The following is a 57,671-nucleotide window of genomic DNA, read 5'->3' as shown; positions in this document are numbered from 1 at the left end:
ACTTTTTTGGGAAATATCTGCGAAAATAAATCAATTGGTTTTCCTTGCTTTAAATCAAATAAATAGGCTGTATTGGTCGTTCCGATAATCAGAAGAGAGTCATGGATCCCGTAAACCGTTTTAATATTAGATCGGATATTTTCGGGGATGGATTGCAGATTTATTTCAATAAACTTGTTAAGTTTTGGATTATAGCGCTTTACAGCACGTTTGCTATTGACAATCCAAAGCGTACCCTCAAGATTACAGGTAGCCGCAATAATCTCTCCTTTTTCACGTTCAACTGGTATTATTCCTGCGTCAGAAGGATTGTATCTGTAAAGTTTGTTATTGGAGGTAAGCCAGATAAAACCACCGGATTCTTTTATGAGTCTGACCTCTCCTAAAGGTATCTTATTGAAAAGACTGAAATTCTCTTGTACAGGATTGTAAAGATAGACACCCTGTGTAGTGCCTACCCACATCGCTCCTTTCTTGTCGGTCAGTAAACTCAGTATAGAAGAACTTCCTATACTCCGTATATCGGAAACTTCGTGTCTGAATATTTTAAATCGGTTGCCATCGAATCGGTTTAATCCATTTCTGGTACCAAACCATAAAAAACCCTGTTGATCCTGTGTAATAGATGTTATGGTATTATTGGAAAGGCCATCATTTGTCTGGTAATTCTTAAAATAGGTAGGCTGCGCCTGTACAACGCTCGTTACAAGCAAGATACAAACCACACAATTAAAGATAACTCTTTTCAATTTCTACTTTTTTAAACTAAAATAATCAATAAAAGGACAAAAAATAGTTTTACTGATACGATATGATATAAAATTGAGACGCTGTGATTGAAGTTACAATATTGCTTTGCTGATTTTTATGTAATTATAATAACCAAATATAAACGTATGCTTTGCCGTAAAATTTTACCGGAAAATATCTGGGCATTTGTTTTTCAGTCCGTCAGCTACTGACACACAGCTGTGTATCAATAGCTTAGGAGCGTATTAATTCGAATGCACATTTAATGTGTGGGTTAGTGAAAGGTACTTTCCTTAACCGACCGGAACATCTGCTGAGTAGTATTCAATCAATTATAAAAAAGCGAAGATGAACGATATACTTCCTTGATTTCATATCCGGAAGAATACATCATCTGATTACTTGATAATTAGTATCAATTAAACCATCAATCAAAAAATGTATGAAAAAAAAACTACTTGTACAATGCATGATGACGATGTCATTACTGTTCGTATCATTTATCGTTGTTGCTCAGACAAGAGTCCTGACGGGAAAGGTTGTAGATGAAAGTGCAAATCCTCTTGCAGGTGCTACAATTAAAGTTAAAGGGAGCACAATAGCTACAAGTTCAAGTGTGAGCGGGGCCTTCTCTGTAGAAATCCCCACTGATGCACAGTCTCTGGAGGTCTCTTTTATCGGGTATATCACCAAAGATGTGCCGATCAGCGGTAACGATATAACAATAACAATGGAACCAAATGCGGATCACGGTCTGGATGAAGTGGTGGTTATCGGATATGGAACAGCCCGAAAAAAAGATCTGACAGGTGCTATGGTAACAATTGGAGCGAAAGACTTTAACAAAGGTCTGATGACCAGCCCTGATCAATTAATTCAGGGAAAAACGCCGGGTGTAATGGTGATCAATAACACCGGTCAACCGGGAGGTTCCACGACAGTACGTATCCGTGGAAATTCATCCATCAGAGCCAGTAATAATCCGTTATTTGTATTAGATGGTGTACCGATGTCCGGAAATTCTCCCTTACCTGAAGGACGCGGAGGGTTTTCATCAGACCGGGGTAACCCACTCACCTACCTCAATCCGGGTGATATAGCAAGTATGGATATTCTTAAAGATGCATCTGCGACAGCGATCTATGGATCAAGAGGTGCCAATGGGGTTGTTATCATAACAACAAAGAAAGGAAAAATAGGATCACCGGAAGTTTCTGTAGGTGCTTCTACGGGTATTTCGAGCATGCGTGAATATCCCGATGTGTTAACTGCTGCAAGATTCCGGGAGGCATTAAACTATTATACGCCTTCCGAAGCCGCAAATGCAGATTTCGGAGCTGAAGAGGATGCTTTTAAAGCAATTACACGAAATGCTGTAACACAAAACTATTATGCAGATGTATCCGGCGGTACCGAACACGGAAAATATCGTCTTTCCGGTGGCTATTTAAACCAAAATGGTATTATAAAAGGATCACAGTTAAAGAAATATACAGCAAACTTCACCGGTAATTTCAGATTCCTGGAAAACAAAAGACTGGGACTCGATTTTTCTGTATTTCTTACCCAAATGGATAACAAATATGCACCAATCAATGCAATGGTAGGTTCAGAAGGAAATGTAATATCTCAGGCCCTGCAATGGAACCCAACACGGCCGATCAGGGATGATCAGGGAAATCTGACCTTTGTAAGCACCACTACCCGTAATCCTTTAACAAGTATTGAAGCTTTTAAAGATCTGGCAGTAACCAACACTATGGTGGTTAACATTGCACCATATTACAAAATCACGGATGATCTGGAGTACCGGTTCATCTACAGTGCTATGCGACAAACCGGTAACCGACAGGGAATGTACAGAGCAGGTCTCATTGACCCTTCTGCTGTAAATAATGAACAGGCTTTCATTTCAAATAACGGAGAGACAAATTTACAGATGACTCATATGCTGTCTTACAACAAACAGATTAATTCTGATTGGAATGTGAATGCGGTAGTTGGCTATGAATATCTGGATTATAATTTCAACAATAACATATCTTTTGGCGGAGGATTCCGATATATGGGACTTGATTATTTTGACTATATGCAATATTCTCCTGTTGCAACGAGAGAAATATCATCATACAGAAGCCCTACAAATCAGTTACAATCCCTGTTTGCACGTGGTGGGGTTAATTATCTGAACCGTTATTTATTTACTGCTACAGTAAGAAGAGACGGCTCAACCAAATTTGGGGAGAATAACAAATATGCTATGTTCCCTTCTCTGGCACTGGCCTGGAATATAGCAGAGGAAGAGTTCCTTAAATCAAATGGAAATCTGAATCAACTGAAACTAAGATTGGGATGGGGTAAAACCGGGAACCAGGAGTTTCCTTCCGGAGCTTCATTAAACAGACTTATTTTTGGTAATCAAAGTATCAGTCAGGCCAATTACGGCAATGATGATTTAAAATGGGAAACATCCACGACCTTCAATGCGGGTATTGACTTTGGATTTTTGGGGAATCGCCTTTACGGATCAATTGATTATTTCAACAAAAAAACTACAGATGCTTTATTTGAACAGACGCTCGCTCAACCTGCACCTGCAGGCCGTATATGGGTGAATCTGGATGGCGAAATTGTAAATAAGGGTGTCGAAATTTCATTAACAGGAACAATCATTAAAAGTAAGGACTGGATCTGGGACCTTACCGGAAATGCTACTTTCTTGAAAAACAGTGTAAGCGGTTTAGTCGGTTATTATGAAACCGGAGCATTGAGAGGACAAGGTTTTTCTGGAGTATTGGGACAACGAATGGTTAACGGACAGCCTTTGAACGTCTGGTATCTGGCAGACTATCAGGGAATAGATCCGCAAACAGGTATGAGTATGTATCGCGGACTTGATGGAAGTATCAGCAGCGCAAATGATCCTGCTATTAACAAATTTTATTCAAATAGCCCCAATCCGACTACTTTGTTAGGTATTTCGACCAATGTATCTTACAAGAAAATTTCTCTGGCAGCCAATCTGAATGGAGCTATGGGGCACTACCTGTTCAACAATACTGCAGCGACAACATTAGGATTAAGTAACCTGTCTTCCAGAAATATCGGATCAGCATTCTTCGATACTTCCGTTAAGGAATCTACTTCCAATTCATCGGCTCCTTCTACAAGATTTCTGGAGAAAGGCGATTACCTGAAATTAGCGAATCTGACACTGAGCTATCGTGTAGGTGATATTGGTAAAACATTAAAGAATCTGAATGTTTCTTTAACAGGACAGAACCTCTTTATTATAACGAAGTATACAGGTTTCGATCCTGAAGTGAATACAGATGGGGCAAACAATGGTATTCCATCTCTTGGTATTGAGTATCTGCCTTATCCGCCGGCGAGAAATATTCTTTTCGGAGTCAATTTCTCACTTTAGACATGTATCACCTGATAATTGATAATCATTAAAAAACACAAACAGATGAAATTAAGATCTTTAATATATATAACAATCGCAGGTTCAGTTGTCGCAGGTACAGTTTCCTGTACAAAGCTGAATGAAGAGTTTAAGGGAGAACTGGAGGAAGGAACGTCAAATGTAGAACCTGGTGCTTTATTGGTTACCGCTTACAATTCGTTGAATACACCCTATCAACAGGAACAACGCTGGGTGATGCAGGAAGTATCTACAGATGCGGCTATGGCACCTACCCGGGGTGGTGACTGGGATGATAATGGTATGCACCGTGCTATACATCTGCACACCTGGAATGCAGACAATGGCTATATGAACAATACCTTCGTCAGTCTTGGCACGACGATTTACAATGCAGGAAATGTATTGCGCTACCAACCCAGTGCACAACAGGCTGCAGAAGCCCGGTTTATCCGTGCTCTGGCTATGTTTGATATGCTGGATCTTTATGGTGTAGTTCCAATACGTGAAGGAGCCTCAGTCGAAGACTTCAGGATACCTCCAGATGTATTGCAGCCACAGGCAGCCATAGATTATATGGTAAAAGACCTCAATGAAATAATAAACAGTCTTCCTGCAAATGGTCCCAGAGAAGCTTATGTTGCAAATAAAAATGCAGCTAAAGTCTTGCTGATGAAAATCTACCTGAATAAGGGAACTTTTCTGAACAGACAGGCTCCTTCTTTCGCGGCAGAGGATATGAATCAGGTTATTACCTTAGCAAAAGAAATTACAGCATCTGGCGCCTATACGGTATCTACTGCAGGAAAATATTTTGACAATTTTGCCCCTGACAATGATGTAAAGTCTACCGAAAATATTTACACATTATTTAACAAAAACGGAGAAAGAGGAGGCAATGTGGACAGAACATGGAACACGATTGCTCATTACAATATGAATCCCGGAGGATGGAATGGCTGGTGTACCTTGTCAGACTATTACGATAAGTTTACAGATTCTGATGAAAGAAGAGGTATTTATTATGATTATCCTGCCGATACAACCTCTAACAAGAGTAAAGGATATCATCGTCAGAATGTAGGATTCTTTGCAGGACAACAGTATAACTGGACTACAAACCGGCCACTTATGGCCAGAAACCCGGCTAATGCGCCACTTTCCTTTACCCGTGAAGTCACAATACGTACTTCCGGAGCAACGCTGGAGACAGCCGGTATCCGTCCTATGAAATATGCATTTGATTATGCGGTAACAGGACAAAGAAATAACGACTGGGTTGTATATCGCTATTCGGATGTACTGCTGATGCAGGCAGAAGCGATACTGAGAGGTGGCACTGGTGCTCCGGGAGATGCTCTTGATCTGGTAAACAGTATACGGACCAAACGAGGGGTGAGTTCTTTTACAACTTTGACTTTAGATGCTTTGCTGGATGAACGTGCCAGAGAACTGTATTGGGAAGGCTGGCGCAGACAGGATCTGATCCGTTTTGGTAAATTTCTACTGGCCTGGCAGGAAAAAGCTGCTGACGCAGATCCGAAGACACTTGTCTACCCTATTCCAAGCCAGCAGATTGCGGTGAACCCTAATTTAAAACAAAATACAGGCTATTAACCGGAAACGAAATAAGCTGAACATTTCAAAAAAACGGGAGAAGTGATTTTTCATTCACTTCTCCCGTTTTTGGTTGATATGCTCTTTATAATAAATTATGCATCTTTCCTTTCGTAAATCTCAGAAAGTAATTCAAACAGCTCCGGATGATCTTCCTTGAGCAGCTTTGGTTTCTGAAAGAAGTATTCCGATGTTACAGCCAGAAATTCGGCTTCGTTAGTTGCTGCATATTCGCGAATATCGGATTTGTCTCTTTTAATCATGCTGATGGTTTTGTGCATCTCTTTCAACCATGGATGAATCAAGGATTTTGGAATAAGGTATTCCGGAATACCATCCGTTTCTCCATCCGCTTTATCGATAAGATGAACAAATTCATGAATCGCTGTATTCTCACCACTTCCAGATCGGAAACCATTACGAAGTGCTGATAAAGACAATATCATCTTTCTTCCTAATACTCCGTCTCCTACCATACCCAGGATATTACGATCCCCTTCTTCTGTATTAAACTTTTCGCTAAACGTTCCGGGATAGATGAGGACTTCATCCAGATTTTCGTAAGACCAGTTTTCGAAATGAAACAAAGGAATAGTCGCACTTGCTGCTACCAGGATCTTATCTGCGTTGATAATCTTCACTCCTTTCTCGGCAGAAATCCTCGTTGTGTTTAAAAAATATGATACACGGTTGCAAAATTTTAGTTGCTCTTCCGGATTCAGTTGCTTGTAAAAATCGACTTCTTCTTCAAGTACTGCCCGAATTTCAGTTAAACCAAGAGACTGATTATCAGAAATATTTTTCTTGTTTGACACATTCTTCATGACATAGTACACAAGCACTATTCCTATTATAAAGATGATAATTACAACAACGACCGGATTATACTGCATACTGCTAAAATACTTATTTTTCGCATTTAATCTTGTAGAGTAGAATTAATCTTTATAACTTCAATCACTTAATTAATTTGATCCACAATACATATGCAAAAATATCATTATACTGATGGGGTTAACAGTTTCGGGCCTTTTTCTTTAGAGGAACTTAAAACAAAAAATATAACTGCAGACACCTATGTGTGGACTCCCGAATTGACCGATTGGAAAAAAGCCGGAGAACTGCCTGAACTGGCAGAACTTCTGCAGCAGGAAAGTCAGAATCTTTCCACTCCGCCGCAGATACCTTCTGCTCCTGCTCAACCGACCTTTCAGCATAATGCAGGAACTGGTGCTCAGTTTACACCTACGTCCTCCTTATTCGAACTACCTCCTAAAACATACCTTATTGAATCTATTCTTGTCACTGTCTTATGCTGCTGGCCATTAGGAATTCCTGCAATTGTGTATGCTGCCAAGGTAGAGAACAAATTCTACAGAGGCGATAAAGCCGGTGCTCAGGCGGATTCAGCAAGTGCTAAAAAATGGATTATGATTTCACTGATAGGGTGTGTCGTATTCTGGATATTGTATATTGCAATATTCGGAGGTTTGGCCTATTTCGGATCCACAATGGACACTAACAGTGACTATTCGTATTAACAAATATTTACTGGCTTCCATCCTCTTGATTCTGGGGGGCGTATTTATCTATATTTACAGAACATACGACCCCCAGGAATACGCTCTTTTTCCAAAGTGCCCTATAAAAAGTATGACTGGCTTTGATTGTCCCGGCTGTGGAAGTCAACGGGCTATTCATGCGATTTTACATGGCGATTTTAAAGCCGCATTTGCTTTTAATCCCTTTCTTTTCTTTGCTGTTCCCTATTTATTCCTCAACTTATATTTTATTACCAGACCATCTCTTACAGCTCAACAGCTCAAATGGCGAAACCGCCTGTTTGGTTATCGTGCGATGCTCCTGCTCATTACCAGCATTATTGTTTTTACGATTTTGAGGAATATATTATAATCAACGACCTCTAAACTTATGCAACCTATTGCAACATGTTGAATTTATTTGGGAAATATACCTTCAGGTCACGAAAAATCAGCGTTGAAAATAAACAACTCGCGATATTGAGCATATGCCTTATTGTCAGCGGATTAAGTAACATTATTTTCAATCTGAATATTGTGTTTCCAATCGGGATCAATCTTCTGATCCTGACTGTGATATCATTGCATCTGTATATTCTGAAACTGGCACTCCAGAATAGAGCAACAGAACGTATTAAGTTCTGGTACTTCTCTTATTTAACAGGATGTCTTGCGGTCATATGGGGTCTTAATAACGGTTTAGATAGCAGCATACCTTTATTCTTTGTATTTTATCTTATGGCAGGTCTGCTTTCTTTATCAGACCCCTACAGATTACGGTTTGGCATATTCTTTCTGATCGTTTCCCTTTTCTGTCTGATCATTGATAATTTCTTTCCACAATATATTGTTCCTTATGCCAGCCAGAAGGAAAAACATATGGATCTGTTATTTTCATTTGTGCTGACACTGGTTATTTCCACAATTATGATCTCCTCTTACAGAAGAGTCTATGACTATGAGAAGAAGGTATTGATCCTTCAGAAAAAGATGCTAAAGCTGTCACAGAAAGAGTTAATTGAATCGAAGGAGGTGGCAGAAGCTGCAACGCAGGCAAAATCAAAATTTATCATGACGATGAGCCATGAGATACGAACCCCTCTTAATGGCATTATCGGCACTATAGATCTTCTCAAAACAACCAAACTAGACCAAAATCAACAATTACTTATAGAAAATCTTCAGGCCAGTAGCCATATCCTTTCCGATCTGGTTACAGATTTATTGGATATTTCCAGAATTGAAACCAATAAATTTGAGATAAATTATACTTCTTTCAGTTTAAATAAAAGCCTTTCCTCTCTGAAGCATGTCGTTGATCCTATGCTAAAAAGCAAAGATTTAACGCTGGATATCCAAATTGCGGAAGACACTCCTTCTGAATTTATTACAGATGAAGCCCGTTTCAAACAGATTCTGTTAAATTTATTAAGTAATGCTATTAAATTCACGCTTAAGGGAAACATTACGGTATATATAAGTTACCTACTATTCCATGATAAATATGTCCTTGAATGCAAAGTGAAGGATACCGGAATAGGCATAAGAAAAGAAAATATTTCCCGTCTGTTTGATCAGTTCTCTCAGATTGAAGAGCCGCAGATTCCGGACAATAAAGGAATCGGACTTGGACTGGCGATCTGTCAAAGGTTACTGCACATACTGGGCGGACATATTGAAGTAGAAAGTGAATATGAAGTCGGGACTACATTTACCTTCCGGCTGCCCGTATTACTCCCCCAAAATCAAATTCCCTTAAAAATATATCAACAAAACCCAGATTTATCATTCATGGAAAAAAAACGCTTTCTTGTTGTAGAAGATAATAAAATCAACCAATTGGTACTTTGTAAAATGCTGGAAAAGCTGCACTATTCCTATCATGCTGTAGAGAATGGACTGGAGGCCGTAGAAAAGCTTCAAATAGAACATTTTGACATTATACTCATGGATATTCAGATGCCAGTGATGAATGGAATAGAGGCTACCAAAGTGATTTTAGAACTATACAACCAACGTCAGGAAGAAGCTCCTGTCATCATCGGATGTTCGGCCCATGCTTTAGAAATCGACCGTTCCAACTATCTCCAGATGGGTATGAGCGACTTTATTATTAAACCTATTACTATGGATCATTTAAAAGATGTAATCAAGAAAAACAGTATTTAATTATTTTTTTAAGATTAAACTTTTTATAGAAAATATACTCTATATTAACATCGATTATATTTACACATTATGATTCAACTATCTAACTTCAAATTTTTAAGAGCAGTCTTGATACTGCTTACTATTTTTATTCTCGGAAGCTGTAAAATGATATCCGGAAGATCTGGACCTGATTTTACCAAAATACATGTAGGCATGGTGAAAGAGGATGTAATCAAACAAATAGGTAAACCCGGGGCTATTGTATCCTCAAAAAAGTATAATGATGGTGTCTTAGAGGTTCATGAATACTACACCTGGCAACCTGAAGTTGTCATAGATTCGACAACTATCTACAGAGAATACTGGTTATTCTATTTTAATAACGAACTACAGGAGTGGGGAACTAAAAAGAGTTATTCTCCGGAAGATTACGACATTTATTACCGCAGATTCAGAGGGCATCACTAATAAAAAAAGAATAAACGGAAAGAGGGCGTTGCAGAATTCTGCAACGCCCTCTTTTTATATATAGCTGTATGATATTACATCATTCCGCCCATGCCACCACCCATTGGAGGAGCACCTGCGCCAGCACCATTTTCCTCAGGCTCATCTGCAAGGACACATTCTGTAGTCAATAACATAGATGCGATAGAAGCTGCATTTTCCAATGCTACACGTGAAACCTTAGTCGGATCGATAACACCTGCACCGATCAGGTTTTCGTATTTATCTGTACGTGCATTGTAACCAAAATCAGACGTACCTTCTTTTACTTTCTGTACGACTACAGCACCTTCTACCCCTGCATTATTACAAATCTGACGCAAAGGCTCCTCGATAGCACGTTTGATGATCTCAATACCGATAGTTTCATCTTCGTTTTCACCTTTCAGGTTAACTAAAGATTCTGTTGCACGGATAAATGCAACACCACCACCAGCTACGATACCTTCTTCTACTGCTGCACGAGTAGCATGTAAAGCATCATCAACACGGTCTTTTTTCTCTTTCATCTCTACTTCAGTAGTAGCACCTACGTAAAGAACGGCAACACCACCTGCTAATTTAGCAAGACGCTCCTGTAATTTTTCGCGATCGTAATCAGAAGTAGTAGTTTCGATCTGAGATTTAATCTGGTTTACACGGGCTTTGATATCTTCAACATTTCCGCCACCATTGATCACTGTAGTATTGTCTTTATCAACAACAACTTTTTCAGCCTGACCTAAGTAAGAAAGCTCAGCATTCTCTAATTTATATCCTCTTTCTTCAGAGATAACTGTACCACCTGTAAGGATAGCGATATCTTCTAACATTGCTTTACGACGGTCACCGAATCCAGGAGCTTTAACGGCTGCAACTTTCAATGAACCACGGATTTTATTAACAACTAATGTTGCCAATGCTTCTCCGTCAAGATCTTCAGCGATGATCAATAATGGTTTACCTGTCTGTACTTGTTTTTCCAATACAGGTAACAATTCTTTCATATTGCTGATCTTTTTATCGTAGATCAGAATGTAAGGGTTATCTAATTCTGCTTCCATTTTGTCAGAATTAGTCACGAAATACGGAGATAAGTAACCACGGTCAAATTGCATACCTTCTACAGTTTTTACTTCTGTTTCAGTACCTTTTGCTTCTTCTACTGTGATAACACCATCGTTACCTACTTTTTCCATTGCTTCAGCGATCAATGAACCGATTACTTCGTCATTATTTGCTGAGATTGTAGCAACCTGTTTGATCTTGTTGTTGTCCTGACCTACAACCTGAGATTGAGATTTCAGGTTAGCCACAACAGTAGCTACAGCTTTGTCAATACCACGTTTCAGATCCATCGGATTAGCACCAGCGGCTACAGATTTAATACCCGGAGCGATGATAGCCTGTGCCAATACTGTAGCTGTAGTCGTACCATCACCAGCCTGATCAGCTGTTTTAGATGCTACTTCTTTCACCATTTGTGCGCCCATATTTTCCAACGCATCTTTCAATTCGATTTCTTTAGCTACCGTCACACCATCTTTAGTGATTGCAGGTGAACCAAATTTTTTCTCGATAATTACGTTACGACCTTTAGGACCTAATGTTACTTTTACAGCATTTGCCAATGTGTCTACACCTTTTTTCAGTGCGTCACGAGCTTCAACGTTATATTTTACTTGTTTTGCCATTTTATTTTAGATTATTAGTATTTAGATAAAAAGATATTGCCTTATTATCTCTGTTACTCTGATGTTGTTATTAAATTAAAAGACTAAAGAACAGCGTAAATATCAGCTTCACGCATAATTAAATATTCTTTTCCTTCGTAAGTAATCTCTGTACCTGCATACTTGCCATATAACACTTTATCGCCAACTTTAACAGTTAGAGGCTCGTCTACTTTACCACTACCTACAGCTACAACAGTTCCGCTTTGAGGTTTTTCTTTTGCCGTATCAGGGATATAAATACCTGATGCTGTTTTTTCTTCTGCAGGAGCAGCTTCTATTACCACTCTGTCTCCGATAGGTTTAATGTTTAATGCCATAATATTATTCTCCTATTATTTTTAATTGATTGTTTATGTAAAAGTTTACAGGAACAAGTCAACATCAATTATGCCAAAGGACGTTTTTAAAGTTTTGTTGTCAATTTTTCACTAAAAGCCTGAAATTTCTGACACAGATATTTTTTTCAGTGTCATGATGTCAGCCATTGATGACATAAAAAAAGCCCTGTTCAATGTTGAACAGGGCTTGAATATTGTTGTCTTTAAAAGTCTCTTACTTTGCAGAATCTGTTTTACCAGGAGCTGCAGCAGGTGCTTGCTGTTGCTGTGCAGGGTTCAGATTTAAAGGACCTTGCTGAGCCGGAGCTTCAATCTGATCACTTAATCCACCTTTTGAAGCTGCTCCGCCTTTAGACGGACCCAGAATATTGACAGCCAGACAAAATACCATTAAAGCTATGACCAATGTCCATGTTCCTTTTTCCAGAAAATCACCTGTACGTTTTACGCCCATCAAATTTGATCCTCCTGAAAATCCTGAAGAAAGACCTCCTCCTTTTGGATTTTGAATCAACACCATAAGTGCCAACAGTACACTGGTTAATATGATCAAGACAATTAATAATGTTTGCATTTCTTTGTATTATTTATTTAGTTTAATTTTTGCTCTAATTCTTTAATGCGGCCAGCAAAGTAAGCATTTTTTTCCGGGAATTTCAAAATTAATTTTTTATACACCTCAATCGCTTTCGGAAACAAGCCCTGATCTGCATAAATAATCGCTAATGTCTCAGTGACCAGCGTAAATTGATCCTCGGCACTTTTTCTGGCCTTATTCTCCATATTCAGCTGATCAGCCTGAGGAGGTTTAATCTGCGGCTCTTCGCGAATAAATTTTTCAATCACATCATCCAGCTTTTTCGGAAGAGGTTGCACGGGTTTGTGTTTTACTTCCTCGCTCAATTTAGCCTCAGGTGATTGTGAACGGAAAACATGCTCACGGATCTGCTGATCGAGAATATGTTCATCTAATTTGGACGGATCAAACTGTCCTTTCTGCGGTTTTGGTAATTTGACTTCAGCAAATGGTCTGTATGTACCGGCATGTTCCAATCGCGTTTTGTGTAACCACCACAGAAAACTATAAGGCATCAGATCGTCATGATAAAGACTGACTCTCTCTTCTTCTTCCGAAGATACCTGTACAATTTCATCGCCGGACAGCTGAAATTCCGGAAAATATTCCTTCTCAAGTTCAACAGTTTCTTCCTGTGGATCTGGCACAATCTCTTCACCAGACAACTGAAACTCCGGAAAATACTCCTTCTCAAGCTGAGCCTCTTCTATGTCATCTACAACTTTCACCTGCTCTTCTTCTATAACTTCCTCTTCCGTATATTCAGATTGAACTGTTTCTTCCTCTGTCTCCATATAGGATTCGTCTTCCGTACTGATTGTTTCCTCTTCGACCTCAGCAGATAGCTGGTCTACATCTTCAAATGCAATATAGCCGTCCGGTTCTGCTTCCAACTCCGGCACGACCAGAGGTTGCCTGCTTACATATTCGGATAACCAGGCAGCATTCGGAGCATACAATAATGCCAATGAGTTTTGCGACAACATTCCCGTTGACAGAAACTGCTGACGCTCATATACAAAACGAATAGGTTGCGCATAAGGATATTCTTCCACTAAACGTTGCAGATCTTCTGCCGGAAGCTGTCCGGGATCTGTCAGTGCCTGATGAAATATTTCAACCTTAGACTTACTTGTATTTTCCATATTGTATCGGCTACCAGTTCGCAAATGCACGGTTATATATATCTTCCGTCAGCATCTCAATAATATCTTTCGTCAATCCTTCTTCCTGCGCCTGCACCGTTCCTGAAAAATCTTTGAAACGTGTGAACGTCTGCTCACTGAAACTATCTTCCGGTTTTTTCTGATTCGTGTAGGTTACTTTGACTGTGATAGTCAACCGGTTCAAAGCTGCCATATCTGTACGAGCTTCTACTGCGGCAGGAGTGATCGTATAGTTTGTAATAAATCCTTCGAAGATAGCATCTCCACCCGTATTGACCTGACTAAGTCTGGTCTGATTACGAAAACGGGTTTTGAGTGCCTCCGTAAAGTTTTGACTCAACGTAGCATATACCATAGGTGCAATATTTTCAAAAAACTGCACATTGACGGTTTTCATATCTGCAGGAATAGATCCCCCTGTAAAACTGTATTTTACACCACAACTGGAAACTGTACACAGCATCACAGCTGCCGTTATTACCAGATTTAGATAGACTTGCTTTAACTTACGCATCGGGTCGAGTATTAATCTAAATTTAAGTCTTTAATTTTTCTATAGAGTGTCCGCTCTGAAATACCCAATTCCTGAGCCGCAGCTTTACGCTTGCCCTTATGTTTTTTCAAAGCTTTTTTGATCAGGTCGGATTCCTTTTCTGTCAATGACAGAGACTCTTCCACTTCTTCCACATCCTGTGTTTCATACGAATTGAAATCCACATTAGGTGAATGAGCCGGACGTGCATTGTGGATTGTCCAGGAAGATTCGGACTGCTCTGACAGCATTGATGCCGCAGGCTGAACTTCCTGATACAATTGATTGATATAAGGTGAGTTCTGATCAAAAGTACTTGGATTAACCCCTTTCTGGATTAATTCGACCACAAGTTTCTTAAGATCTACCATATCCTTTTTCATATCGAACAATACCTTATACAAGATATCACGTTCTGAAAAATCATCTTTTGGTGCATTTTGAGGCACGAAAACAGGCAGGTTAGAATGTTCCGTGGGCAGATAATTCTGAAGGATAGCCGCATTTACAATACGCTCCTTTTCCAAAACCGCAATCTGTTCCGCTATATTCTTTAGCTGACGCACATTCCCCGGCCAACTGTAGTTCATGAGCGACTGTTGCGCATCATCAGTAAGCTGTACACCCGGACTCCGGTATTTATCAGCAAAATCAACAACAAATTTTCTGAAAAGCAGATTAATATCTTCTTTACGCTCGCGCAATGCAGGAATCCGCAGCGGAACTGTATTCAGACGATAATAAAGATCTTCTCTGAATTTACCCTTTTTCACTGCTTCAAACATATCCACATTTGTTGCAGCAACCACACGTACATTTGTTTTCTGAACTTTTGAAGATCCGACGCGGATATATTCTCCGGTTTCCAAAACACGTAACAAACGTGCCTGCGTACCTAAAGGTAATTCGCCTACCTCATCTAAAAAGATAGTACCACCGTCTACAACTTCAAAATATCCTTTACGTGCTTCATGTGCACCTGTAAAAGAACCCTTCTCATGGCCAAAAAGCTCTGAATCAATAGTTCCTTCAGGAATAGCGCCACAGTTGACGGCTATAAACGGCCCATGCTTGCGGGAACTCAGTTGATGTATGATGTGCGAAAATACTTCCTTACCACTACCACTCTCTCCCTGAATCAATACGGAAATATCTGTGGGTGCGACCTGTCTGGCCACATCAATTGCTCTGTTGAGCAAAGGAGAGTTGCCAATTATACCAAATCTGTTTTTTATATCCTGATTATCCACAGTTTTATTTCTTTTAGAAATTTGAAGATTAATTTTTTCCGTTACTCTACGATACGACCAAGTAATGTAGCTGAAGTACAAGACTCTCCAAGCACATTGACATAATCTCCTACTTTATAACGATTATCTACGGGGAACACTACCATTGCATTCTGATCATTACGTCCTGCAAAGTCTTTATCTGACCTCTTGGAATAGCCCTCGATCAATATTTTATGTACTTTACCGACAAAATTCTCGATACGGTAATGGCTGTGCAAACGCTGTTTGGCTACAACTTCTGTCAAACGACGCTTTTTGATTTCTTCCGGAATATCATCTTCATAACGTTTGGCTGCCAGTGTACCCGGTCTTTCTGAATATGCAAACATATAGGCATAGTCATATTTAACATAGTCCATCATCGAAAGCGTTTCCTGATGTTCTTCTTCTGTCTCTGTACAGAATCCTGTGATCACGTCTGTAGAAATACCACATTCAGGGAGAATACGACGAATCGCATCTACACGGTCAATGTACCAGGCTCTGTCATATGTACGGTTCATCAATTCCAATACTCTGGAATTACCGGACTGCACAGGAAGGTGAATATAGTTACAGATATTTTCATATCTGGCCATTGTATGTAATACTTCGTCTGTAATATCTTTAGGATGAGAGGTCGAAAACCGAACACGCAGTAACGGACTTACATCTGCTACCTTAGCCAGTAGCTGAGCAAAGTTAACAGGTTCCGCAGCAGATTCTCCTTCAGCTACAGGCGCAGTAAATTTATAAGAGTCTACATTTTGTCCCAATAAAGTCACCTCTCTGTATCCGGCATTGAACAGATCCTGTGCTTCCTTGATAATAGAATCCACATCTCTGCTACGCTCGCGACCACGTGTAAATGGTACGACACAGAAAGAACACATATTGTCACAGCCTCTCATAATTGAAATAAAAGCTGTAATTCCATTGGTATTCAGACGTACCGGATTGATATCAGCATAGGTCTCTTCTCTGGACAGCAATACATTGACAGCTTTTGCCCCATCATCGACCTGTTCGATCAGATTAGGAAGATCACGGTATGCATCCGGCCCGACGACAACATCGACCAGTTTTTCTTCTTCGAGGAATTTAGATTTCAAACGTTCCGCCATACAGCCCAATACGCCCACGATCATCCCGGGATTTTTGGATTTAGCAAATTCAAACTCCTTCAGACGATTACGCACGCGGGTTTCGGCATTTTCACGAATGGAACAGGTATTGATAAATACAACATCGGCTTCATTGAAATCCTTCGTTGTCTCAAAACCTTTATCCATTAAAATAGAAGCTACGATTTCACTGTCAGAAAAGTTCATCTGACAGCCGTAACTCTCTATATAAAGTTTTCTTCCGTTACTATTATCTGCGCTTGCCTCCAACTGTAAAGCCTCTCCCTGACGGGATTCGTCATGCTCTTTAGTGCTATGTGATAAATCTATCATTGTCAAAATTCAAAGAATACAAAGTTAGGAATAAAAAATCACAAAACGTGACATATTGGCAGGATAAACAAGCTTTGACTAAAATTTAACATTCCAAAAAGAAAGGGCATTATCCTCGCGACAATGCCCTTCCGGTAAAAGTTTAAAAAGTACTATTTATTTTGTTGCATTAATAGCCTCTTGTTTCATTTTATCGCCTGCTACGATAACAATCTCTACACGACGATTTTCAGCGCGACCTGCATCTGTATCATTACTTGCCAACGGCTCAGAGTAGTTCTTACCTTCTGTATTGATACGGCCACCGTTCAATCCTTGTGAAACGGCATATGTTTTTACTGCTGCTGCACGAGCTTCAGAAACTTTCTGATTAGCGGCTAATGAACCTACGTTATCTGTATGGCCGATAACCAAAATCTTAGTATCCGGCTCTTTATTCAAAGTGGCTACTAATTTGCTGATATTTGTTTTTGCTGAAGCTTTCAGATCAGATTTATTAAAGTCGAATAAAATACCTTCGTCAAATTTAACGATGATACCTTCATCAGATTTGATTACTTCCGCACCAGCTACTGTATTTTCGATTTCAGCTGCCTGCTTATCCATTTTTTTACCGATCAACGCACCTGCAGCACCACCAATTACCGCACCGGCAATAGCACCTACAGCTGTATTACCAGCCTTTCCTCCGATAAGTGCTCCAAGGGCACCACCACCTGCAGTACCGATAGCGGCACCTTTAGTTGTACTGTTCATGTTCTGAATAGTAGAACAACTTCCAAATAACATTGCAGAGGTAGCTAATGTCAACCCAAAAACAGCTATTTTCTTATTTACTTTCATAATCATATTTTTTTCTAATTCTAATCCTGTGTGTTGTAGATAATATCAAAACAAAGCATATGCCAAAATCACTCTGCACTACACTTATAATCAAAAAAACCTTGTCAAATAAGCAATCAACAAGGTTTTCATTATATTTTTTTATTTCTCCTGTGGAGGAATTGCTAATTTCGGAAGTCGTTCAGGCTTCGGACGTCCATCTTTTTCGAACTTTTCGAACGATTTCTTGACATAATTCATAATATCATATTGCCCCCAGTGCTGTACCATATCCGGAGATGGCCTGTATATAGACATAAAGGATTCCAGATCTTCTCCCTGTAACGCAGTGATATTGGTCACAGTAGACCGCGTAAACACTCTGTCTACTTTACCTTCTTCTATCTCTCTGTCCATATATCCCTGAAAACGTTTTGCATTTTTCGCTTCCCGGCCAAAAAGATTATACAGCGCCGTAGCAGGACTTGCAAGATAGGTCATCGTCTTATTCTTCCCACCGTTGTAAATACCCTTCTTCTCATAATCACGCATGATATTATTCATCTCTGCTTCCTTGGTCATCCGTTCGACAACCACTGTTTCCAGCTTAATACCAGCCTGCATATCGATCAGAATATCTTCTTTGGAGTACAGAATTGTCTTTACCGATCCATAGCCGATTTTTGAGAAATATAAACTATCTCCTACAGAAGCATCTATATTAAAAATTCCAAAATTATTTGTGATACTTACTCTACGAGTACGCAGATTGGTAACATTAACATCTGAGAGTCTGGTACCGGTTCCTTTCTCCATGACCAACCCACTAACCGGACTCATGGTCTGGGAGTGTGATGCCTGAATATTGAATCCAAAGAAAAGAATCAACAGATAAAATCCAAACTTATACTTTGTTAACTTATACATACAGGCTAAAAGTAATAATACTTTAATAAATCAAAATGTTAAAAATACATAAAAGTCTATGCTGACTTTTTGTAAGGATAGAATACAAAATTCGCTCCTTCAGGCACAACCACAAACAGACACATATAATCTTCCGGCTTTTTGTATGTGCGTTCAAAATAAGCTTTCCGATCCTCTTTTATCAAACCTCTTTCTACAAATTCTTCCAGAGAAGAGGCATTGATACTCCATTTGGTATTCAACTCTGTCTTATCTAATATCACCTCTCCAACGCTCACCTGATGCTGATGTGCCACAAAAATAGGAAACAGGGTATATCCCTCAGACAACATCTCTGTAGCCACTTCTTTGATTGATTCAGCATAAAAATCAAGATCGACCTTAAGACTATCCAATGGACTTTTCTGTTCTTTTTGCCCGTCTCCGCCGGCTTGATTTTTTAATAATTGTTCCAAATCCATATGCTTATCTTTTCAATTTTAATAGCACCACATTTTCAACGTGTTGCGTGTGTGGAAACATATCAACAGGCTTGATGCGATCCACTGTATATTTTTCATTTAATAATGCCAGATCACGTGCCTGTGTAGCCGCATTACAGCTTACATATACAATTTTGTCAGCTTCCATTTCCAGCAATCGCTGTACCACATCTCCATGCATGCCTGCGCGTGGAGGGTCTGTAATAACTACATCCGGTTTTCCATGTTCTGCAATGAAATCTCCTGTAAGGACATCTTTCATATCGCCGGCATAGAATTTCGTATTGCCAATCTGATTGATAGCTGAATTGATTTTAGCATCCTCAATAGCTGTCGGTACATACTCCACACCAATCACTTCACGTGCCGTTTTGGCAACGAAGTTGGCGATGGTACCCGCACCTGTATAAAGATCATATACTAATTCATCTCCTGTCAATCCTGCAAACTCTCTTGTAATCTTATACAATTCGTATGCCTGAAGTGAATTTGTCTGATAAAATGACTTTGGTCCGATTTTATATTTCAATCCTTCCATCTCTTCATAGATAAAATCTCTTCCTTTGAAGATGTGTATATCCTGATCGAAAATAGTATCATTTTTTTTCTGATTAATGATATACAGCAAGGAGTTGATATCCGGGAAATTACTGTTGACATAATTCATCAGTAACTCGACCTGTCCGTCTTCCGGATAAGCAAATACAACAATCACCATCAGCTCTCCTGTAGAGGCTGTACGTATAATAAGGTTACGCAATGCTCCCGCATGTTCGCGGAGGTCATAAAAAGAAATCTGATTTTCTATTGCAAATGCACGTATCTGATTACGTATAGCATTGGAAGGATCCTGCTGTAAATAACAATGGTCTATATCGAGAATTTTGTCAAAACGTCCGGGAACATGAAATCCTAAAGCATTCATTTCCAATCCGTCATTAGCATCATCTACCGAAGTAAGCCATCTTTTATTTGAGAATGTATATTCCAGTTTATTACGGTAATACTCGGTCTCTCCAGATCCCAAAATAGGCTCCATAATAGAAGTATCGACCTTGCCTATTCGCGCAAGCACATTATCAACAGTCTGTTGTTTAAATTTCAACTGGCCATTATAGTCCATATGCTGCCACTTACATCCGCCACATACACCGAAGTGTTCACAAAAGGGATCGATACGATATTCGGATGCTTTCTTAAGCGTTGCAACTTTCGCTTCCGCGAAATTTTTCTTCTTCTTAACCAATTCCACATCGACGACATCTCCGGGTATTGCCTTATCAATAAACAACACCAATTCATCGGTTTTACCGACTCCTTTTCCCTCTTCAGCGATATCAATTACAGCAATATCCGAAATAAATTTTTTCTCTTGTGGAATTCTTCTTCTCATGATAGGCGCAAAAATACAGTTTTTAACGGAAATAATCAGACCTTCCGTACGATCATAACAGGAAGGAGATTAGATCAATGCTGCCTGGACAAGATATGGGAGTATTTCTTTTTGGAAAGAAATAAAATTTTTGCGAACATCCCCATCGGAAACTGCTGTGAACGCAAATGAAAAAACAACGTTTTTACTTGTTTTAATAAGGAAGGTTAACTTCTCTTCAGGAACTTCACTGGCAATCGCCTCATTTTGGATAAATGAGCTCAGCAATAAAAATTCAAGATCTTCTGACAGCGTTTTCAGATATTCCTGAGCGTTGGCCGATTCCCGTATAAACTCCCATCCGACAAACTCATTACACACTGTGTAAGTCAACCGGCTGACACGCAGAATGGTATTGGCCAAAAAAGTGGAAAGATCTTTCTGATTTACATTTTTATCAAGAATATCTTTCACATTGTCCCGTATATAATCCATCAGGATTGCATGCAGGATAAGTTCTTTACTGACAAAATATTTATAGACAGTAGCTTTGGAAACATTGGCCATTTTTGCCAATTCATTGACACTCGTCTTGTTATAGCCGTATCGTCTGAACAGCTCTCTGGCAGCCTTTTTTATGGATGTAACTATTTTTTCAGGCTCCATTATATATCAATTTTGGATAATATAGGTTTCCCCCTGCTTCATCACATAATAGGGTTTCAGCGGACATTCAGCAATATCCAGCGGAGAACCATCCAGCAAGAGCCATTTAGCGCCACTCACAGGGTCTTTGACAACATTGGGATTATCATCCAATACAACTTTGTTTCTCTGCTCCGGATTAACTGTACTGCAACGGTCATAGGCAATAAAGGTATTATTGCCGGTATTGTACACAATAACACCAGCAACCCCGATTCCATCAATCACATCGGCTCCTCCAGCTGCAAACAGCTTAGGATTGCTTCCCTGACTAAAGATTTTACGTACATTCACACTTGGCACGACATTGCAGCCTCCCTTAGAACAGGAGAATACTACGAAAGTAATACATGCAAGTATACCAAGTCTGAGCAATGCTTTCATTTATATAATTTCTGTTTGGAACTGATTCAGAAAACGAACATCATTTTCAGAGAACAGGCGTAAATCTCTGATTTCATATTTCAGATTTGTAATACGCTCTATACCCATACCAAATGCAAATCCGGAATATTTAGTGCTGTCTATACCACAGTTTTCCAACACATTAGGATCAACCATACCACAACCAAGGATTTCTACCCAGCCGGAATATTTACATAACTGACAACCGGCACCTTTACAAATGGTACATGAGATATCCATCTCTGCTGATGGCTCTGTGAATGGAAAATAAGAAGGTCTGAAACGTACTTTTGTACCTTCTCCATATAGCTCCTGTACGAAATGATACAGGGTTTGTTTAAGATCTGCGAAAGATACATTCTCATCTACATACAATCCTTCTACCTGATGGAAGAAGCAATGTGCACGTGCAGATATAGCTTCATTACGATACACACGTCCCGGCATAATGGCTCTGAACGGAGGCGTACCTGCTTCCATCAGACGCACCTGTACAGAAGAGGTGTGAGTACGGAGAGCAATATCATTGCCATCTTGTTTTTTGATAAAAAAAGTATCCTGCATATCCCTTGCCGGATGCTCCGGTGGAAAGTTCAGTGCTGAGAAATTGTGCCAGTCGTCTTCTATCTCAGGTCCTTCCGCAACGATAAAACCAAGTTTCTTGAAGATTTCAACAATTTCTTTTCTAACCAGAGATAATGGATGACGAGCTCCTAATGTAAAGCCATCGCCCGGCAGGGTAAGATCTCCTTCAGCTTTAGCCTGACTAACTTGTCCAGTGGAACCAAATTGTTCCTGTGCCTGCTGATATTTACCTTCAGCCAGTTGTTTGAAATCATTAAGTACTTTACCTAAAACACGCTTTTCTTCAGCAGGAGCGGCCTTAAATTCTTCAAATAAACTCTTGACTATTCCTTTGGAAACCAAAAATTTCAATCTGAAATTTTCTACATCAGCTGAAGTCTGCGGATTGAACTGCTCGATCTCTTCAGTATACTGCTTTATTTTATCTTGCAACATAAGGCCAAAGATACAGCAAAAATTAAAAAAGTTAAAATGACATCGGCATTGATTGCGTATTAGTTTTATGAATACCGACACCTGGCTGTCATATTATCCGGACAAGCGAAGATTTACACGTTATGAATTTAGCGCTGTAACATACATAAAAATTACAAAGGATCCTGTTTTGGCAGAATCCTTTGTATTAGTAATATTATATAGTCTGTTTCTTTTTAAAACGGCAGTCCGTCGTTGTCATCATCCAATTCTTTGAAATCGACCTGTTGTTCTTTATTTTCTACTGACTTATCGGTAGCCCCGGCAGTATTTGCAGCCTGAGCAGGTGGTTCAAAATCAGATTTACGACCTAACAAAGTAAAGTTCTCAGCTACTACTTCTGTAGTGTATCTGCGAATCCCCTCTTTATCTTCATAAGTACGTGTTCTGAGACGCCCCTCAATGTACACCAAACGCCCTTTTGTCAAATATTTGGCGGCAACATCGGCCAGGCCCCTCCACATCACGATATTGTGCCATTCTGTTTGTTCTACTTTTCGACCATCTTTGTTGAATGTTTCTGAAGTTGCCAACGGGAAACTGGCAACGCTGACGTTGCCTTCTAAGTAACGGATTTCAGGGTCCTTGCCCAAATGCCCAACCAAGATAACTTTGTTAATGCCTGACATGATATTAATTTAGGAGTTTAGTAATTAGCTAATGTTGGTTTCTATAAAACTAAAAATCAACTTATGTTGAGCTAATTTATTTAAATCTTTTAAGAATACATAATTCCAAGACTTTTTTTTCAACTTTAGCGCAGAAGGATTGTTGACTTTATAAAATTGTGCATAGATATTCTGGTGGCTGAGTATGTGTTTGATTACATTGCCTTTTAATTCAAGCGAAAGATCTTCCGAAAAATGCTCTTTTATACGCTCATCTTTCAGAATATCCAGCCCCGAAAGCGGTTCTGTAGTTTCAATCATCGGAAATTCATACAGATTCTGCCATACATCCCCTTCACCTCTTTTGGACATCAGAATCTGATCATTCTCTTCCATTATAAAATAATGAAAATACCGGTTTCTGCTTCCTTTTCCCTTCTTTTTAAGGGGCAACAGGTGTACTTTATCTTCTTTGAGAGCTACGCATTCTAGATTAAAGATACAGCTGCCACAGACCGGTGATTTTGGTTTACATTGCATGGCTCCGAAATCCATAATAGCCTGATTATACCGTGCCGGATCGTCCATATCCAACATTTCATTTGCCAGTTCGGTAAAAACTTTCTTCCCTGCAGGGGTATTAATTTCGACTTCAACCCCAAAATACCGGGATAACACACGGAAAACATTACCATCCAATACTGCTTTTGCCTGATTTGCAGAAATTGAGGAGATTGCAGCTGCAGTATATTCTCCTACTCCCGGAAGTTTAATAACTTCATCATAAGCCTTTGGAAAAATCCCTCCGAAATCAGAAACAACCATTCGGGCAGCCTTGTGCATATTTCGTCCACGGGAATAATATCCCAAACCTTGCCACAGGTTGAGTATATGATCTTCATCTGCTGATGCGAAATCCTGAACAGTTGGATATTGTTCTGAGAACCGCATAAAATAAGGCATTCCCTGTTCTACACGGGTTTGTTGCAAAATGATTTCAGACAGCCAGATGATATAGGGATCCTGTGTATGTCTCCAGGGCAAATCACGCCCATGCTGATCATACCAGGCAATTAATCGTTTTGAGAAGGACATAGGTACAAAGTTGGGAAGATTTTTGCAATGTCAGAAATCAAACTATTATTATAGCTGAGATTGTAACAATTGCTCCAGTTCTTTCACTTTATTTATGTTCCTGTTGGCTATATTATCTTTTTCAGCTTTATCGGTACGCAGATTATATAACTGCGGCTGCTCGTCATTGCCAAGCTCGATATTTACAGCTTTGTCTATTTTAGCTCCCTTTCGTGGTTTGATGTACTTATAATCTCCCTGTATAATGGAAAAAGTACCTGAACTTTTCACCAGATAGGCACGTCCTTTTTTGTCATTTCCTGTTAATGCTTTCCATTGGTTCTGACTATCTACAGCCTGATCTTTAGGATAAGAAATACCGAACTGACCGGCAAACGAAGCCAGCAAATCTACTTGTCCGATCAGCGCGTCTGATTGTTGTTCTCCTTTGATAACCGCAGGCCAGCTTACCAGAAAAGGCACACGTGAACCCGCTTCGAAAGCACTGTATTTGCCACCTCTCCATCCACCAAATGCATCATGATTAGCGGATTTTTCTACTGCCTGATCGGCATATCCATCATCTAAAACCGGACCATTATCACTGGTAAAAATAATGATGGTGTTCTCATAAACACCGTTGCTTTTTAGCTCCTGTACCAATTGACCAACAGTGTAGTCCAGCTGGAGAATAGCATCTCCCCGAAGTCCAAGTTTGCTTTTGCCTTTAAATAAGGTGGCCGGCATACGTGGCACATGGGGTTCAGTAGCATTGTAACATAAGAAAAATGGTTTCTTCTGATTGGTTTTGATAAATTCCTTCGCCTTTTCAAAGAATGTCAGCGTCAGCTCTTCATCCGCCCATCGGGCATCTTTTCCTCCTGTCATCCAACCAATACGTCCTATACCGTTTACAATAGTATTATCATGTCCCTGACCGGGAGAAGCATGGAGTTTGAGTAATTCCGGATTTTCTCTTCCTGTAGGTTCATTTCCGATTTTTTGCCGATAGTTTACCTGTATGGGATCTTTAGCATCTGCTGCCAGTACATAATGATTCTCCAGAAAAACTGTCGGCACCCGATCTGCTGTCGCCGGGAAGATAAAGGAATAATCATAACCTACTTCTAACGGTCCGGGTGCGATTTTGCCATTCCAGTCTTTTTCGACCTGTTCTCCCAATCCAAGATGCCATTTGCCTACAATCCCAGTAATATAGCCTTGCTGATGAAATACTTTAGGAAGCGTAATCTTGTCCTGAGGGATAATAAGTGCCGCATCTCCCGGTAAGATGCCGGTACCTTTTGCACGATAAGGATTGTTTCCGGTCATAAGCGCATAACGGGATGGCGTACAGGTAGATGCTGCAGCATGTGCATTTGTAAATCTTATTCCTGATTTTGCCAAGTTATCCAGATGAGGAGTTTCTATGTCCTGTCCGCCATAGACACTGAGATCTCCATATCCCAGATCATCGACGTAAATCATCAGTACATTAGGTTTTTGTTTATCCTGGGCCTGCACCTGCTGACCCGCAAACAGGAAAACGGCCAGACTGATGTAACTGCATATCTGTTTCACATTCATAGCTTTTGTTCAAAAATAGCTTCTGCTTCTTTATCATCTACCTGCCGGATTTCTGCAAGCAGTTTCTTTTTCATACGTCCGATAATCGCATCTGATGACTTGTCTGCGTATATATTGTTCATTTCATGAGGATCTTTTTCCAGATCATACAATTCCCATGATTCTACTCTTTTATAGAATCTAATAAGTTTGTATTTACCATCACTGACTCCAAAGTGTGGAGATACAGCATGTGTACCGTTCTCATAGTAATGGTAGTAGCTGGATTTTCTGAAAGACTTCCTCGCATCTTTCAGTACTGAATAGAATGATTTTCCTTGTATTTCCTTTGGTATTCTGACTCCTGCGATTTCCAATAAAGTAGGAGCAATATCAATATTCATTACCCGGGCTTCTGTATGTGTACCCGGTTTGATTACTCCCGGATATCGTGCAACCATTGGTGTACGGAAAGATTCTTCATACATAAAACGCTTATCGAACCAGCCATGTTCTCCCATATAAAATCCCTGATCTGACAGATAAATTACAATAGTATTATCCTTCAGTCCATGTGTATCAAGATAGTCCAGCACCTCGCCTATATTTCTGTCCAGAGAAGCTGCAGTATTGAGATAATCTATCATATAACGTCGATACTTCCACTCTTCCAGTTGTCTGCCGGAAAGTTTACGTGCATAGAAATCGTCCTGAATAGGCTTATAGTATGCGTAATACTTCTCAAACTGGCTTTCTGTAAAACGAGAAAAGTCATAATCTTTTCGCATATCCTCTTTTGTAGGATACATCTTCAGGTCATAAGGCAGTAGCATATCTTTAGCAATACTCATTTCCTGTACAGCTGCTGCTTTTCTTTTATCATACTGATCATAGAAGTTATCCGGCAACGGAATTTCAGCCTGGTCATAAGTCCCAAAATCTTTAGGATCGGGCAGCCATGAACGATGAGTAGCTTTATGTCCCAGTATCAGACAAAATGGTTTATCTTTATTTAAAGTATCCAACCATTTTTCCGCCTTCTCAGTCACAATATCCGAAACGTACCCTTCTATCTGTTCCCGCTTATCACCCTGATTAATAAAAACCGGGTTAAAATAATGTCCCTGACCATCTAGTATACTGTAATAATCAAAACCTTGTGGTTTGGCACCCAGATGCTGTTTACCAATCCATGCTGTGCGATAACCTGATGACTGTAAATCTTTTACGAAAGTTGACTGATTATGATCAAAATGTGAATTCTCATTATCCTTAAAACCATTTTTATGGCTGTACTTTCCGGTAAGCAATGTCGCTCTGCTGGGACCACAAAGTGAATTTGTAACGTAAGCCCTGTCAAATATAGTTCCTTCTTTTGCGATACGATCAATATTCGGAGTATGTGCTATGGCAGAACCGTATGCTCCGATAGTCTGAAAGGAATGGTCATCTGAAATAATAATCAGAATATTCGGTTTATTTTGTGCATTTGAGATGCAGTTTATCAAAATAAAAAAACAAATTAGCAGGTATCTGTTCATCATGGTTAGGTATTATATTTCAAATATGCAATTTTGATTACAGAAACTGTAACTTTAGCCGGATAAAATGTCGCAAATGCTTACGGAAACGTTTGTTTTCTTCATGATTTAAAAAGACTTTTGTTGCTTAGCATTAAACCACACTACATGAATAAATTTTATTTATTAATAGCCCTGCTTCTTGTAAGCTATTCGGCACGATCTCAATCCCCTACATATAATATTCAATATAATTTTTTTACCTCTGCAGAATTTAAAAACAGATTGGCAGAGAAAAAGAAGAAATTATCCGAAAGTGAATCAGGAACGGTTCAAACGATCAGTATAATAGGAAAAGACGGAGACCTGCTTAATGATATTATCTATAACAAAGATTTTATTCGGGTTGAGGGCAAAAACAAAAATGCTAAGATAGAGCTTATCGATATTGCTAAAAAAGAAACTGTCTTATTACGTCCGGCATATAAAACTTTCGTAAAAAAAACATTTGACAATGCCTATTCTATAGTCGGCACTTTATCTTTTGATGATAAGGAACAAAAGCAGATTTTGGGATATACATGTAACAAAGCCACACTTACTTTTGATTTGTCCGGAATTGACGAATTAGACGGTTTTGACCCTACAACAGAAATATGGTATACCAAAGATCTTCCGAAACTGTTTTGGAGAGATAATACATATCTTCAGAAAATTCCGGGAACAATGCTTTTAATGACCATCAATGGAGTTGGCTTGCAGGCTTCTGCTGTCAAGGAAGTAAAAAACGACTCTAAAGTATTTGAAATTCCTTCCGATTATACGGAGGAAAAAGATGCATATACGCAAACGGAAACTTTGGATCCCTCTCTTGCGAATGATACTTCTGAAAATCCTATTTTCAACAACTATATAAGTGATTCGCTGGTTTCTTTTCAGGACGAATCAACCGAATTAATCGGAGTGAAGGATCTGGAAGGCAATATTGTTATTCCTGCAGCTTACACGCAACTCCTGATAACAGGTGAAGATGTACTGATCGCATCAGATTCAAATGAGAAATATGGAGCAATTGATCTGAAAGGGAACGTAATAATCCCGTTCAGATATGAAAGTTTGCTTTGGACTGCAGAAGGTCCTGTTATATACACAGAAAACAATCTTTATGGTTGTCTTACCCGTGAAGGAGAAGTTCTTATTCCAGCCCAATACGAATATCTCAACGAATTTGACGGACAGTTTACTGCTGCAATGAAAGATAACAAGATGGGTATTATTAATCTTAAAAATGAGATTATATTTCCTTTTGTGAATGAAAGTATTATTCAGATAAGGGACGGCCTATTTATCGGCATGCAGGATTCAAAGTATTATCTTCAGGAATTTAGCAAACCCAATCCAACATTATCAGGATATACTTATCTGGAGATTGGAATAGATAATGATATCATCCTAGCTGAGAAGGACAATCTTCATGGATATATAGATAAGAATGGTAAGGTAATGATTCCTTTTAAATATACGCTCGCCAGTGCCTTTTCAGATGGCGTTGCTTATGTGACCGATAAGAATGAGAATTCTTATTACATCAATCAAAAGGGTGAAACGGTGAATATGGAAGAGGAAAATTAAAATAAAACATCTGAAAAGTGCCAATCCTGTAAACTTGGCACTTTTTTTATTCATTTAGGTGTTGTCCAAAGTAACTTGACAGATATGTCTGATAAAACGTATTACATTTCAACATTACACCGTGCCAAGTACATGGCTCTTATATTTGGCGGTATTACTTTAATTGCTATTCTACTTGCATTTACTCCATTTCAGGAAATCGTCAAAGTATTGATCACTTTATTTTCCATTCCTTTAATTATTTTCCTTGCAGTACGCTACAGCCGCATACCATCCCACTGGACATTTGACGATCAGAAACTGACCATCATAAAAAGTGAAAAACACATAGAACTCCCTCTGGCGAATATCTCTCATATCCGCAACTTACCCAGATCAGGTGGAAATCTATTGATTATATATCAGCGTAAAGGTCATTCCTACCGCTTCTGGAGGAATAAGCTTTTTCAGAATGAAGATGAATTGCAGACTATGATTCAGTTTATTCAACATAAAAATATAGAGTACTATAACATGTAGTATTTTCTGAACAAAAGAATTGTACATATTAGAAGACTTACTGCACGTTATCATTAAATGGTTTTTCGTAAGTTTGGCAGTATTAACGATTCATCATTCTATAATGAAAAAACTGTACTTCTTAATTCTTATTGCATTGTTATGTACCAATGCATTTGCTCAACGTAAAGGTTATTGGGACCAAAAAGTAGATTATACCATGGTTATTGATGTGAAAGAGAAATCTTATCAATATGATGGAAAAATGAAATTGCTATACACCAATAATTCAGGACAAGAACTTAAGAAAGTTTATTTTCACCTATATTTCAATGCTTTCCAGCCCGGAAGCATGATGGATTACCGTTTAGCAAATATTGCGGATCCGGATCCACGGATGACTACCAATATCGGCACAAAAGAAAAACCGGTATACCAAAGCCGTATTGCAACGTTAAAACCTGACCAGATTGGTTATCAAAAGATAAAATCGCTGACTCAGGACGGAACGGGTACTACATACAAAGTAGATGGAACTATACTGGAAGTAACGTTGGCGAAAGCTATACAACCGAATTCGTCAAGTACCTTTGATATGACATGGGAAGCTCAGGTACCGGAGCAAATCCGCCGCAGCGGTCGCAACTCCAAGGAAGGAGTGGAACTATCCATGACGCAATGGTATCCGAAGATGGCTCAGTTTGACGAATTCGGATGGCACCTCGATGAATATGTCGCACGTGAGTTTATTGCTCCTTTTGGTAATTTTGATGTCACCATCAACATAGATAAAGATTATGTTATCGGAGGATCGGGAGCTTTGCAGAATCCGGATCAGGTAAAAGGCTATGTCAAAAATGCTAAAGTCCTGTCTACAAAAGGTAAAGCTTCATGGCGTTTCAAAGCAGAGAACATCCACGACTTTGCGTGGGCAGCGGATAAACAGTTTTTAGTAAATCATTCCCGTAGTAAAGGTGGTGTCGATGTATACCTGGTGTATAAACCCGGCGCTAAAACGACCGAAAGCTGGACAAAGGCAATGGAATATACGACAGCTTTTTTTGATTTTTGCGGCAGCAAGTTTGGCGCATATCCATGGTCTACTTATACTGTCGTACAGGGTGGTGACGGTGGCATGGAATATGGTACAACTACCTTAGTGACTGGTGAAAGATCATTGGAGAGCCTGGTCGGAGTTATTTATCATGAGGCTGCTCATTCCTGGTATCAGCATCTTTTCGGCATCAATGAGACTGTTGACGAGTGGTTTGATGAAGGATTTACCAGTTATATCGAGGAATTGGCTTTTCAGCATTTATTCAAAAAGACCAATCCTATGCCGGACAATCCGGTTCTTCCTGCATACAAAAGCTACATTAAACTGGCATTGTCAGGAAAGGAAGAACCGGCCAGTTTGTTAGCGGATTACTACAACAGCAATTATGCGTATAGCAATGAGGCTTATAATAAAGGACAGGTACTTGCGGAACAACTGGGTTATATCATAGGGCAGCAGAATCTGGAAACTACATTTTTAAGATTCTATGATCTTTGGAAATTCAAACACCCCACACCCAATGATTTTAAACGCGTAGCCGAAGAAGTGTCCGGAATCAATCTGAAGTGGTACTTTAATTTATTTATCAATACTACCCGCAAGATTGACTATGCAATTACACAAGGTGAAAACAATGAAATAACCCTGATCAATAAGTCGGACTTTGCAATGCCACTGGATGTATTGGTAGAATATCAGGATGGCAGCAAAGAATTGTTTTATATTCCACTACGTGAAATGCGCGGAGAAAAACCTGTTGAACTTTTTTCAGTCTATCAGGGTATCAAGAGAACTGTACTGGAAGACTGGTTCTGGACTAAACCGACGTATACGTTTAAAGCCTCCAAAGCTGTAAAAAAAGCAACCATTGATATCACGGGCCGTCTGGCTGACGTCAATGCTACCAATAATTCTTTTGAAGTAAAATAAGGAACATCTTTCTGTAAGCCCTGTTTGTAAAATAGGGCTTACAATTTGTCTTTACATAAAGGGTTTGGTATCTTTATGATTATGTCAGGAGGAGATAACAGACAATACACAAACAGGGTAAAGATCATCGTCTATATGATCTTCATCTTATTTATCACTGTATTCAGCTCCTGTCCTTTTAAACTGGCTATCAAAGCACTAAACAGCAATCAGGAAGATATTACACTTCATTCAGGCAGGACAGCTGCTGCTCTGACTAAAAGCAGTACCTCTGTTACCTGTACAAATATGACCCGGATACGATCCTATACCGGTCATTCCTCTCCAACATTCCTTGCTCCAACAATTACTCGTTATTTTCACCATACAGGCTTATTTAGTCATACCATTCTGGTAGAAAAACAGACCACCAAAGCTGAAGATTACAGCTCTCCTACTCCTACCTATCTCTTAAACCTTACCCTACTGATTTAGCTGAATCATAGTTTTCCCCGGTCATAATTTCACTTTACTTATTTCGTTGATTAATCAACTCTATTAATATTTTAATATGAACAAAAAAACATTCCATATTATTCTCGGGATCATGACCTCTTTGGTATTGATCACAGGAATCAGCCTTTATGCACTAGGCAAGCAGGTTGACGAACCGAAAAAGGACAACAATCCTTTACTTCAGAACGGCTATACGAAGCCGGAACAGTCTGTAACTGGAAAATCTGATGCTGTATTTACAAATGCTAAAGGCGAAAAGATTGTGTTAAAAGATATACGCAATAAAGTAATTTTTATTAATATGTGGGCCAAATGGTGTCCTCCATGTAAAAGAGAAATGCCCTCGCTAAACAAGCTTTACAATAAACTTAAGAGTAATCCTGACCTTGTATTTATTATGATGGATGTTGATGGTAAACTAAAAAAATCTGATTCTTATATCAAAGCAATGGGCTTCAGTCTTCCGAATTATAGTGTTGAAGGTAATTTGCCCGAAGAGTTCAATACCAATTCTATCCCTACAACTATTATCATTGACAAATCGGGAAAGATGGTCACAAAACATATAGGAGCTGTTGATTTTAATCATCCCGAAATGTTGCCATTTATTCAGAATCTTCTTAAATAGAACAACAATAAAGATGTATATATATTTCATGAGTTCTGATCGTCTCCTCCATTCACGGGGAGGCGATATTTATTTTATGACATTGGAGCACAATATGAGGAATAATATATAAAAGTTACCGTCGAAGTTATTAAAAGGCATCTGCAATTTGTAGATTTGTATAAGGCCTCATTCGGTTCATCTATACTTGACTGAGGAACCGAGTACATCATTAAATAATTTTAGTTGACCAAAAACCAATAAAAAATGATCAAAAAATTTATGTACAGCGCTCTTGCTGTGGCTTCAATCAGTGCCGGTCTGGTATCCTGTAATCCAACTGCCAAAGATGGTTCTGCTACTCAGGATTCAGTAGCTAAAGAAGAAGTGCACAATCCGGCTACACAGACTATTCCGGAAGAATATAAAGACCTTATCGGGAGATGGGATCTTACTGTTGATAAAAACGGCAAGGAGGCTCCTTCGTGGATTGAGATTAAACTTTCGGGATTTAATACCTTGGTAGGCGCTTATGTCGGCGATAGCGGCAGCCAGCGTCCTGTCTCTCATGTTATCCTGAAAGATGGTAAGTTTTCATTTGCTATCCCTCCTCAATGGGAAGGCGGAGAAGGTGACTTCACTATTGAGGGGCAGCTGGACGCGGGCAACCTGAAAGGTAGTGTAACGACAAATAAGAAGGAGAAATTTACATTTACGGGAGTAAAGGCTCCATACCTGAATCGTACAGGGGAAGTGAAATGGGGAGCTCCAATAGCACTTTTCAATGGCAAGGATCTGACAGGTTGGAAAGCATCTGCACCTGAAAACCAATGGAAAGTAGTTGATGGCGTACTGACAAGTGAAAAAGCAGGAGCAAACCTGATCAGTGATCAAAAATTTGAAGACTTTAAATTGACTGCCGAATTCAGATACAAAGAAGGTGGCAACAGTGGTATTTATCTTCGCGGACGCTATGAAGTGCAGATTGAAGATAGTCCGAAAGACAAACATCCGGGTGCGCTCTATTTCGGAGGTGTGTATGGATTCATTGCACCAAATGAGATGGTGACTTTAGGGCCTAATGAGTGGCAAAAATATGAGATCACACTTCGTGGTCGTCTGGTAACTATAGTGGCCAATGGTAAAACTATCATCAGTAATCAGGAGATACCGGGTATCACAGGAGGTGCACTGGATAGTAAAGAGGGTGAGCCGGGACCGATCTATCTGCAAGGTGACCACGCTCCTATTGAATTCAGAAATATTACTATAACACCTATTCTGTAGGAGATTCTGAATAATTATTCGGTTAAATAAAAAAAGCAGGACTTTTATAAAAGTCCTGCTTTTTTTATTTTCTTTTCTGACGCTGTTTTAACTGTGCTTCCAGAGCAGCTATGGTCTTTAGTTGAGACTTGATCGTGATATCCTGAGCTGCCACAACTTTATTCAAAGCCTCAATGGTAGAGTCAATATATCCCATACTCATGTATTCATCTTGATTGTCCTGCGCCAGACCAATACCATCTTTAAGCATTTCTCCCGTTCCTTTAAGAAGCCAGGTTTCATTTACATCACTATATTTAGCTAAAATAGTCACCAAAGCATCCGATCCTAAAGAAGAGTTCTTCTGTATTCCTTTAAAATTAGCATAAGAAAGTCCCAGATCTTTAAAGAAATCAACCTTGTTAATCTTCTTAAATTCAGCTATTTCCAAAATACGTTCTTTAATATTAGTCATTATTTTGACTTTTTATTTGAAAAAGATAAAATAATATCCTAACTTAGTTTTAGAAACAAAATTTCAAACCAGTTAAAATATTTCATCCATGAAAAGTACAAAAAATAACTTGAAATCCAAACAATTAGAAAGTTTACAAGATGCTTCTATTGTTCTTATCTCATCATTTCTATCGTATAACTTAATAAATCTATTGGAATAAAAATATCAATTACATCATCTTTTGATCAAGTGAATGCCTCAGGAAGATAAGTCCTACTCCCACTAACTATATTATTAGGACTTCAATGATACTCTTTATTATCCGTCTAGTCTACTACAGACCCGAATAGCGGATCAACGCCCTCCCTTCTTATTGCATATAACATACAAGTCCACATCCTGTAAAGTGATACGGGAAAGGAATGCTGTATATTATTTTGCTATGGACATCATTTATCTCTTGAAAGAGGCTACCAGGTATTCCTCTTTTGCAGTCAGGCTGCTGTCTGATGAGGCTTAACCGTTCTGCATCTGACAGTATTATCCACTATCAATCTATAATCAATATGAATACTTCTTCTGAAAATCCTACTTCTACGCATAAAGAGCTAATTATTCAAGCAATACAATCTTCTATGGATAGTTTGCACATCTATTGCTTCAGTTATCTTGTCCAGTCACAACGGGCAAGCAACACCCTTATCAGTCGTCTTGAGAATACAGTACTACATCATTATTACTTGTTTGTCATAAATGAAATGCATAAAGAAGAATTTGTTAAAATGCAGGATGATGTAAACAGTAAGCTTCCTGAACATATTCAGGTCACTCTGGTTTGCGAACCCCGTGATGCATTAAGAGAAAAAGCTAATTATAACAATTCCTTTTATCAAACCATTTTAAACTCTTCCGAAAAATGGGTCACATCTGATGAATACCCTGTTGATATGGCTACATGTGATATAAAACAACTCATAGTATACCAAACAGAACAACGGTTCTGGAAAACCCGCTATAACAATGCAAAAGGACTATTAATGGCTGCCTCACAGGGGTGCGGCTTCGGATATGATGAAGCTATTGCTGTCATGCTTAGTTTGTCCTTTGAACAGATCTGCCTCGGTCTGATTCAGATTTCATTAAGATATTTTCCTTCAACAAATGACATAATCTATCTGATGGACCTTGTGTCCTGTATAACGCCCATTGCTGAGGAAGTTTTCTGTCTGAATGTTTCGGATGAACGAAAAATAATAAAAAACCTAAGTGACAGCATGCAACAATTCAGAAGTTTGACCAACTATGAAGTCGATGAATATAATTTATATCTTATATGTGATCGTACGGAGATCTTTCTGCAAAAAGCAGATCAATTTGTACAGGCATATCTGGAATCGTTAAATTAAGCTCTATCTATTATTTTTTTCAACAAAATAAAGACTTTAATATCGTAAAAAAGAGAAATATCACAAGGCAAGGTACTCTTCTATTGTGAGGTTACATGTATTTAAGAGATAAGGAAATTCAGATAAGGACTTTAAATAGTACTTTATGTATATAAAAATACGAATAACAGATACTGTTCTCAATTCTGATTCTGCAGTATCTTATAAAATGAAGCAAGGCCGGATGTTCCGGCCTTACTTTTTAACTGATTATTGAGAATATATCTATTTTTCAGGATAACCTGTTATGTAGATTTCATTGAAATTGGCAAATTGATTAGTTGTCGAGAATGTGGTCAGACAAACTATTTTTACGCCTTTGAGAATTTCATTATTATTCAATGCCAGTTTAGTTTCCTGAACCGTATTAGACAATGTAAACTGCCCAAAGTCGATCTCTTTTCCTTGCAAATCTATTCCGTATACTCTTACATCTTTCACGACTCTATTGCTGGCACTTCGGTGAAGCAAGGAGATTTCCTTTACAACAATCGGATCATAGGGCGCTGCCGGAGTTCTGAGGGCAGCCTCATTGAACAGTCCTGATGCCGAAGCAGCTCTTGTTTTTGTAAAAGTGAAAATCAGTGTAAAAGGGTACTTTTGATCTGCCGGATGCGAAGAAGTCGTCGTGGTAGACCACTGTGTATGCCATATAGTAGCAGTATTTGCATCCAGCATAAAGGATGGCGGCCCCTCAGATGTAGAATTAGAATTGGAGGCATATGGTGTCCAGCCTTTACGTGCATCAGCGGTATTAAATGCTTTAAGCTGACTTGGCGCAACAGATCCGTTGACAACGGTACTCAATCCTTCTTCTCCAGTAACTTTAACGGCTATGGCTGTTGCAGCAGTATTAATGGCAAAAATATAGTTACCTTCTTCAACAGCGGTATTTGGAATTGTTAACTTTTGTGGTGAACCATTTAACAGGTAACTGATTTCAAAATTGACATTTTTGCCACTTCCGTTAGTCCAGAATATTTGTCCCTTATTGAAATAACCTGACATTGATAATGATGCAGCAATCTCTTTGTAAGGAAGAATTCCTGGTTTCTGACTGTAAGGATAGCTTTTGGATGTCAGATTCAGCACTTTGTCAGTAACTGTAACATCGAACTCATAGGCTTTCGTTTCATCACTAAGCCCAGTTACCTCCACAATAACATCCAGCTCGCTGCTTGTAACTACCTTTTCTTTTGGTTGTCCGTCAGCCTGATATTTTATCTTATACTCAAATTGCTTTGCAGTAGTTGAAGGGAATATAAACCTGACTCCTCCCGGAGATGCCAACATCGTAACTCCTTTTGCTTTGAATTCACTTTCAAATGGTTTGGAAGTGATTTTAATTGTACTTGTCTTTGACGGTGTATTGTCCGCTGTATAATAAACGATATTAATACTGTATTCCTTTTCCTGTTCCACAGTCAGCACAGTAGGCTTATCGAATTCCACAACATCTACAGATTTTGTTCCGGATGTTTCCTGATAGCTAACCGTTGCTTTTTTTACTCTGTCGCTCACTGGTGGCCAGAATATCTCTATCTGCTGATTGTAATTGCTGAACAGCGTCAGATTATTGGGGCGGGCTGTTGGTCTTGTTGTTGTAACTGTCTCATCTGTCTGAACAACCTCCGGAAAGATCAGTTCATCCTGCTTACAGGAATTGAACAGAAGCACTCCTGAAATAAAGAGAATAATTAGGTGTTGAATATATGTTTTCATAATTGGTTGTCTTTAATAATGGTCTATTTTAAAAACTCTACTTCAAATTTGTTTAAGAAAACACTTCCTTCCAGTTTCCATGTTTCCTGAGTTTTCACGCCCATCCAGTAATAGACCTGTGGAGCAATATCAATATCCTGAAAAAGTATACTGCTGTTTGCATCAACAAAAGGCAAGGTATTGGCCGAAACTTTATAACTATACTTACCCTGAAGTGCAATATCTGGTTTTCCGGATATAGCATTTTTGAATTTGCCGCTTTTGTCATTGTCCTGCATCGGCCAATAGCCTTTCAGATTCGCATAATTAGCGTCACTTTCTGCAATACCCATTTTATTGGCAAGAGCCCGCACTTCCGTTTCCTCCAGACTCTTATTGAAGATCATAACATCACACATATAGAAATCCACATACTGATTGAAGAAAGTAGATCCCTGAAAGCCGAATGTAAGCGGACTTGGAGATAATACTTTTGTAATATCCATTTTATTGGATTGCGTGCCGGATAATACTCCGTTTACATAAAATTTAGACACGACATTTTCACCTTCCTGATATATAACTCCTGTGATATGCGCCCACTCTCCGTTACGTGATATATTATCCACTTTCATTTCATTCTTTACACTTCCGTCAGCAGTAAAGAAGGAGACACCATTTCCGTTTCTAAAGAACGACCATCCCGGAGTTTGCCCGGTTCTGGCATTTGTCTTACTCAGAAACGGAGGAACATCAAAATAATAATCACCACGTGCCTTATTCTTATTGATCTTAATTTTAGCCGCAATTGTCAGTTGTTTTGTTTTAGCAGGATTATAATCATCCTCTGTCGTACCTATATTCGAATTCCGTGCTCTTACACCTTCAGTTGGTGAATTTGTTTCACTGCCATCAAATCCGTAGAAATTGACAGGCGTGATCATCTCTCCATTAAGCTCTGACGAAGCAAAATTGGGATTATGATATAATGTGAATGAATTACGTTCCTCGAAAGAGCTTCCTCCATAGGTATTTCCTGTACCTCCGTGATTGGACGTAAGGATAATTAACCAGTCTTCATATTTATAGTTAGCTCTTGCTTTCAAAGCAGCAATTATTTCTCCTATATATTGATCATCTTTTTTGACTGCTGCCACATACTCCGGGCTGCTTGCTGAAAAAGAAGAGTTTACTCCTGCCTTGATTACATCTGTGAGCTGCAAAACCATAATGTCAACATTTCGGTTTTTCAAAAAATCAACGGCTTTATTTTTAGCATCTTCATCATTTGTTGCCAAAGCACTTTCATCGGCATCCAGCAAGAGAACATTGGCTAAACCGGTGGATTGAGAGATTGCATATGTTTTTTTCTCCGGTGTTAGTTTTTCAATTCTGTTTATAAAGGATGTCGGATAGACAAGTTCAGCATGTTCATCTTCTCCCTGTTCAGGTAAATAGTCATCACTGCTGATATGATGCGTAGCAGACGTCTGCCCTACCATCAGACTGGTCCAGGTCGGTGCATCAGCGGTATTTTCTCCCGCTATTGCCCTAAAAGAATACTTACTGTTCGGCACAAGAGATTTGATGGTTTCAGGCATAATTTCTTTCACTTCCTTACCAACCGCACCATCTATAGAAATCAACAATACTTTGCGTTGTACAACAGTATCCGGCGGCAATTCATATTCTTCAAAATTGGGCGCAGGATTATCATATTTTGAACAACTGAAAAGCAGTGCCAGAGACGCAAATGCTAACGTTGCAAAAGAGATGTATATATTTTTACAGTTCATAATAGTCATTAATTAATATCAAAGAAAATACCCAATTCGGCCAAAGCCACATGATTTTCACCTCCCAGATTCTTATCCGGAAATTCAAATTTGACGTATCTCGGTTCTACTAATGCAGGGAAATAAAAATCTCTTCTTGCATTTCGTATTGCTGTAGCCTCACTTGACTGCGCCAATTTATAGTCGCCCTGCTCTGTCCAGCTGATATTATCCGTACTGGTATATACTTTGACACGTGTTGCATAAGTATTACCTTGTCTGTTCTGAATAAAGAATCCTCTGATTTCGCCGGCAGTTTTCATATCGATAGTGATGGTCACTGGAAGTGAAGTAACCGGATTACAACTGCTATAACATGTGTGCCAATAAGTTGTAATGCTACCATCGTTGATTGCTGTAAATTTACCTGTACTCTCATTAGTTGCTGTGGCCATGTTAGAGGTATACTCAAAAGAGCTTGAAGGCAGATCATACTTTGGATTCATGGTAGAATTGCCACCTGTTTTATTAATAGGATCGTATGTCCAGGTTGTCATTTCCATAGGTGGATATTTTGCACGCATTTCTTTCTTGGCTACGTTACTGACAGCCATTCCCCATGCGACCATGAAACGGTAGTAATCACGTCCTGTAAATTCACATAATGAACGGTAGAAGTAATCTCTTTTAGCCTGATCCAAGGAGAACTGATAATCTGAATTCCTTGATTTACTGTACAAGTATGTCATAAATGCCCATCCGGATTCCCCATTTTTACCCTGTATTTTATCGAATAGCTGTAGGAAAGGTGTCAATCTGAAAAAAGGAGCTTCACCATCTGCAATCACTCCATCCAGATTAGAGAAATTCTTCCCTGTCAATGAAGCTGCAAAAGTCAAGGCTGTAGGTATAGCTGTCTTCAGCGCCGGGTGAAAATTGAGAATAGTAGCATTTCCCCTTCTATGTCCTCCATTAAAAATAAACAGGTTGTTAGAGGTTTCTCCTAAATCAGACCAGCTCCATGTCGAAGGTTGTTGGAAATTGTGTCCGACTTCGTGATAAGAACCCCATGAATTGCCATTGTGTATGGTCGCCAGGTTGGTCAACTCATCTAGCCATTGAAGATCATTCTGTGCAACCCATGGAAAACCACTATGTGCATATCCCAGCGAAGGTTGTATATCCAGGACTACACGCTGCGGAAATTCCGGGTAACGGTCTTTCACCTGCGTTGCAGTGGCACTAAGCCCCATCCAGTCATAATAATCTTTCTCATATACCACGTTCCACTCGGCCATTACCTCATTAAGATCATTGAATCTTCCCTGGTTAATAAAAGTAACAACATTCGCACGCGGAACTGTCATTACCATATGTTTGCCACGGATTTCTAACCACGGAACATTATTAGCTAATACATCTTTTTTCCATGAAGCAATATCGCTCTGACCATGTACAAAATCGGAAGCCCTTACAGGCCCGCTGAATTTTAAGTTGACAGGAGTTGGTCTTGCCACATTGGAGCGTATCCAGATTGTACCGCCATATAAATTACGCACATAGTTAACTCCCGGAGCGAGTTCTTTAACGGTATAAATAACCGGATCACGTTTTAATGTTTCCTTACCTGTCAGATTATCCATGTGCGCACCAACTTGTACCGTCAGCCCGATAAGCCCGTCAGGTACAGTGATCTTGACATTCTCACCCGGAGGAGCATACAGTCCTGTACTGTAAATCGCCTGAGGAGCTACATTGATTTTAAAATCTTTGGAGGAGATAACATTCTTATTCATGTCTATGATGATCGCTGTATCTTTGATACGTGTCACATTCTCTCCTACCAGACCTGGAAATACCCGGGCCCGATCATACAAGCTCTTGTCAGCTACAAACATAGTGGTATCTATTGCTGAAGGATCTTTATCCCCATCCTGATGCCCATCCTGAAAATCATATCCATATTTTTTACAGGACAGCAATAAAGTCCCTATGCACAGTGCTATGAATATTTTAATATTGCTCTTTTTCATAATAAGTTCTTTAATCGTTAGTATTAGATCTTAATCTCTTACCAATATATAATTAGGTGTCCATCCTTTTCCGTCTAGCGACCACTGATAGATATCACTGGTTCCAAACCACTGATAAATCATAAAAGGCACATCTACAGAATTGGGAACCATATGATAAAAATCTCCTCCAAGGGGTGATCTGAAATAATCTACTTTATCACTGAAATTCAACCAGTCATATTTTCCTGTGAGTACAAAATCTGCCCCTTTTCCAGTTTTCTCTTTCAACTTTGCTGTACCGACATCACTATATCCCGGCCAGTATCCGATAAGATTGGCGTACTGATCATGTGTTGCATCGACTTGTGTTATACCGGATAGATTCTTAACCTGCTCATCTGTAAAGGCAACATTGTAAATCTGTAAGTTAGAAAGTGTAAATCTTGCACTATTGTTAGAGCTACCAGGTATCTTCCCGATACGCAGAGGCGCTGTATTATCCAGATTATTACTGTTTGTCGTAGCCGTACTGTTAAATACGCCATCTGTATAGGCTTTTATAGATCCGGAAGTACGATCCACAACGACCGTTACCGCATGCCAGTTTCCGTCATTAACGACAGGCCCAAAGACCTGCCCTCCGATGGAGGAGTTAAATCCCCATTTGCCGTTTTCACCAAAGAAATTCCAGCCTGCTCCTCCAAATCCTTCTTCTCTTTTCGAAAAGAAAACAGGGTAATTCCAGCTGGCATCAATTTCATTATACTTGAAAAAGAATACTACCGTAAAGTTTTTGTTGTTCGCAAAATTATACTGAGAGGTATTTTCGAGTGCCGCTAAAGTGGATGTTCCGTCTCCATAAGTAAGTCCTACCGCATTACCTACAAAAGGCATATCTGTGGTATTCAGCTTGGCGATAAGCTTACGTCTGAATTTCGGAGAATAGAACATCGTAAAGGTGTTTCTCACTGCATCCCCGAATACGGTCTGATCATTAGTTGGATCCAGCACTTTTCCTCCTTTGGATGAACTGACAATAATGAGCCAGTTTTCACTATTGTAATTAGGTCTGTTGCGGATGATTTCTACAGCTTCTCCTATTTTTTGGTCCACTTTATTTATGGCACTGATATACTGTGCATCAGTCGACTCATAAGACGACTTCTGCCCTGCATCATCCACACCATGAAACTGCATAACAACAAGATCAGATTTTCCGGATTTTAATTCTTCCAGTCCGGCTTTGCTCATCTCGTCATCATTTCCTGCAAACCCTTTTTTTGTAGTAGCTGCTCCCCCAAGATATGTGACCAAAGGATCTGAAGATGCAAATACACTGGAAGTTGCTTCCTGATCTATACTTTTCAATCTTGTAAATACAGTTGGATAATCTTTCAGATCTACTGTTGATAAATCTGAAGAAGTGACCTTATGCTTGTCCTGATATACTCCAGTCAACATAGAAGCCCAACCAATCTCATTGGTCATGGGATTGGTTTTATAATCCGTAAGACCATTGAACGTGTAAAGTGCATTTTTCTGCATTAACGTCAGGTTCTTAACATTTGAACTGAGAACTGCATTTCCTCTTAACCCATCCACTATGATATAAAGTACTTTAGGCTTTCCCACTTCCGTATTCTGACTAACCGGCTGTTCGTTTAGCAGATTCGGAAAATCTTTATTACAGCTCATTACGATTACAGAAGCAACAATGACAGATCCGATCCGGCATACTCTTTTTGCATAGATTGCAAACATATTACTTTTCTTCATCTTAGTTCAGATTTGGGTTTAATTCTAATTTTACAATATTCCCTACAGCTTTTCCATCTACAGACAATATAAATCCTCCTAATATTACAGCTGGTAATCCAAGAGCCGAAGTCGTCTCTACGGCATCGTAAATAACGCCATTGAAACTACCGATATGATTATAGCGCTGATCGGCAGACCCGTCCATATTAAGAATCAACAAATTGGATCTGTTGATACCATCATACTTTTTGAACGACCCGTTTACCAATACTTTTCCAAAGCTTAGAATTTTGGCATATGCTACACCTCCTCCTTCTACTTCCCGCATACGGAATGATTGATCTACGCTACCATTAGTATTGAGGAAAACAACATTATTAGCTACTGCGCCATTAAAGTTTTTGAAAACACCGGACAGTACAATTTTATCTTTGGCTGAATCATATGTTATCTCTGAAATACTATTATCTGCACCTGATCCGACATTGAAAGATTCATCTACAGTACCATCCAGGTTAAGACGTACAATATTTTTAGCAGGCTTGTCATTGTATGATGTAAATTGTCCTACGAGAACAATCTTTCCATCATTCTGTTGAATGGCACTGGTTACAATTCCGTTTGCTCCTTTATTGTTGTATACAAATGTTGAATCCAGCTTTCCGTTTGCATCACATCTGAACACGTTACGTACAGGTGTATAGACATAGCGATAATTTTTGCGGGATGAATAGGTATAGTCCACTTTAGAATAGCGGTCAAAATTTCCAACTGCGATGATTTTATTATCTGCAGTAACAAATGTTTTGAGTATTGTTCCGAACTCTATTCCACCATTAAAGGCAGATACAGTATCAACATCGTTTTTTCTGTCTTCAGTTGAATTGATAACCTCTACAATCATGGTATCCAGCTGGCCTTTTGAATTAAGCTTTGCAATTTTCATTGCTTCTCTCTGATTCATACTTGCAAAATTGCCCCCTATAATAAAGGAACCATCTCTCATTTTCAGGATTGAGTTGACATTCCCAAATGGATTCACTCCTTTTCCGAAAGTCATATTTGTACTGGCTTTACCATTACTGTTCAAAAACTGTAACCCATTGATAGGATCAGCTTTGGTTGCTGACTTTTCGAAATCAGTAAATCCTCCTGTAATGATATACCCTCCGCCCTCAGAAAGAATATCGATTACAGTATTATTGAATCCGTTGATAATGTCAAATGTTGCATCTATAGAGACGCTTCCTTCTATCTTAAGTGTAGGACCGAAGAACACCTGCTCCCCGATCTTAATCGTCGCACCTCCTGAACTGATTTTTTCCGGAATTTTGATCGTCACAGTGGAATCTGTCAGGTCTTCTATTCCAACAGTTGTATTATTTATAAAAAAGTCAAACTTACCTTCGTATTGCTTCAGTCCTTTGACTTCAAATGTCACTAAATCTCCCGGAAATGCTGATTCCGGATCCGCATATTTACTTTTGAAAGAAACCCCTAAAGGTTCTTTACCACCGGCATACGGATTCTCCCCGACTAAATTGTCTTTGCTACATCCGACAGTTAATATAGAACTAATTGTCATGAATAAAAGGAGATTTCCCAAATTCTGTATATATCTGTATTTCATCTTGGTCAATATTAGTTTAGAGGTTTGATTCCTTTATCTACTGCTGCTCGTACAAAATCAAGACGCTGGAATCCAAAAATATGCCGGCTGAACTGCAATACATGGAGCACTCCATTCGTCGGTTGAATATCTGATGTAGCAACGGGTCCGGTTGTCATACTGAACAGATTATTAGATGCCGAATAGTCCTCTACATAATTAAGGTACAGCTGTCTGTAACCGCTATATTTAATAACTTGTATATCACCGTTAGAATTTACAGTCTTGGTATCATTATACAGTACCCCGATATTCATCACCCTGCCGGAGTAGCTTGTATATCCTTGTCCGCCAAAAGTTTCCAGATTAATTGTATCCAATTGCGGAAAGTCTTTTAATACATATTTATCTTTAATGATATACATCCCCAGAAAATCTTTCCAGATAGAAGGATCTACCTGCTTGTAAGATGTCACTGTATCCTGACCGCGGCTTACCAGATATTGATTGAGTTCTTTCATCGCTTTGACAATACTCATATCAGGTGGCGCAAAGAAGGTTACACTTTCTTTGTCCAGGACGTCTTTCATCCCCGCATATTCCACGACTTTGGTCAATGTATCAAAAAGGTCTTTACGTCCCTGCAGATATTGCCATATGGTACCATTGTAGTTAGGATCATGCTTTCCCGTCTCTTCGTAATATTCTTTTTTACATGCATTAAGACCAATGATTATAAAAATAATGGCCGGAAAAAATATATTCTTTAGTTTCATAATTTCTATCTGATTAGTTCCAATAAGCATTGTATGTCATAAATGGATTATTTGCAAAAGCAGATTGATCGATAGGCCAGGTCCATCCACCTCTATTAAATGCGTCTACAGACATCGGCGCTTCTGTATATTCAGCGTTGATGACTTTCTTTGTACGTACCAGATCATAGAACCAATGCCCTTCTCCCATCAACTCTCTGGCGCGTTCGTACCAGATCAGGTCTTTCAAATCTTTTCCATTCTCAGAAGCCGCTTCTTTTGCACCAGCTCTTCTGCGCACTTCATTGATAACCAGCTTGGCTTCTCCGTCTCTTTCCAGCTCTGCCAACGCTTCGGCACGCAACATGATAGCATCATTATAACGAAAAACGACCTGATTATCATCCGGGTTATTATCCTCCCCTTCTTCCATAAAGACATTGACAAATTTCAACATCTGAAACTGGCCTTCTGTATTGTACATAAATTCGTCAAACCAGTATGATTTTCTCAGATCACGTTCTCCCGGAGGATAAAGTTTTTCTAAGAACTTGCTGGAGTAGTAGATATATGACCGGGTGACTACCTTATTTGGTGCACGCAGTACATAGTCAGAAAAAGTAGATGACAGGTGGAATGACTCTCCGTAGTTAAAGTTTTGTGCAATTTCAAACAATCCTTCTTTTGTACGTCCTTTAAAGATTTCCTTGGTTCTTTCCAGTGGTAATAATGTGTAAGCACCACCGTTTTCTTCCATTATTTCCTTTCCCAATGCTGCTGTCGCTTCGTAATAAGGAGTTTTGTTGGAAGAGAATCCGGCTACCCACATATTCATGTGCATCATCAGTGCAATAGCACTTCCTCTCATCGCCCGTATCGCCACGATAGATTGATCTTCGTACGTCCAGGGCAAATCTTTATAATGGGCAGACATATCGGCAATACATTTTTGCAGTACTTCTGAAAAATTTACACGGGGACTTGGTGTACTGTGAAAAGCTTGTGTATAATAAGGAACATCACCCCAGACTCTGACCATGAAAAAATAAGCCAGATTACGTAAAAATACTGCCTCAGCTTTATATTTTTTGATGTCTGCATCGGAAAGAATTCCACTTTCTACATTCTCTAACTGATAGTAGAGAATATTGGCCTTCTGTACCATCAGAAAGAAGTTATTCCACTTGCGAACCTGCTGAAACCCAAAATAATCATTGTTTTCTCCATAGGTACGGTCTGATTTATAATACTGTGCGAACAAGCCTTTGAGATCATTGAATTTTAAGTAGGTCAGGTGATTGAATGTATCACCGGCTCCGTTGGATCCGGGAGCCCTGTTGATAGGTGCACACCTAAAATCTCCTGTAGCCGGAAAAAAGATCTGACGCATTGTCGCTTCTCTGAAAGTGGAGTAGATACCACCTGTAAATTGTTCAAAATCGGCCTTAGTTTTCCAATAATTATTACCGGAGAGGTTATCGATTGGTGTTACATTTAGAAAATCCTTTCCACATGAAGTCACAAATAATGTGGTAATCAGCGTAAGACCTATGTATAATAATCGTTTCATAATTTTCTGAATTAAAATTGGACACTTAAACCTAATGTATAATTACGTGCTCTCGGATATCCCTTAGAGGAGTCTCTTCCTAAATCGGATACCAACTCCGGATCTGGTCCCGAATACTTCGAGAATGTATAGATATTATTTCCGGAGAAATAAACACGGGCACCTGAAATCCCCATACGTCTGGTCCATTCTCTGTCAAAGTTGTAAGAAAATGTTGCTGAATTGAACTTCAGATATGATCCGTCTTCCTGGAAAAGGGTTTGGTTATACCTGTAAAAATCATTCAGTTCATTTCGGATAAAATCAAACGGATTCGGGTAGTAGGCATCATCTCCTGGTTGTGTCCAGATATTGTACTGACTAAGCGGCACTAATGCTCCAGGCATAATCGGTTTGCCATTGCTGTCATAAGTAACCAAACCTCTTGGATTAGAATAACCTCTGAAACGATCTGCCAGTGCATTATTCAGGATATCACGTTTGATTGTGAAAACAAAGTTTGTTTGCAGGGAGAATTGTTTGTATTTGATAAATGCACCAAAACCTCCCGTTACTTTTGGTTGCGAATTCCCAACGACAACCAGATCTTTCTCATCGAGAATGTAGTCACCATTCAGATCCGTCCATATCGGATCACCGGCTCTGAACTCTCTGTCTGCACCAAAAATTCCTCCGGTACGGTATTTCATTCCGGTACGCGGATCTACAGGCACATCATCATCTGTTCTGTACACGCCTCTGTAGTGAAACAGTACGTTAGATAATGTATTCGTTCCCAATTGGTAAAGAATATCCTGATAATAATTGGATTCATCTTTGATCAACAGTTGTCTTACGCCATCCGGCAATGCTGCTGTAATATCCTGATTGATGGCAAAGTTTCCGTTGAAGGATAAAGACCATGTTTTGTTGTTAAGTGGTCTGTAGTTAAACTGGAATTCATGTCCTCTGTTAACAACGCTGGTCTCATTAGAATTTACCGCTTCGAAAGCATTCTCTGTAGAGATTAGTTTTTTCCTTAACATCTTATCACTCTGGCTGTAATAATATTCGTATGTGAATGTCAGATTGTTATTGAAAAATGCCCAGTCTGTCGCTAAGTTGAGTGTTGTCTTCGTCTGTGGCTGTAAGTTCACATTCGGAATTGCTCCCAGATCAATCGATACGGTAGGCTGGTTATTGTAGGTTCTTCCATCCTGAAAATACTTACCATACACATCATATATGGTCCCTACCGGGATGATATTCTTACCCCACGTACCTCTAATAGATCCCAGTGATAGCCAATCCCAGTTTTCAGCGAATTTTTCGTTGCTGAAGTTCCAGCGAAGTCCTCCTGTTGGAAGGTATGTCCACGGATTGAGTCCCCCTGTAGTAGATGTACCGTCAACTCTGTATGTAAAATCTATATAGTATTTTTCATTGTAATTGTATGAAAAACTTCCGGCATAGCCCACTGTTCTTTTTTCCTGTGTTATTTTATACAATGTTCCACCTTTCTGATTGCGGGTATCATATCCTAATCCGACCGTAATCTGATCATTTGGTGTACCCGTAATACTCATTTCATCCCCTCTCTTATTTATCACTTCAAATTCAGCAAATCCGTATACACTCAGATTATGTTTTTCAGCAAAGGTCTTGTTATAGGCCAATAGATTTCTATTGTACAAGGTATTAGTTCTGTCATTATAAGAGTACACTTCAGATCGATCCGCATTCAAAGCTCCCTGCGTAAATCGATCCTGTGTTCCTCTGAGGTAATTGTAACTAAGTGTAGATGATGCCCGTACACCAGGTATGGGTTCATACTGAATTTCTACCTGAGAGGCCAGATTCCCGGTTTTACTATCATTCAGCGTGCTCAGAGCAGCCAGAGCATCAATACTCCCTGTAAATAATGAAGGTGAAGGCAACAAAGATGAGGTGTTTGCAGAGCTGCCAACACCTGACTGCTGAAGCGCATTACCTGATCCGGTACTGTTTTTAATTAAAGAACTACTCAGATTTGCTCTCAATGTAAATTTAGAAGAAGGCATATATTGCATATTCGTCTGAAGAGAATAGCGTGTAAATCCGGTATTCTTTATAATACCATTTTCATCATAATATCCTGTATTCACTTTATAGTTGAATGTCTGATCCCCTCCGGATATATTCACATTCTGGCTATTATTGACAGTTGGTTTGTAAAAGTAGGATTGCCAATCTGTAGAGTTATTATAGAAAGCGTTCAAACTGTCTGCCAACATGGGCGAATCATTGATATGCTGCAAAGCTGCGTTGTATGTTGAATCGTAACCAAGAATCTGTTGCAAGCGAAGATAACGCTCCCCTTTTCCTCCTATTACGTTTCTCAGTCCCGGTACTGCATTTATAAATAACTTGCTCTCATATGATACAATCGGCACTTTAGAACGTCCGCGTTTAGTCGTTACCAGGATTACCCCATATGCGCCTTTTGAGCCATAAAGTGCCGTAGCCTGCGCATCTTTCAATACGGTAATGTCTTCAATATCTTCAGTTGGAATCATCGCGATAGGGCTGATACCCGGTCCTGCTGACTGAAATCCATATTCGTAATTTGCATTGTCTTCAATCGGAATACCGTCAATAACAAACAATGGTGATGTTGGTGTCAGGAAAGCGTTGTCTCCCGATCCCTGCACATTGATATTAGAAATACCACGGATAGCCATGGATCCACGAACTCCCGGAGTACCATTATTCAACTGTACATTAAGTCCGGCTACTTTTCCCTGTAGTAAATCGGTAAAATTCGCAGCAGGCTGATCCTGTATTTCCTTTCCGGAGATAACTACCGCAGACCCTGTAAATGATGTTTTCTTACGCGCCTGATATCCCACTGTTACCTCTACTTCGTTTATCACATTTTCCTTTATAGCCATGTTGATATTGTAGACCGTTCTTCCGGCTTCTATTTTCTGGCGAACCTGTGTTCCCTGAAAGGTAAACAGTAATGTGGAATTGGCAGGAACAGTCACAGCAAAAGATCCGTCTTTTCCGGAAGTACCGATTGCTCTTCTTGGTGTTTCTATCAAAATAGAGACATCACTTAGTGTTTCGCCATTTGCACTATTCTTCACAATCCCCCTCACTGTAACATTCTGCGCAAGAGCAACGGAACTACAGAACGTGCACACAAAACATAAAATAATATATATACTTTTCATAATTTCTGATTAATAAGTTGGGGGTTATTCATTAGTAAATCTTGGTGATTCGCCCGTAAACCGGAATTGAATTTCCCAATTGCCTTCTTCAAAAATTGCAAAATCTAACCCTAGTCTTGCCAATACACTTCCCCCGCCGAAACCAAGCCGTCTGTATGCAAATGTCACACTTGCTCTGGTTCCGTCAATATTGGTATAGTCAGTCCTCTGATTAATCAATGGAATGGGATAGGCCACCTTATACGTTACTTTCTGATTGGTCTTGACCATATCAAATCCGTGAATCAGCTTTTCCCAGTTCGTTGCATTAAACTTATCCGGATTGATATAATTATTTAAGGAATCTACAAAACTGAATGTCAGTGAATTGCCAGCTTGCTCTTCATTTTTAAAGAAATAAACTACCATATCCCCAAAACCTAAAAACTGTCCTGTACGTTCACCAACTGTATTTACCATTAAAGAAGGAAATACATACGGACGAAGAGACAATCCTGTAGCAGGATCTACAGTTGAAGGTTCGTAAGGTCTCTCTTTGTAAGGCTTCAGTTTCAGGTTCCTGGCAAATTTGCGTCCTCCTGTGTTGCTTATTTCTACATCAAAAACATAACCCGGATCAGGACTATTCTTAACAAAGCTTGAACTTCCCGGATTCCACATCGTGATCTCCCCGGATTTCTCCTGAATTTCTAAAAGAGGTCTGTACTGCACTTCACGCTTACTCTCAATTTCTGCTAATGTAGTTTCAGCTCCTGTATACGCTTTTTTCCATACTTTGACCGGAAATTTACTGGTTAACTCCGGTGCCGGATCCCCATCGGCGGTACGTATACTGTAAATTTTAAAATCTAAGGGAAGCGTAGAATTTCGTCCTACGTTCACATTATTATTGAATAAAGTGGTTCTTCCTAATACCGGCTCATAAGTAGTGGTAGTGTATGTCACATCATTATCCAGCGCATCCAGATGATCCGGCAAATTTTTATTACACGAAGAGAGTAGAATAACAGATATAAGACCTAAAGCGCCTTTTATCGTATTGCTTATATAATTTCTGTTCATATACATTATTGAGAAAACTTAGAAGTGAACTTATTGAACCCAAAATCATGACTTGCTGAAAGAAAATGAATGACGCCGTTAGTCGTCTTCAGATTGACTGCAGTAGTCGTAGTTGTTTGCCAATATCTTTTGAAAATAGAGTTGTTGACATCACTAAACTCTATTTCCTGTTGTCCTCCGGAAACAAAACCCGAGGCGTTTGAAACGTTATAGTACATATGCATATCATATCCATAGACACTTTTAGTTTTCAGACCGTCTATATAAGGATATAGTGTTTCTGTCGTTACTTCACCGTCAAAGATGTATCTTCCCATCAGGGAATCCAGCTCTAGCTGATCCACATCTTCGAGGTATAGAGGTGCTTTATTTGTCAATTTACGGGTCGCATTGAGCGCCTTTACTGCAATCTCAAAACTCCGGTTTGTCATTGCGTAAAATGTGAATTTTTCTGTACCCATTAGTTTGGAACGAAGTCCCGGAGCCCGGTCCAGTACCAGAAGTAATGAATCGTAAGTTCCCTTTTGGCTTTCCAGATACTTCAGTATAGTACCGTCATAAACCTTGGTATTGTTTTGATAATCCTTATAATATTCGTCACCTTTCTCACAAGAAACGGTTGCAGTCAGTATAAACAGTGCGAATACAAACCAGATATGTTGAATTCTAATCATAATATGAGGTGGTTATAGTCTTTATTTCCAATACGGATTTTGTACGAGTTTTGAATTGTTCCTTAGCACATCTGTGGCGATAGGCCAATATATTCCTCCTTCATTGATAAGTTTTACGACATTGCTGTCCTTTTTCCGTAACTTATTGAAACGAATGATGTCATACCATCTCCAGCCTTCACCCATCAACTCCCTTCTTCTCTCTTCGAAGATTACATCAAGAATATTCTCTGTCCTTCCCTCATGAAAAGCTGGTAGCCCACGGCTTGTGCGGATTACATTCAACAATGTGCGTGCCTCACCGGTCTCTCCTAAAGCTGCTTTAGCTTCTGCTCTTAACAACGTAATTTCTTCCAGTCGGGTAAAAATCAGATTAGATCCGAAAATATTGAAATCACTGTCTCCATCTCCGTCTCTGATTACTTTGATCTTACTGAAAATCGGAATCTCACCACTGAAGTTTGTGAAGTAATTAGTTCTTGTCAGCCCTGAAATAGTATCAATACCGAAACGGGTATCATTAGGGTCATTAAAAATGGTAATCACACTGTCTTTAGGAACAAAGATGTCTGGCATAGTCTTATTTGTCAGCGGCTTGGCCAGTGTCAACTGCTCGATATGTCCGGTAGCAGTTGCTTCATTAAAGGCATAAGAAGATTGAAAATTAAGTAGCTGTGAATAATTTTCCGAAGAAGAGAAGATTCCTGTTCTGCCAGTCAGCTGCGTAATATTGGAGTAGAATAATCCTACTTTACTGTAATTATCCAACACAAACTTGGCAAATACATCTGCATCAATATATTTCCCCTGCCATGCCGCAATATGTGCCAAGAGTGCATATGCTGTCAGTTTGTTGAATAATACGCCTCTCCATTCAACAGATGTAACACCATAGTAGGTCTGTAGATTCACCCCGTATAAGTAAGGCAGATCCTCCGCAGCTTTCAACAATTCCTGACTTGCAAATGCTAATACAGATGCCTGGTCTGCCCTGCCGAATTCGGTAAATTTACCATCATCATAGGATTTGGTCAGCAATGGAACGTCGCCCCAGATACGTACCATATAGAAATAGGCGAACGCCCGTATAGCACGTGCCTGTGCAATATCATATTTAAGGTTCAACTCCGTATAGCGTTCATCTTTTTCATATACCTCCGGAGCACGCTCTATGAAGATAGAAGCTGCATTTACCACAGCATAAAACCTTCTCCAGTTTGACAATGCTGAGATCATCGGATATGATGCTTTTAAATCATTTCTGTAAACGGCCTCCAGATCAGAGCGTTTGTAAGAAACGAAATCTTTCCCTCTCATCTCACCATAAACCCAATGTGCATTATTATCCTGCAATGCGGCTCTGGTAAGACCATACAATCCCATCAATGAAGAGCGGGTATCTGAAATATCCGTCCATTGTTTTGTTTCAGAAGCAACATTCGCCGAATCGATGTCCAGTTTATTTTCACAGGAAATGGTTATCATTCCTGTCAGACCTGTCATCAACATTAAAAAACAGGAAACATTCTTTTTATTAAAATATCTTTTCATAAAATCGTAATCAATTGGTTAGAGATCTAACTTGAAACCCAGCGTAAATGTCGGCGACAGCGGAAGTCCGTAGCCTGAGTAATAGCCATTAAAGTCTATAAGCTCAGGATCTATACCTGTGAATTTGGTAATAGTGAGCAGATTCGTTCCTGTTACATACACATACGCTTTTCTGAGTCTTTTGACCTTTTCTTTAAGTCCTGCAATTTCATATCCGACAGAGACAGATCTTAATTTTACGAAGGATGCATTTTCCATAAAAAGATCCTGATCTACACGGTAAGGTACGCTGCTGCTCCATGGGTTGTAAATAGGATATTTTGTGATATCAAAATCCTGCTGCCAGTGAAAAATCTCTTTTACAGAGTTAATGGTATTGTTAGATTCGTTGTTGATGAAGTCGTAACGGTTGGAAACCCGCTGGTTCAATGCTTTATGCCCTAATGCAAAATACCATTGAAAACCCAGGTCAAAGTTTTTGTACTTGAACTGGTTACTCCATCCTCCGACAAACTTAGGCATTGCATTTCCTGCCAATATTTTATCATCTTCATTGACATCAAAGTCTCCGTTCTGATCCACCCATTTAGCGTCACCGGCATTCATTTCAACTCCCTGGAACATCATTTTACGTCCCGTATTTGGATTAACAGGGATTTCGCTTTCGGTATTGTAAATTCCTGCATTCTGATATACCCAGAATTGATCAACAGATTTTCCAACCTCAAGCTTGCGATCACCTACAATTAAGGTTTGCAGATTATTAGGAAGCGCTTTGAGTGTATTTTTGTTAATATTAAAATTAAATGCACTTGTCCATTGCAGTTTATCAGGGTTAGTCAGCACGTTTAATCCTAGTGCTAGATCCACACCTTTATTATTGACATTCAGACCGTTCATATAGCGACCGGTATATCCATATTCAGCGGGAACCGGAATGGACGCAATCTGATTTTTGTCGTTTTTATTGTACAATGAGATTCCTGCTGACAATCTGTTAGAGAAGAACGAACCTTCCAGATCAATGTTAAAGTGATCTGTATACGGCCATTCTACATCATAGCCTACCCAACCTAATGTATATGGTCTTGAAATAGCTGCGAAACCATTGTAAGAAACCAATCCGGCTTCCGTACTCCAGTTTAGATCTGTTGCATACTGCGGTCCTGTCGCAAAGCGACTAATGGTCAGCAACTTTCCGATCCTTCCCCATCCGGCTTTGATCGAAAGTTCATTAATCCCATCATTCGTGGTGAAAAATTGATTTTTCACATTCCATTTTGCACTCACTGCTGGCGTGAACAGCCATCTGTTATCCTTTTGTACTGTAGATGATCCGTCATAGCGCAATACAGCATTCAGATCCAAAAGATTTTTATACTTATATTTTGCATTTCCATAAAAGGAGTATACTCTCAGGTCTTCACGATTCGTATATCTGTAAGTAGGAAGGGTCGATTCTTTAAGATTTAACTTGATGAAATCATTCGGTCCGTCATACGTTTTGGTATATGTAAACCGGTACAGGTCTTCCATATATTCCATTCCTGCTGTAAGATCTACCTGATGATCTGTATCTTTTCCAAGATTGTAGTTTAGAGCATGATCAAATTTATACCGTTGGTTATAGCCGTTATAATTGGATACATAATTGTTATCATCCATTAGTGAAGAAGCATAAAACACATCTCTTAACCCTTCGTTGTAATCGATCGAAAATTTAGTAGTATATCGAAGATTACTTAATATGGAGAAATCCGCTGATATAAAAGCCTGCACAGCATTCATCACATTGCCATCCACATTTTTGTCAAATTCTTTCAGATAGCGGGCATACACTTCACGGTTGGGTGACATCGGAATACTCAGATCAGGCAGATAGCCCGTTTCCGAAATTCTGTCGCGTAAAGAACGGTTACGCTTACGCTCCACACGTGAGGCATTGACATATGCTGTAAAATTGAACCATTCCGCTGGCGCCATATTGACATTAAACGTCGCATTATAACGCTTGAAATTTGCGGCATCCGCACTGGAAGTATTACTGGTATGACCACCCAGAAAGTTAAAATTAGCTCTCTCTGAACCTCCTCTCAGAGATAAGTCTATAGAGTATAACGGTTGATTTTTATAGTATTCTTCAGACCAGTCTGACGGTCCATAATAATTCACATTTGTAGAATCTCCAAGGTAAGAAGGATAGGTGAGCCGGTCTTGTTCAGTTCCATATTTGGAATAGAACTGCTGTCTGAACATATTCTCATATTGTGCGTTGACAGGAGTGACAGACTTTCGGGTATTCATCCCGTAGTAGGAATTAAGACTGATTTCACTCGGTCCTGATTTCCCTCCTTTAGTTGTGATCCAGATAGCACCATTTGCAGCCAATGGTCCTAATGCAGCTAATTTTGCAGGATCTTTAATGACTTCGATAGATTCTATCGCATTGATATTAAAGATACTTGCGAAGTCTGTCCCCGGCCCGAGTCTGTTATAATCGTATTTCTGAATACCATACGAAAAGTTATTTTCCTGAGTCAGCGGTACGCCATTTACAAAAATAGTAGGCTGGGAAGCGTTGATATCCTTGTTGGAGAATAACGGTGCTGCCAATCCGCGCAAGACAATATTTCTGTTTGTACCCGGCTCAGCAGTATTCTCCTGTACATACACTCCCGCTACTTCACCTTTGAGATATTGAGCCACACTGTGGAAAGGAAATGTCGATACCGTCTGAATATGTACTGAGTCTGCACTTCCCAGTCTGACAGCTGTAGGATTAAGCCGCTGTAGAAGGAGCGTATCGGTACTCACGGTATCCTGTAACAGATATCGGTTAGTATTCGCAGTATATCCATCCGGAAAATCGGCTGCATGCAGGAAAGATACAGGAAAAACTAAGATTAAAAAGCAATAGAATCTTTTCATCATAAGTGTATACTTAGGTTATATTCTTAATTAGTTAGTTCACCCTCTTCTTGTAGTTAAGAAATGGTGATTACTAGGTTAACTGATGGAACAATGATATACACAGATTGGGGATTATCAGGCATGCTAAAACAACGAAATCGTTTGCGTAATTTAAGCAATCGATTGTGCTAAACAATACATGGTAAGATAAGAGGGCAAATATTACCTCAGAATGAGTCGCAACATCCCTAATAAACACGCATAGAACAGCATTTTTGTGCAGGGATGGGTTTGTTGTTAACAAAATAGAAGACAGCGAATAAACAAAACTTAAAAGAACTAATCAACAGAAAAAAGCACTCCGGTGTAAAATGAGGGCAATTTATTATTAGTCCTTATCAAAGCTATATTTTAGCTTATCTTTGGAAAAGATTTATACAAAAAATGCCGGGTATCTACTTTCACATTCCATTTTGCAAACAAGCCTGTCACTACTGTGATTTTCATTTTTCTACGTCCCTCAGATACACGGACGAAATGATGGCGGCAATGAAACAGGAACTGGAATTACGGAGTCAGGCAGGAGATACCAAAAAGCTGACCTCCTTGTATTTCGGCGGAGGCACGCCATCTATTCTGGATGCCGGACATATACAGTCTTTCATTGATACTGTTTCAGAGTACTATGATATTGCTGAAGATGCGGAGATTACTTTAGAGGCCAATCCGGATGATCTGGATCAGAAAAAAGTACAGCAGCTCCGACATACAGATATCAATCGTTTCAGTATCGGCATACAGTCCTTCTACGAAGAAGATCTAAGCTGGATGAACCGGGCGCACAATGCCAGTGAAGCAGATGCGGCAATCAAGCGTGTGCAGGATGCCGGATTTGAGAATATAACGGCAGATCTGATCTACGGGTATCCTTTGCTTACAGATCAAAAGTGGAATGCGAATATCGATAAGTTACTGGAATTTGAAATTCCGCATATCTCTGCTTACAGCATGACGGTAGAACCGCAAACAGCTCTGGATCATTTCATAAAAAAAGGCAAATCTCCGGCCATGAATGAATCACAGTCTGCCGCACAGTTTGAAATCCTGATAGATAAACTTGT

At 39.4% G+C, this 57,671-nt stretch carries 47 protein-coding genes (2 of these 47 cut by a window edge); 14 read left to right on the top strand and 33 right to left on the bottom strand.

Going from position 1 to position 57,671, the window contains the following annotated elements:
• Positions 1-749, bottom strand: partial view of a hybrid sensor histidine kinase/response regulator transcription factor gene (locus tag B4B65_RS02195; protein WP_293913007.1) — the beginning only. 3,235 nt of this gene lie to the left of the window's left edge; the window shows 749 of its 3,984 coding nt (coding positions 1-749); the start codon lies at positions 747-749; its stop codon lies off the left edge, out of view.
• A 443-nt stretch (positions 750-1,192) separates the two neighbouring features.
• On the opposite strand from B4B65_RS02195, the gene B4B65_RS02190 reads away from it, so the two are divergent.
• Positions 1,193-4,177: a SusC/RagA family TonB-linked outer membrane protein gene (locus B4B65_RS02190; protein ID WP_293913005.1), complete on the top strand. Its 2,985-nt coding sequence runs from the start codon at positions 1,193-1,195 to the stop codon at positions 4,175-4,177.
• A 45-nt stretch (positions 4,178-4,222) separates the two neighbouring features.
• Positions 4,223-5,794, top strand: a complete 1,572-nt coding sequence (locus B4B65_RS02185) for a RagB/SusD family nutrient uptake outer membrane protein (protein ID WP_293913003.1) — start codon at positions 4,223-4,225, stop codon at positions 5,792-5,794.
• 95 nt (positions 5,795-5,889) lie between these two features.
• Here B4B65_RS02185 and B4B65_RS02180 read toward each other — a convergent pair whose 3' ends face one another.
• Positions 5,890-6,687, bottom strand: a complete 798-nt coding sequence (locus tag B4B65_RS02180; protein ID WP_293913001.1) for a zinc-dependent peptidase — start codon at positions 6,685-6,687, stop codon at positions 5,890-5,892.
• Between the two features lie 93 nt (positions 6,688-6,780).
• On the opposite strand from B4B65_RS02180, the gene B4B65_RS02175 reads away from it, so the two are divergent.
• From B4B65_RS02175 to B4B65_RS02160, 4 genes are all read left to right on the top strand, one after another.
• Positions 6,781-7,335: a CD225/dispanin family protein gene (locus B4B65_RS02175; protein WP_293912999.1), complete on the top strand. Its 555-nt coding sequence runs from the start codon at positions 6,781-6,783 to the stop codon at positions 7,333-7,335.
• A complete protein-coding gene (locus tag B4B65_RS02170; RefSeq protein WP_349681228.1) occupies positions 7,244-7,708 on the top strand; it encodes a DUF2752 domain-containing protein in 465 nt (154 codons plus the stop codon). The genes B4B65_RS02175 and B4B65_RS02170 overlap by 92 nt, the downstream gene beginning before the upstream one ends.
• Positions 7,709-7,743: 35 nt before the next feature.
• Complete coding sequence (locus tag B4B65_RS02165; protein ID WP_293912995.1) at positions 7,744-9,504, top strand: ATP-binding protein; 1,761 nt, start codon at positions 7,744-7,746, stop codon at positions 9,502-9,504.
• 69 nt (positions 9,505-9,573) lie between these two features.
• Entirely contained in the window at positions 9,574-9,954 is a 381-nt protein-coding gene (locus tag B4B65_RS02160) for a hypothetical protein (RefSeq protein WP_293912993.1), read from the top strand.
• Positions 9,955-10,028: 74 nt separating this feature from the next.
• On the opposite strand, the gene groL is transcribed toward B4B65_RS02160, so the two are convergent.
• The 18 genes from groL to B4B65_RS02070 form a co-directional block, all read right to left on the bottom strand.
• Complete coding sequence (gene groL, locus B4B65_RS02155; RefSeq protein ID WP_201681333.1) at positions 10,029-11,666, bottom strand: chaperonin GroEL; 1,638 nt, start codon at positions 11,664-11,666, stop codon at positions 10,029-10,031.
• Between the two features lie 83 nt (positions 11,667-11,749).
• Positions 11,750-12,025 carry a co-chaperone GroES gene (locus B4B65_RS02150; RefSeq protein WP_002997808.1) on the bottom strand — a complete coding sequence of 92 codons (276 nt, stop codon included), beginning with the start codon at positions 12,023-12,025 and terminating at the stop codon, positions 11,750-11,752.
• A gap of 235 nt (positions 12,026-12,260) precedes the next feature.
• Positions 12,261-12,620, bottom strand: a complete 360-nt coding sequence (secG, locus tag B4B65_RS02145) for a preprotein translocase subunit SecG (protein WP_003008790.1) — start codon at positions 12,618-12,620, stop codon at positions 12,261-12,263.
• A gap of 17 nt (positions 12,621-12,637) precedes the next feature.
• A complete protein-coding gene (locus tag B4B65_RS02140; protein ID WP_293912989.1) occupies positions 12,638-13,768 on the bottom strand; it encodes a hypothetical protein in 1,131 nt (376 codons plus the stop codon).
• A gap of 10 nt (positions 13,769-13,778) precedes the next feature.
• The gene (gene lptE / locus B4B65_RS02135) at positions 13,779-14,303 is read right to left on the bottom strand and encodes an LptE family protein (RefSeq protein ID WP_293912987.1); all 525 of its coding nucleotides are present in this window, start codon (positions 14,301-14,303) and stop codon (positions 13,779-13,781) included.
• 11 nt (positions 14,304-14,314) lie between these two features.
• The gene (locus B4B65_RS02130; RefSeq protein ID WP_201681330.1) at positions 14,315-15,571 is read right to left on the bottom strand and encodes a sigma 54-interacting transcriptional regulator; all 1,257 of its coding nucleotides are present in this window, start codon (positions 15,569-15,571) and stop codon (positions 14,315-14,317) included.
• Positions 15,572-15,612: 41 nt separating this feature from the next.
• Positions 15,613-17,049, bottom strand: a complete 1,437-nt coding sequence (gene miaB, locus B4B65_RS02125) for a tRNA (N6-isopentenyl adenosine(37)-C2)-methylthiotransferase MiaB (RefSeq protein ID WP_201681329.1) — start codon at positions 17,047-17,049, stop codon at positions 15,613-15,615.
• A gap of 156 nt (positions 17,050-17,205) precedes the next feature.
• Positions 17,206-17,898 (bottom strand): OmpA family protein, encoded by a 693-nt coding sequence (locus tag B4B65_RS02120; RefSeq protein WP_003008800.1) that lies wholly within the window; start codon positions 17,896-17,898, stop codon positions 17,206-17,208.
• A 135-nt stretch (positions 17,899-18,033) separates the two neighbouring features.
• Positions 18,034-18,798 (bottom strand): hypothetical protein, encoded by a 765-nt coding sequence (locus B4B65_RS02115; RefSeq protein WP_293912982.1) that lies wholly within the window; start codon positions 18,796-18,798, stop codon positions 18,034-18,036.
• A gap of 56 nt (positions 18,799-18,854) precedes the next feature.
• Entirely contained in the window at positions 18,855-19,259 is a 405-nt protein-coding gene (locus B4B65_RS02110) for a hypothetical protein (RefSeq protein WP_201681327.1), read from the bottom strand.
• Positions 19,260-19,263: 4 nt separating this feature from the next.
• Complete coding sequence (gene rlmD / locus B4B65_RS02105) at positions 19,264-20,673, bottom strand: 23S rRNA (uracil(1939)-C(5))-methyltransferase RlmD (protein ID WP_293912979.1); 1,410 nt, start codon at positions 20,671-20,673, stop codon at positions 19,264-19,266.
• A 69-nt stretch (positions 20,674-20,742) separates the two neighbouring features.
• A complete protein-coding gene (locus B4B65_RS02100) occupies positions 20,743-21,318 on the bottom strand; it encodes a TetR/AcrR family transcriptional regulator (protein ID WP_293912977.1) in 576 nt (191 codons plus the stop codon).
• Positions 21,319-21,324: 6 nt separating this feature from the next.
• The gene (locus B4B65_RS02095; protein ID WP_293912975.1) at positions 21,325-21,741 is read right to left on the bottom strand and encodes a hypothetical protein; all 417 of its coding nucleotides are present in this window, start codon (positions 21,739-21,741) and stop codon (positions 21,325-21,327) included.
• Positions 21,742-22,782: a phenylalanine--tRNA ligase subunit alpha gene (gene pheS / locus B4B65_RS02090; RefSeq protein WP_201681323.1), complete on the bottom strand. Its 1,041-nt coding sequence runs from the start codon at positions 22,780-22,782 to the stop codon at positions 21,742-21,744. It abuts the gene before it with no gap.
• A gap of 215 nt (positions 22,783-22,997) precedes the next feature.
• Positions 22,998-23,450, bottom strand: a complete 453-nt coding sequence (locus B4B65_RS02085) for a single-stranded DNA-binding protein (RefSeq protein ID WP_201681322.1) — start codon at positions 23,448-23,450, stop codon at positions 22,998-23,000.
• Between the two features lie 24 nt (positions 23,451-23,474).
• Complete coding sequence (mutY, locus tag B4B65_RS02080) at positions 23,475-24,524, bottom strand: A/G-specific adenine glycosylase (RefSeq protein ID WP_293912940.1); 1,050 nt, start codon at positions 24,522-24,524, stop codon at positions 23,475-23,477.
• Positions 24,525-24,572: 48 nt separating this feature from the next.
• On the bottom strand, positions 24,573-26,090 hold the full coding sequence (locus tag B4B65_RS02075; RefSeq protein ID WP_293912938.1) for a sulfatase family protein: 1,518 nt from the start codon (positions 26,088-26,090) through the stop codon (positions 24,573-24,575).
• Positions 26,087-27,577 carry a sulfatase family protein gene (locus B4B65_RS02070; protein ID WP_293912936.1) on the bottom strand — a complete coding sequence of 497 codons (1,491 nt, stop codon included), beginning with the start codon at positions 27,575-27,577 and terminating at the stop codon, positions 26,087-26,089. The genes B4B65_RS02075 and B4B65_RS02070 overlap by 4 nt, the downstream gene beginning before the upstream one ends.
• Before the next feature lie 180 nt (positions 27,578-27,757).
• Here B4B65_RS02070 and B4B65_RS02065 point away from each other — a divergent pair, with 180 nt between their 5' ends.
• From B4B65_RS02065 to B4B65_RS02040, 6 genes are all read left to right on the top strand, one after another.
• The gene (locus B4B65_RS02065; protein ID WP_293912934.1) at positions 27,758-29,221 is read left to right on the top strand and encodes a WG repeat-containing protein; all 1,464 of its coding nucleotides are present in this window, start codon (positions 27,758-27,760) and stop codon (positions 29,219-29,221) included.
• An 84-nt stretch (positions 29,222-29,305) separates the two neighbouring features.
• The gene (locus B4B65_RS02060; RefSeq protein WP_236582371.1) at positions 29,306-29,740 is read left to right on the top strand and encodes a hypothetical protein; all 435 of its coding nucleotides are present in this window, start codon (positions 29,306-29,308) and stop codon (positions 29,738-29,740) included.
• A gap of 103 nt (positions 29,741-29,843) precedes the next feature.
• Positions 29,844-31,706, top strand: a complete 1,863-nt coding sequence (locus tag B4B65_RS02055) for a M1 family metallopeptidase (RefSeq protein ID WP_293912932.1) — start codon at positions 29,844-29,846, stop codon at positions 31,704-31,706.
• A gap of 45 nt (positions 31,707-31,751) precedes the next feature.
• On the top strand, positions 31,752-32,180 hold the full coding sequence (locus tag B4B65_RS02050) for a hypothetical protein (RefSeq protein ID WP_293912930.1): 429 nt from the start codon (positions 31,752-31,754) through the stop codon (positions 32,178-32,180).
• Positions 32,181-32,256: 76 nt separating this feature from the next.
• Positions 32,257-32,829, top strand: coding sequence for a TlpA family protein disulfide reductase (locus B4B65_RS02045; RefSeq protein ID WP_293912928.1), 573 nt, complete (start codon positions 32,257-32,259; stop codon positions 32,827-32,829).
• A gap of 246 nt (positions 32,830-33,075) precedes the next feature.
• Positions 33,076-34,095 (top strand): 3-keto-disaccharide hydrolase, encoded by a 1,020-nt coding sequence (locus tag B4B65_RS02040; protein ID WP_293912926.1) that lies wholly within the window; start codon positions 33,076-33,078, stop codon positions 34,093-34,095.
• Between the two features lie 64 nt (positions 34,096-34,159).
• Here B4B65_RS02040 and B4B65_RS02035 read toward each other — a convergent pair whose 3' ends face one another.
• Positions 34,160-34,549, bottom strand: coding sequence for a hypothetical protein (locus B4B65_RS02035; protein WP_293912924.1), 390 nt, complete (start codon positions 34,547-34,549; stop codon positions 34,160-34,162).
• 548 nt (positions 34,550-35,097) lie between these two features.
• Between B4B65_RS02035 and B4B65_RS02030 the strand changes: the two genes are divergently transcribed.
• Positions 35,098-35,937, top strand: coding sequence for a hypothetical protein (locus tag B4B65_RS02030; RefSeq protein ID WP_293912922.1), 840 nt, complete (start codon positions 35,098-35,100; stop codon positions 35,935-35,937).
• Between the two features lie 264 nt (positions 35,938-36,201).
• Here B4B65_RS02030 and B4B65_RS02025 read toward each other — a convergent pair whose 3' ends face one another.
• From B4B65_RS02025 to B4B65_RS01970, 12 genes are read right to left on the bottom strand one after another with little or no spacing between them, the layout of a single operon-like run.
• Positions 36,202-37,698, bottom strand: a complete 1,497-nt coding sequence (locus B4B65_RS02025) for a histidinol-phosphate aminotransferase (protein ID WP_293912920.1) — start codon at positions 37,696-37,698, stop codon at positions 36,202-36,204.
• Positions 37,699-37,721: 23 nt separating this feature from the next.
• On the bottom strand, positions 37,722-39,473 hold the full coding sequence (locus B4B65_RS02020; RefSeq protein ID WP_293912918.1) for a LamG-like jellyroll fold domain-containing protein: 1,752 nt from the start codon (positions 39,471-39,473) through the stop codon (positions 37,722-37,724).
• A gap of 8 nt (positions 39,474-39,481) precedes the next feature.
• On the bottom strand, positions 39,482-41,485 hold the full coding sequence (locus B4B65_RS02015) for a M60 family metallopeptidase (protein ID WP_293912916.1): 2,004 nt from the start codon (positions 41,483-41,485) through the stop codon (positions 39,482-39,484).
• 30 nt (positions 41,486-41,515) lie between these two features.
• Positions 41,516-43,243: a LamG-like jellyroll fold domain-containing protein gene (locus B4B65_RS02010; protein WP_293912914.1), complete on the bottom strand. Its 1,728-nt coding sequence runs from the start codon at positions 43,241-43,243 to the stop codon at positions 41,516-41,518.
• Between the two features lies 1 nt (position 43,244).
• On the bottom strand, positions 43,245-44,810 hold the full coding sequence (locus B4B65_RS02005; protein ID WP_293912912.1) for a DUF5008 domain-containing protein: 1,566 nt from the start codon (positions 44,808-44,810) through the stop codon (positions 43,245-43,247).
• Between the two features lie 56 nt (positions 44,811-44,866).
• A complete protein-coding gene (locus B4B65_RS02000; protein ID WP_293912910.1) occupies positions 44,867-45,610 on the bottom strand; it encodes a fasciclin domain-containing protein in 744 nt (247 codons plus the stop codon).
• A gap of 13 nt (positions 45,611-45,623) precedes the next feature.
• Positions 45,624-47,159, bottom strand: a complete 1,536-nt coding sequence (locus tag B4B65_RS01995; RefSeq protein WP_293912908.1) for a RagB/SusD family nutrient uptake outer membrane protein — start codon at positions 47,157-47,159, stop codon at positions 45,624-45,626.
• Between the two features lie 11 nt (positions 47,160-47,170).
• Entirely contained in the window at positions 47,171-50,353 is a 3,183-nt protein-coding gene (locus B4B65_RS01990; protein WP_293912906.1) for a SusC/RagA family TonB-linked outer membrane protein, read from the bottom strand.
• A 24-nt stretch (positions 50,354-50,377) separates the two neighbouring features.
• On the bottom strand, positions 50,378-51,415 hold the full coding sequence (locus B4B65_RS01985; protein WP_236582365.1) for a DUF5007 domain-containing protein: 1,038 nt from the start codon (positions 51,413-51,415) through the stop codon (positions 50,378-50,380).
• Positions 51,416-51,420: 5 nt separating this feature from the next.
• Positions 51,421-52,089: a hypothetical protein gene (locus B4B65_RS01980; protein WP_293912904.1), complete on the bottom strand. Its 669-nt coding sequence runs from the start codon at positions 52,087-52,089 to the stop codon at positions 51,421-51,423.
• Between the two features lie 21 nt (positions 52,090-52,110).
• Positions 52,111-53,640 carry a RagB/SusD family nutrient uptake outer membrane protein gene (locus B4B65_RS01975; protein WP_201681303.1) on the bottom strand — a complete coding sequence of 510 codons (1,530 nt, stop codon included), beginning with the start codon at positions 53,638-53,640 and terminating at the stop codon, positions 52,111-52,113.
• An 18-nt stretch (positions 53,641-53,658) separates the two neighbouring features.
• Positions 53,659-56,571, bottom strand: coding sequence for a SusC/RagA family TonB-linked outer membrane protein (locus tag B4B65_RS01970; RefSeq protein WP_293912901.1), 2,913 nt, complete (start codon positions 56,569-56,571; stop codon positions 53,659-53,661).
• A 423-nt stretch (positions 56,572-56,994) separates the two neighbouring features.
• Here B4B65_RS01970 and hemW point away from each other — a divergent pair, with 423 nt between their 5' ends.
• Positions 56,995-57,671: the 5' portion of a radical SAM family heme chaperone HemW gene (hemW, locus tag B4B65_RS01965; RefSeq protein ID WP_293912899.1), read on the top strand. It continues 457 nt past the right edge of the window; 677 of the gene's 1,134 nt are visible here — the first part of the coding sequence; its start codon is at positions 56,995-56,997; its stop codon lies beyond the right edge, outside the window.

It is taken from the genome of Sphingobacterium sp. UBA5789 (assembly GCF_002418355.1).
In the GTDB taxonomy this organism is placed as follows: domain Bacteria; phylum Bacteroidota; class Bacteroidia; order Sphingobacteriales; family Sphingobacteriaceae; genus Sphingobacterium.
Note: the sequence above shows the minus strand (reverse complement) of the source record. Positions and strands in the feature narration are given on the sequence as shown.

Bases quoted from the DNA above. Each gene is read 5' to 3' on its own strand.
- B4B65_RS02120 (WP_003008800.1), bottom strand. From the start codon at position 17,898: ATGATTATGAAAGTAAATAAGAAAATAGCTGTTTTTGGGTTGACATTA.
- B4B65_RS02035 (WP_293912924.1), bottom strand. From the start codon at position 34,549: ATGACTAATATTAAAGAACGTATTTTGGAAATAGCTGAATTTAAGAAG.
- B4B65_RS02150 (WP_002997808.1), bottom strand. From the start codon at position 12,025: ATGGCATTAAACATTAAACCTATCGGAGACAGAGTGGTAATAGAAGCT.
- lptE (WP_293912987.1), bottom strand. From the start codon at position 14,303: ATGCGTAAGTTAAAGCAAGTCTATCTAAATCTGGTAATAACGGCAGCT.
- B4B65_RS02175 (WP_293912999.1), top strand. From the start codon at position 6,781: ATGCAAAAATATCATTATACTGATGGGGTTAACAGTTTCGGGCCTTTT.
- pheS (WP_201681323.1), bottom strand. From the start codon at position 22,782: ATGTTGCAAGATAAAATAAAGCAGTATACTGAAGAGATCGAGCAGTTC.
- secG (WP_003008790.1), bottom strand. From the start codon at position 12,620: ATGCAAACATTATTAATTGTCTTGATCATATTAACCAGTGTACTGTTG.
- B4B65_RS01990 (WP_293912906.1), bottom strand. From the start codon at position 50,353: ATGAAAAGTATATATATTATTTTATGTTTTGTGTGCACGTTCTGTAGT.
- B4B65_RS02180 (WP_293913001.1), bottom strand. From the start codon at position 6,687: ATGCAGTATAATCCGGTCGTTGTTGTAATTATCATCTTTATAATAGGA.
- B4B65_RS02030 (WP_293912922.1), top strand. From the start codon at position 35,098: ATGAATACTTCTTCTGAAAATCCTACTTCTACGCATAAAGAGCTAATT.
- B4B65_RS01995 (WP_293912908.1), bottom strand. From the start codon at position 47,159: ATGAAACGATTATTATACATAGGTCTTACGCTGATTACCACATTATTT.
- B4B65_RS02115 (WP_293912982.1), bottom strand. From the start codon at position 18,798: ATGTATAAGTTAACAAAGTATAAGTTTGGATTTTATCTGTTGATTCTT.
- B4B65_RS02015 (WP_293912916.1), bottom strand. From the start codon at position 41,485: ATGAAAAAGAGCAATATTAAAATATTCATAGCACTGTGCATAGGGACT.
- B4B65_RS02075 (WP_293912938.1), bottom strand. From the start codon at position 26,090: ATGAATGTGAAACAGATATGCAGTTACATCAGTCTGGCCGTTTTCCTG.
- B4B65_RS02045 (WP_293912928.1), top strand. From the start codon at position 32,257: ATGAACAAAAAAACATTCCATATTATTCTCGGGATCATGACCTCTTTG.
- B4B65_RS02095 (WP_293912975.1), bottom strand. From the start codon at position 21,741: ATGAAAGCATTGCTCAGACTTGGTATACTTGCATGTATTACTTTCGTA.
- B4B65_RS02165 (WP_293912995.1), top strand. From the start codon at position 7,744: ATGTTGAATTTATTTGGGAAATATACCTTCAGGTCACGAAAAATCAGC.
- B4B65_RS02065 (WP_293912934.1), top strand. From the start codon at position 27,758: ATGAATAAATTTTATTTATTAATAGCCCTGCTTCTTGTAAGCTATTCG.
- rlmD (WP_293912979.1), bottom strand. From the start codon at position 20,673: ATGAGAAGAAGAATTCCACAAGAGAAAAAATTTATTTCGGATATTGCT.
- B4B65_RS02025 (WP_293912920.1), bottom strand. From the start codon at position 37,698: ATGAAAACATATATTCAACACCTAATTATTCTCTTTATTTCAGGAGTG.
- B4B65_RS02040 (WP_293912926.1), top strand. From the start codon at position 33,076: ATGATCAAAAAATTTATGTACAGCGCTCTTGCTGTGGCTTCAATCAGT.
- B4B65_RS02160 (WP_293912993.1), top strand. From the start codon at position 9,574: ATGATTCAACTATCTAACTTCAAATTTTTAAGAGCAGTCTTGATACTG.
- B4B65_RS02110 (WP_201681327.1), bottom strand. From the start codon at position 19,259: ATGGATTTGGAACAATTATTAAAAAATCAAGCCGGCGGAGACGGGCAA.
- B4B65_RS02185 (WP_293913003.1), top strand. From the start codon at position 4,223: ATGAAATTAAGATCTTTAATATATATAACAATCGCAGGTTCAGTTGTC.
- B4B65_RS02140 (WP_293912989.1), bottom strand. From the start codon at position 13,768: ATGGAAAATACAAGTAAGTCTAAGGTTGAAATATTTCATCAGGCACTG.
- groL (WP_201681333.1), bottom strand. From the start codon at position 11,666: ATGGCAAAACAAGTAAAATATAACGTTGAAGCTCGTGACGCACTGAAA.
- mutY (WP_293912940.1), bottom strand. From the start codon at position 24,524: ATGTCCTTCTCAAAACGATTAATTGCCTGGTATGATCAGCATGGGCGT.
- B4B65_RS02010 (WP_293912914.1), bottom strand. From the start codon at position 43,243: ATGAAGAAAAGTAATATGTTTGCAATCTATGCAAAAAGAGTATGCCGG.
- B4B65_RS01985 (WP_236582365.1), bottom strand. From the start codon at position 51,415: ATGAACAGAAATTATATAAGCAATACGATAAAAGGCGCTTTAGGTCTT.
- B4B65_RS02085 (WP_201681322.1), bottom strand. From the start codon at position 23,450: ATGTCAGGCATTAACAAAGTTATCTTGGTTGGGCATTTGGGCAAGGAC.
- miaB (WP_201681329.1), bottom strand. From the start codon at position 17,049: ATGATAGATTTATCACATAGCACTAAAGAGCATGACGAATCCCGTCAG.
- B4B65_RS01980 (WP_293912904.1), bottom strand. From the start codon at position 52,089: ATGATTAGAATTCAACATATCTGGTTTGTATTCGCACTGTTTATACTG.
- B4B65_RS02060 (WP_236582371.1), top strand. From the start codon at position 29,306: ATGTCTGATAAAACGTATTACATTTCAACATTACACCGTGCCAAGTAC.
- B4B65_RS02055 (WP_293912932.1), top strand. From the start codon at position 29,844: ATGAAAAAACTGTACTTCTTAATTCTTATTGCATTGTTATGTACCAAT.
- B4B65_RS02020 (WP_293912918.1), bottom strand. From the start codon at position 39,473: ATGAACTGTAAAAATATATACATCTCTTTTGCAACGTTAGCATTTGCG.
- B4B65_RS01970 (WP_293912901.1), bottom strand. From the start codon at position 56,571: ATGATGAAAAGATTCTATTGCTTTTTAATCTTAGTTTTTCCTGTATCT.
- B4B65_RS01975 (WP_201681303.1), bottom strand. From the start codon at position 53,640: ATGAAAAGATATTTTAATAAAAAGAATGTTTCCTGTTTTTTAATGTTG.
- B4B65_RS02000 (WP_293912910.1), bottom strand. From the start codon at position 45,610: ATGAAACTAAAGAATATATTTTTTCCGGCCATTATTTTTATAATCATT.
- B4B65_RS02100 (WP_293912977.1), bottom strand. From the start codon at position 21,318: ATGGAGCCTGAAAAAATAGTTACATCCATAAAAAAGGCTGCCAGAGAG.
- B4B65_RS02190 (WP_293913005.1), top strand. From the start codon at position 1,193: ATGAAAAAAAAACTACTTGTACAATGCATGATGACGATGTCATTACTG.
- B4B65_RS02005 (WP_293912912.1), bottom strand. From the start codon at position 44,810: ATGACAATTAGTTCTATATTAACTGTCGGATGTAGCAAAGACAATTTA.